57 protein-coding genes, 2 tRNA genes and 1 other RNA gene (1 of these 60 running past the window's edge) are annotated in these 57,671 nt (G+C 47.6%); 10 read left to right on the top strand and 50 right to left on the bottom strand.

Annotated elements, in window-relative coordinates:
* On the bottom strand, positions 1–174 hold the 5' end (the start) of the coding sequence (locus tag AC3WRW_RS22175) for a DMT family transporter (protein WP_492548468.1). Its footprint begins 687 nt before the window's first position; 174 of the gene's 861 nt are visible here — the first part of the coding sequence; its start codon is at positions 172–174; its stop codon lies beyond the left edge, outside the window.
* A gap of 135 nt (positions 175–309) precedes the next feature.
* On the opposite strand from AC3WRW_RS22175, the gene AC3WRW_RS22170 reads away from it, so the two are divergent.
* Positions 310–762 carry a MarR family winged helix-turn-helix transcriptional regulator gene (locus AC3WRW_RS22170; RefSeq protein WP_492548467.1) on the top strand — a complete coding sequence of 151 codons (453 nt, stop codon included), beginning with the start codon at positions 310–312 and terminating at the stop codon, positions 760–762.
* 173 nt (positions 763–935) lie between these two features.
* On the opposite strand, the gene AC3WRW_RS22165 is transcribed toward AC3WRW_RS22170, so the two are convergent.
* The gene (locus AC3WRW_RS22165; protein ID WP_492548466.1) at positions 936–1,493 is read right to left on the bottom strand and encodes a PadR family transcriptional regulator; all 558 of its coding nucleotides are present in this window, start codon (positions 1,491–1,493) and stop codon (positions 936–938) included.
* Between the two features lie 233 nt (positions 1,494–1,726).
* On the opposite strand from AC3WRW_RS22165, the gene AC3WRW_RS22160 reads away from it, so the two are divergent.
* The 4 genes from AC3WRW_RS22160 to AC3WRW_RS22145 all read left to right on the top strand — a co-directional run bounded on the left by AC3WRW_RS22160 (position 1,727) and on the right by AC3WRW_RS22145 (position 3,644).
* The gene (locus AC3WRW_RS22160; protein WP_492548465.1) at positions 1,727–2,944 is read left to right on the top strand and encodes an alpha/beta hydrolase family protein; all 1,218 of its coding nucleotides are present in this window, start codon (positions 1,727–1,729) and stop codon (positions 2,942–2,944) included.
* Positions 2,945–3,040: 96 nt separating this feature from the next.
* Complete coding sequence (locus AC3WRW_RS22155) at positions 3,041–3,298, top strand: hypothetical protein (protein ID WP_492548464.1); 258 nt, start codon at positions 3,041–3,043, stop codon at positions 3,296–3,298.
* A 7-nt stretch (positions 3,299–3,305) separates the two neighbouring features.
* Complete coding sequence (locus AC3WRW_RS22150; protein WP_492548463.1) at positions 3,306–3,440, top strand: hypothetical protein; 135 nt, start codon at positions 3,306–3,308, stop codon at positions 3,438–3,440.
* 15 nt (positions 3,441–3,455) lie between these two features.
* Positions 3,456–3,644 (top strand): hypothetical protein, encoded by a 189-nt coding sequence (locus AC3WRW_RS22145; protein WP_492548462.1) that lies wholly within the window; start codon positions 3,456–3,458, stop codon positions 3,642–3,644.
* 86 nt (positions 3,645–3,730) lie between these two features.
* Here AC3WRW_RS22145 and AC3WRW_RS22140 read toward each other — a convergent pair whose 3' ends face one another.
* From AC3WRW_RS22140 to AC3WRW_RS22085, 12 genes are all read right to left on the bottom strand, one after another.
* On the bottom strand, positions 3,731–5,728 hold the full coding sequence (locus AC3WRW_RS22140; protein WP_492548461.1) for an alpha/beta hydrolase fold domain-containing protein: 1,998 nt from the start codon (positions 5,726–5,728) through the stop codon (positions 3,731–3,733).
* A 283-nt stretch (positions 5,729–6,011) separates the two neighbouring features.
* A complete protein-coding gene (locus AC3WRW_RS22135; RefSeq protein ID WP_492548460.1) occupies positions 6,012–7,190 on the bottom strand; it encodes a NupC/NupG family nucleoside CNT transporter in 1,179 nt (392 codons plus the stop codon).
* Positions 7,191–7,344: 154 nt separating this feature from the next.
* The gene (locus AC3WRW_RS22130) at positions 7,345–8,199 is read right to left on the bottom strand and encodes an SDR family NAD(P)-dependent oxidoreductase (RefSeq protein WP_492548459.1); all 855 of its coding nucleotides are present in this window, start codon (positions 8,197–8,199) and stop codon (positions 7,345–7,347) included.
* Between the two features lie 9 nt (positions 8,200–8,208).
* A complete protein-coding gene (locus AC3WRW_RS22125; RefSeq protein ID WP_492548458.1) occupies positions 8,209–9,198 on the bottom strand; it encodes a sigma-70 family RNA polymerase sigma factor in 990 nt (329 codons plus the stop codon).
* Between the two features lie 135 nt (positions 9,199–9,333).
* On the bottom strand, positions 9,334–10,050 hold the full coding sequence (locus tag AC3WRW_RS22120) for a hypothetical protein (RefSeq protein ID WP_492548457.1): 717 nt from the start codon (positions 10,048–10,050) through the stop codon (positions 9,334–9,336).
* Positions 10,051–10,215: 165 nt separating this feature from the next.
* Positions 10,216–10,623, bottom strand: a complete 408-nt coding sequence (locus AC3WRW_RS22115) for a hypothetical protein (protein WP_492548456.1) — start codon at positions 10,621–10,623, stop codon at positions 10,216–10,218.
* Between the two features lie 215 nt (positions 10,624–10,838).
* Positions 10,839–11,705: a hypothetical protein gene (locus AC3WRW_RS22110; RefSeq protein WP_492548455.1), complete on the bottom strand. Its 867-nt coding sequence runs from the start codon at positions 11,703–11,705 to the stop codon at positions 10,839–10,841.
* 59 nt (positions 11,706–11,764) lie between these two features.
* Complete coding sequence (locus tag AC3WRW_RS22105; RefSeq protein ID WP_492548454.1) at positions 11,765–12,499, bottom strand: helix-turn-helix domain-containing protein; 735 nt, start codon at positions 12,497–12,499, stop codon at positions 11,765–11,767.
* Between the two features lie 486 nt (positions 12,500–12,985).
* Positions 12,986–13,369 carry a retropepsin-like aspartic protease gene (locus AC3WRW_RS22100; protein WP_492548453.1) on the bottom strand — a complete coding sequence of 128 codons (384 nt, stop codon included), beginning with the start codon at positions 13,367–13,369 and terminating at the stop codon, positions 12,986–12,988.
* Entirely contained in the window at positions 13,366–13,623 is a 258-nt protein-coding gene (locus AC3WRW_RS22095; protein ID WP_492548452.1) for a hypothetical protein, read from the bottom strand. The genes AC3WRW_RS22100 and AC3WRW_RS22095 overlap by 4 nt, the downstream gene beginning before the upstream one ends.
* The gene (locus tag AC3WRW_RS22090; RefSeq protein ID WP_492548451.1) at positions 13,601–13,867 is read right to left on the bottom strand and encodes a hypothetical protein; all 267 of its coding nucleotides are present in this window, start codon (positions 13,865–13,867) and stop codon (positions 13,601–13,603) included. Before AC3WRW_RS22090 ends, AC3WRW_RS22095 begins: the two co-directional genes overlap by 23 nt.
* Before the next feature lie 204 nt (positions 13,868–14,071).
* Positions 14,072–14,362, bottom strand: coding sequence for a hypothetical protein (locus AC3WRW_RS22085; RefSeq protein WP_492548450.1), 291 nt, complete (start codon positions 14,360–14,362; stop codon positions 14,072–14,074).
* 1,248 nt (positions 14,363–15,610) lie between these two features.
* On the opposite strand from AC3WRW_RS22085, the gene AC3WRW_RS22080 reads away from it, so the two are divergent.
* Positions 15,611–18,037, top strand: a complete 2,427-nt coding sequence (locus AC3WRW_RS22080; protein ID WP_492548449.1) for an ATP-binding protein — start codon at positions 15,611–15,613, stop codon at positions 18,035–18,037.
* A 287-nt stretch (positions 18,038–18,324) separates the two neighbouring features.
* On the opposite strand, the gene ssrA is transcribed toward AC3WRW_RS22080, so the two are convergent.
* From ssrA to AC3WRW_RS22020, 12 genes are all read right to left on the bottom strand, one after another.
* Positions 18,325–18,689, bottom strand: a transfer-messenger RNA (tmRNA) gene (gene ssrA / locus AC3WRW_RS22075).
* Positions 18,690–18,855: 166 nt separating this feature from the next.
* Positions 18,856–19,338 carry an SsrA-binding protein SmpB gene (gene smpB, locus AC3WRW_RS22070; protein WP_492548448.1) on the bottom strand — a complete coding sequence of 161 codons (483 nt, stop codon included), beginning with the start codon at positions 19,336–19,338 and terminating at the stop codon, positions 18,856–18,858.
* Positions 19,339–19,436: 98 nt separating this feature from the next.
* Positions 19,437–22,370, bottom strand: a complete 2,934-nt coding sequence (gene rnr, locus AC3WRW_RS22065) for a ribonuclease R (protein WP_492548447.1) — start codon at positions 22,368–22,370, stop codon at positions 19,437–19,439.
* A 41-nt stretch (positions 22,371–22,411) separates the two neighbouring features.
* Complete coding sequence (locus tag AC3WRW_RS22060; RefSeq protein WP_492548446.1) at positions 22,412–23,209, bottom strand: alpha/beta hydrolase; 798 nt, start codon at positions 23,207–23,209, stop codon at positions 22,412–22,414.
* A 75-nt stretch (positions 23,210–23,284) separates the two neighbouring features.
* A complete protein-coding gene (gene secG / locus AC3WRW_RS22055) occupies positions 23,285–23,521 on the bottom strand; it encodes a preprotein translocase subunit SecG (RefSeq protein WP_145668116.1) in 237 nt (78 codons plus the stop codon).
* Between the two features lie 108 nt (positions 23,522–23,629).
* Positions 23,630–24,346 (bottom strand): M50 family metallopeptidase, encoded by a 717-nt coding sequence (locus AC3WRW_RS22050; RefSeq protein ID WP_492548445.1) that lies wholly within the window; start codon positions 24,344–24,346, stop codon positions 23,630–23,632.
* An 85-nt stretch (positions 24,347–24,431) separates the two neighbouring features.
* Positions 24,432–25,724, bottom strand: a complete 1,293-nt coding sequence (gene eno, locus AC3WRW_RS22045) for a phosphopyruvate hydratase (RefSeq protein WP_171684757.1) — start codon at positions 25,722–25,724, stop codon at positions 24,432–24,434.
* Between the two features lie 36 nt (positions 25,725–25,760).
* Positions 25,761–27,299, bottom strand: coding sequence for a 2,3-bisphosphoglycerate-independent phosphoglycerate mutase (gpmI, locus tag AC3WRW_RS22040; RefSeq protein WP_492548444.1), 1,539 nt, complete (start codon positions 27,297–27,299; stop codon positions 25,761–25,763).
* A gap of 1 nt (position 27,300) precedes the next feature.
* Entirely contained in the window at positions 27,301–28,053 is a 753-nt protein-coding gene (gene tpiA, locus AC3WRW_RS22035; RefSeq protein ID WP_492548443.1) for a triose-phosphate isomerase, read from the bottom strand.
* Between the two features lie 25 nt (positions 28,054–28,078).
* Complete coding sequence (locus AC3WRW_RS22030; RefSeq protein ID WP_492548442.1) at positions 28,079–29,260, bottom strand: phosphoglycerate kinase; 1,182 nt, start codon at positions 29,258–29,260, stop codon at positions 28,079–28,081.
* A gap of 137 nt (positions 29,261–29,397) precedes the next feature.
* Entirely contained in the window at positions 29,398–30,402 is a 1,005-nt protein-coding gene (gene gap, locus AC3WRW_RS22025) for a type I glyceraldehyde-3-phosphate dehydrogenase (protein ID WP_492548441.1), read from the bottom strand.
* A gap of 78 nt (positions 30,403–30,480) precedes the next feature.
* Complete coding sequence (locus tag AC3WRW_RS22020; protein WP_492548440.1) at positions 30,481–31,503, bottom strand: sugar-binding transcriptional regulator; 1,023 nt, start codon at positions 31,501–31,503, stop codon at positions 30,481–30,483.
* Between the two features lie 234 nt (positions 31,504–31,737).
* Between AC3WRW_RS22020 and AC3WRW_RS22015 the strand changes: the two genes are divergently transcribed.
* Together AC3WRW_RS22015 and clpP are read left to right on the top strand one after the other, a co-directional pair.
* Positions 31,738–31,809: transfer RNA gene (locus tag AC3WRW_RS22015), tRNA-Arg, on the top strand.
* 148 nt (positions 31,810–31,957) lie between these two features.
* Positions 31,958–32,539 (top strand): ATP-dependent Clp endopeptidase proteolytic subunit ClpP, encoded by a 582-nt coding sequence (clpP, locus tag AC3WRW_RS22010; RefSeq protein ID WP_127457107.1) that lies wholly within the window; start codon positions 31,958–31,960, stop codon positions 32,537–32,539.
* 460 nt (positions 32,540–32,999) lie between these two features.
* On the opposite strand, the gene AC3WRW_RS22005 is transcribed toward clpP, so the two are convergent.
* From AC3WRW_RS22005 to AC3WRW_RS21895, 23 genes are all read right to left on the bottom strand, one after another.
* Positions 33,000–34,769, bottom strand: a complete 1,770-nt coding sequence (locus AC3WRW_RS22005; protein WP_492548439.1) for a stalk domain-containing protein — start codon at positions 34,767–34,769, stop codon at positions 33,000–33,002.
* Between the two features lie 208 nt (positions 34,770–34,977).
* Complete coding sequence (locus tag AC3WRW_RS22000) at positions 34,978–35,247, bottom strand: HPr family phosphocarrier protein (protein WP_028555561.1); 270 nt, start codon at positions 35,245–35,247, stop codon at positions 34,978–34,980.
* A 148-nt stretch (positions 35,248–35,395) separates the two neighbouring features.
* A complete protein-coding gene (gene whiA, locus AC3WRW_RS21995) occupies positions 35,396–36,328 on the bottom strand; it encodes a DNA-binding protein WhiA (RefSeq protein ID WP_492548438.1) in 933 nt (310 codons plus the stop codon).
* A gap of 5 nt (positions 36,329–36,333) precedes the next feature.
* On the bottom strand, positions 36,334–37,317 hold the full coding sequence (locus tag AC3WRW_RS21990) for a gluconeogenesis factor YvcK family protein (RefSeq protein WP_492548437.1): 984 nt from the start codon (positions 37,315–37,317) through the stop codon (positions 36,334–36,336).
* 32 nt (positions 37,318–37,349) lie between these two features.
* Positions 37,350–38,237 carry an RNase adapter RapZ gene (gene rapZ, locus AC3WRW_RS21985; RefSeq protein ID WP_492548436.1) on the bottom strand — a complete coding sequence of 296 codons (888 nt, stop codon included), beginning with the start codon at positions 38,235–38,237 and terminating at the stop codon, positions 37,350–37,352.
* A 76-nt stretch (positions 38,238–38,313) separates the two neighbouring features.
* Positions 38,314–39,261 (bottom strand): ROK family glucokinase, encoded by a 948-nt coding sequence (locus tag AC3WRW_RS21980; protein WP_492548435.1) that lies wholly within the window; start codon positions 39,259–39,261, stop codon positions 38,314–38,316.
* Positions 39,262–39,415: 154 nt separating this feature from the next.
* Positions 39,416–40,363: a thioredoxin-disulfide reductase gene (gene trxB / locus AC3WRW_RS21975; protein WP_492548434.1), complete on the bottom strand. Its 948-nt coding sequence runs from the start codon at positions 40,361–40,363 to the stop codon at positions 39,416–39,418.
* Positions 40,364–40,464: 101 nt separating this feature from the next.
* The gene (locus AC3WRW_RS21970; protein ID WP_492548433.1) at positions 40,465–42,201 is read right to left on the bottom strand and encodes a tetratricopeptide repeat protein; all 1,737 of its coding nucleotides are present in this window, start codon (positions 42,199–42,201) and stop codon (positions 40,465–40,467) included.
* Between the two features lie 102 nt (positions 42,202–42,303).
* On the bottom strand, positions 42,304–43,254 hold the full coding sequence (locus AC3WRW_RS21965) for a ribose-phosphate diphosphokinase (protein ID WP_171684768.1): 951 nt from the start codon (positions 43,252–43,254) through the stop codon (positions 42,304–42,306).
* 75 nt (positions 43,255–43,329) lie between these two features.
* Positions 43,330–44,136 (bottom strand): histidinol-phosphatase HisJ, encoded by an 807-nt coding sequence (gene hisJ / locus AC3WRW_RS21960; protein ID WP_492548432.1) that lies wholly within the window; start codon positions 44,134–44,136, stop codon positions 43,330–43,332.
* On the bottom strand, positions 44,130–44,819 hold the full coding sequence (gene hisIE, locus AC3WRW_RS21955; RefSeq protein ID WP_492548431.1) for a bifunctional phosphoribosyl-AMP cyclohydrolase/phosphoribosyl-ATP diphosphatase HisIE: 690 nt from the start codon (positions 44,817–44,819) through the stop codon (positions 44,130–44,132). The genes hisJ and hisIE overlap by 7 nt, the downstream gene beginning before the upstream one ends.
* Entirely contained in the window at positions 44,816–45,574 is a 759-nt protein-coding gene (gene hisF / locus AC3WRW_RS21950; protein WP_171684771.1) for an imidazole glycerol phosphate synthase subunit HisF, read from the bottom strand. Before hisF ends, hisIE begins: the two co-directional genes overlap by 4 nt.
* A 70-nt stretch (positions 45,575–45,644) precedes the next feature.
* The gene (hisH, locus tag AC3WRW_RS21945; RefSeq protein WP_492548430.1) at positions 45,645–46,253 is read right to left on the bottom strand and encodes an imidazole glycerol phosphate synthase subunit HisH; all 609 of its coding nucleotides are present in this window, start codon (positions 46,251–46,253) and stop codon (positions 45,645–45,647) included.
* A 2-nt stretch (positions 46,254–46,255) separates the two neighbouring features.
* On the bottom strand, positions 46,256–46,864 hold the full coding sequence (gene hisB / locus AC3WRW_RS21940) for an imidazoleglycerol-phosphate dehydratase HisB (RefSeq protein ID WP_492548429.1): 609 nt from the start codon (positions 46,862–46,864) through the stop codon (positions 46,256–46,258).
* Positions 46,864–48,150, bottom strand: a complete 1,287-nt coding sequence (hisD, locus tag AC3WRW_RS21935) for a histidinol dehydrogenase (RefSeq protein WP_492548428.1) — start codon at positions 48,148–48,150, stop codon at positions 46,864–46,866. The genes hisB and hisD overlap by 1 nt, the downstream gene beginning before the upstream one ends.
* An 18-nt stretch (positions 48,151–48,168) precedes the next feature.
* Positions 48,169–48,807: an ATP phosphoribosyltransferase gene (hisG, locus tag AC3WRW_RS21930; protein ID WP_171684774.1), complete on the bottom strand. Its 639-nt coding sequence runs from the start codon at positions 48,805–48,807 to the stop codon at positions 48,169–48,171.
* Positions 48,808–48,891: 84 nt separating this feature from the next.
* Positions 48,892–50,103, bottom strand: coding sequence for an ATP phosphoribosyltransferase regulatory subunit (locus tag AC3WRW_RS21925; RefSeq protein WP_492548427.1), 1,212 nt, complete (start codon positions 50,101–50,103; stop codon positions 48,892–48,894).
* A gap of 220 nt (positions 50,104–50,323) precedes the next feature.
* A complete protein-coding gene (locus tag AC3WRW_RS21920; protein ID WP_492548426.1) occupies positions 50,324–50,818 on the bottom strand; it encodes an acyltransferase in 495 nt (164 codons plus the stop codon).
* On the bottom strand, positions 50,815–51,474 hold the full coding sequence (gene ppaX / locus AC3WRW_RS21915) for a pyrophosphatase PpaX (protein WP_492548425.1): 660 nt from the start codon (positions 51,472–51,474) through the stop codon (positions 50,815–50,817). Before ppaX ends, AC3WRW_RS21920 begins: the two co-directional genes overlap by 4 nt.
* The gene (gene lgt, locus AC3WRW_RS21910; RefSeq protein ID WP_492548424.1) at positions 51,452–52,429 is read right to left on the bottom strand and encodes a prolipoprotein diacylglyceryl transferase; all 978 of its coding nucleotides are present in this window, start codon (positions 52,427–52,429) and stop codon (positions 51,452–51,454) included. Before lgt ends, ppaX begins: the two co-directional genes overlap by 23 nt.
* A gap of 42 nt (positions 52,430–52,471) precedes the next feature.
* Positions 52,472–53,413 (bottom strand): HPr(Ser) kinase/phosphatase, encoded by a 942-nt coding sequence (hprK, locus tag AC3WRW_RS21905; RefSeq protein WP_171684779.1) that lies wholly within the window; start codon positions 53,411–53,413, stop codon positions 52,472–52,474.
* 183 nt (positions 53,414–53,596) lie between these two features.
* Entirely contained in the window at positions 53,597–54,718 is a 1,122-nt protein-coding gene (locus AC3WRW_RS21900; RefSeq protein ID WP_171684780.1) for an ABC transporter ATP-binding protein, read from the bottom strand.
* Positions 54,719–54,831: 113 nt separating this feature from the next.
* The gene (locus tag AC3WRW_RS21895) at positions 54,832–55,947 is read right to left on the bottom strand and encodes a PucR family transcriptional regulator (protein WP_492548423.1); all 1,116 of its coding nucleotides are present in this window, start codon (positions 55,945–55,947) and stop codon (positions 54,832–54,834) included.
* A 209-nt stretch (positions 55,948–56,156) separates the two neighbouring features.
* Between AC3WRW_RS21895 and AC3WRW_RS21890 the strand changes: the two genes are divergently transcribed.
* The gene (locus AC3WRW_RS21890; protein WP_492548422.1) at positions 56,157–56,753 is read left to right on the top strand and encodes a gluconate 2-dehydrogenase subunit 3 family protein; all 597 of its coding nucleotides are present in this window, start codon (positions 56,157–56,159) and stop codon (positions 56,751–56,753) included.
* Between the two features lie 176 nt (positions 56,754–56,929).
* The gene (locus AC3WRW_RS21885) at positions 56,930–57,232 is read left to right on the top strand and encodes an MTH1187 family thiamine-binding protein (RefSeq protein WP_492548421.1); all 303 of its coding nucleotides are present in this window, start codon (positions 56,930–56,932) and stop codon (positions 57,230–57,232) included.
* A gap of 285 nt (positions 57,233–57,517) precedes the next feature.
* On the opposite strand, the gene AC3WRW_RS21880 is transcribed toward AC3WRW_RS21885, so the two are convergent.
* Positions 57,518–57,590, bottom strand: a tRNA-Lys gene (locus AC3WRW_RS21880).
* Positions 57,591–57,671 lie beyond the last annotated feature (81 nt).

The following is a 57,671-nucleotide window of genomic DNA, read 5'->3' as shown; positions in this document are numbered from 1 at the left end:
CAAGTTAGGCCACTGTCCATACCAAGTCACAGCTGACGTCAGAAAGACGAAACCAACGACCTGCATGTAAAAAAGGGTAGAGAAAACCCCTGTACTTTTGCTTGCTCTACCCGCAAAGAAATCAGCTGTACCAAACGAAAAAGCCGACAAAAGTCCGAATAGTATGCCATTCAAGGAAGATTCCTCCTTCGCCATATAGTTGTTCAAGCAACTATTTCTTACGCAAATAAAATTATCACGAATTACTTGCGTAGTCAACAAAATATCAAGTATGATTTATATAAGCGAAGGTTCAGGAGGCATTACCTAATGCATCGACTAGAAGAAGAGCAGTTGTCCGTATGGCGTGCGTTTGTAAATGCACATGCATCCGTAATTGAACGGATTGAAAAGGATTTATCCGAGCAGCGGAAAATACCGCTGACGACTTACGATGTCTTGGTAGCGTTGTATCAATCTCCAGATAAAAAGCTTAGGATGACCGATCTTGCTAAAAAAGTGGTTATCACCCGCAGCGGTCTGACACGCGTTGTCGAACGATTGGAACGTGAAGGATTCGTAACAAGAGAACGGACGGAAGAAGATCGGCGGGGAGCTTTTGCCATTTTGACGCGGGAGGGTAAAAAGGCGTTTCTTGCCACATGGCCTACATATGCGGACGGGATTTCGAACTATTTTCTCAGCGTCCTAGACGAAGAAGAACGTGCGATCATCGAGAGAGGACTGTCCAAAGTATATCGCGCCCTGCAGGACGAACGCTGATAATCGATGAGCAGGAAGCGTGTTTATAAGGCATGCTCCCAGCGCTAACGCTACGGTCCGCGCGGGCGAATTCATGAGGGGTTCTTCTCCCGAACATATACAAAAGAAAGAAGCACTCTTGGGTGCTTCTTTCTTTTGTCTGCTTCTCCCACAAATAGGCTGATCGCCATTTGCTATGCACGAGCCTCATTTTCCTTTAGCCTATCGATCATTCTTTCGCACCACTCTTTGCATACGCCCTCAAATTCGATCCCCATCTCGATAACCGCAACGGACGAAAATATTGGATGATCCGTGGTCAAGCGCTCAGTCTGCTCTCGCAATGACGAAATTTTGGCCCTATACGCCTTAATACGCTGCTCATGTTCTTGCTTTCTCTCTTCCATAATCGGTATCAGAACTTCTGGAGCCACCAGCCATGAGTTGTACTGCATGAGAATAAATTCATCCCAGTTCCCCGGTTCACTCGGCCTTATAATCCATTCCTTCAGGTGTTCGATCCCCATGTCCGTTATTTTATACACTTTCTTCGCAGGTCGGTACGATTCCCGTTCATAGGATTGAAGCTGCACCAGACCCTCTGTCTCTAACTTAGAAAGCGCGGGATAGAGCTGATTATTGTTGATTTTGTAAAATAAGTTGATCCTGCCCTTCATCTGCTGTTTCATATCATACCCGCTTAGCGGCTCACGCGCCAACAAACTAAGCAATACCATTTGAATCGAACTCACGTGGTAATCCCCCTCAACTAAACAAACCAGCCTTAATTATCGATTAAGGTTGACTCTTATAAATCCGAATAATTTAGGTCAATATTAACCTATTGCCGGGTCAATCACAACTCCACAATGAAAATATAAGTTATTTTTAACATAAGTTATATTTGACATTTAAACTTAAATGATATAGGTTAATATTAACCCATCAATGGATAACCCACATATGCAGACTAGGAGGAATTACGATGAATCTTGTCTTTAAAGATCAAACTTTTTCATTTGAACTCTTGAGAACCCTTAGCTATGCCCCTTATGGAGGAGCAGATGTTGGTGAATGTCTGTCAACCGCATACCGGATCGAAGAAGGTAACTTTGAAAGCTGGTACACCGAATGGTACAAAACTGCTGAACGCATCCATGCTCTGGCGATCGACAGCAGGGAGCAAGGTAATCGGATCAGTGCAAAAGAGTTCTATTTGCGTGCCTCTAACTACTACCGCACAGCCGAGTTTTTCCTTCACGGCAATCCAAACGATCCACGCATCTTGGAAACATGGGGACAAAGCCGGAATACATTCCACCAAGCTATTCAATTGATGGATACGTTAGTGGAGCAAGTCGAGATTGCTTATGAAGAAACCTATTTGCCGGGGTATTTTTACCGTGTGGATGATACACAGCGGCCTACTTTAATCGTTCACGGGGGCTTTGATTCTACAGGGGAAGAGCTCTATTTCCAGGTAGCCATGGCGGCTCTGCAGCGCGGATACAACTGCCTCACGTTCGAAGGCCCTGGACAAGGCGCAGTTATTCGGGAGCAGCAAATTCCATTTCGTAACGATTGGGAGAAGGTTGTTACTCCGGTGGTTGACTACTTGCTGACCCGACCTGAGGTTGACCCTCACCGAATCGCGCTTATGGGTATTAGTCTTGGGGGCTACTTAGCGCCTCGCGCCGCGGCCTTCGAACACCGACTAGCCGCTTGCATCGCTGATGATGGTCTATTTTCCTTTAAATTCAGCGAAATGGGCCGCGAGCCTGATCAAGAAATGGAAGAGGACTTGAATAATCAGACTTTCAATATGGAAGACTTTGTTCGTGATTTAATGAACCAAAGCACCAATGTTCGTTGGGCTGTCGAGAACGGAATGTTTACGTATAAAGCGGACTCCCTTATCGATCTCGTCGAAAAGACGGAGCCGTTTACGTTGGAAGGTGTGGCCGATAAAATCAAGTGCCCCACACTGGTATGCGAGGCTGAGGATGATCACTTCTTCGCCGGCCAGCCCCAGCAGCTTTATGCGGCGCTCACCTGCCCGAAATCATACATGAAATTCAGCGCTGATGACGGCGCCGGGGAGCACTGTCATTTGGGAGCGCTCCTGCTGTTCAATCATTACCTGTTCAATTGGCTGGATGATACACTGGCTGCTAAGGAAGGAAAGCCCGTTAACCGGGCTTAGAGGCAAGACTATTTAACCTTGTAAATGGAATCTGGCAAACAAAATAAAATAACCCTTTCAGCGAATTGACCTCCTTTCTGGTGCAGGACCATATACATGGATGCTAAATATGATACAACTTCGACCAACTATAAAGATGCGTTAGCTTTCACGGCTAAGCTGTACAAAGAGGGCGTGTACGATCCGGATTCGGCGACCAATGACGAAACAAAACGTAGAGAGCGCTTCTGGCGTGGGATGACGGGGGTTATGTCAGGCTTTGCAGGGCACTATACCTACCATTTACCGGAAATTCAGAAGCAAACGCCAAGCGCAGACCTTACGTATATTTGGGTTAAAGGCGCGGACGGCTAAGGATCCGATGAAAGCCGCTGAGCTGTTGAACTCCTGGCTGACGGATGACATTTGGAACGTGGTGAAGGACGGCTACGAAGGCAACGACTATACCATCAAGGACGGCCAAAAGGTAGCGCCTGCTAAGCTTCCAACCAACTAAATTCGCAAAAATACGATGAGACGCGCGAACGAAAAACCGATATATCAGGATTATCAAAAAGCATGGGATCAAATGATGATGAAAATCATTATGGGTAAAGAGCCTGTCGACAAATTTACGGAGCTGCAAAGCGGCTGGTACAAAAACGGCGGCGATGATTACGCGAAGCAGATGAATGATTACATCGCGAATTTGAAAAAGTAAACCTGCCAGTTGTTTCAACGAACCCAGGGAGCAGTTGCCACGGCAATTTGCTCCCTGGGTATTCTGGTATTCCACTAGCATTTTCGTTAATCCATCAAATACAAGTCACCAAACTCGTTAATATCCTTGGCTGTCGCTATTCCGCTGTTGTATTCCAGCCATCCTTTGCGGCCGCTACCGTCATTGTCATTCACAACCATGGAAAATTTCAATTTCGTTCCTTGCTTGATCAACGCGGTATCCGGGGTCAATTCACTCCAAGGGATAGCAAGCTCGTAGACCGTTTTCTGTCCTTGTCGTTTGACTGCTTCACGGATGTTAACGGAGCCATCGGTACTGAAGCCCTTCGGTGCAATCCAGCGCCAGTTGGTCAAGCTTCCATTGTCATTCAGAGCAACCCCCAGCTCGTGATATTCGAGAGGAACGCTGCCATCCGCATTGGCGAAACCGATCCCTAGCTGTATGCTATCTCCACTCCAGATCATACTACTGTCCGCTGGTTGAGAATGAACATCGTCAGTAACGTCCGCCGCAACATACAAGTAGTTCGCGTCCCAGGATAAATAGCCGACTGCGCTGGCATCTTCTTTTCCTTTCCAATCGCTAATGGCAACGCCGTTCGCCTCGAAGCTTGCCTGATCCTTCCATTCGTCCAGATTACCGTCTATCGTTATTTGCTTCTGTATGTTATGAACTAAAAACGCAGGAGACGAATCCTCCGTGATTTGCAGGAGTGTGCCTGAGGCGTCGAATCCTTTGAGGATTCGTTTGCCTTTTGCCAATTCAGGGATGGTGAGTGTCTTGCTTTCCCCTGGTTCGAGCTGATCCACACGGATTGAGAATTTTCCCTCATTCGATTGCTCCGTTTCGTAAGCGACTTGCAGAGAGCCGCTGAACTTGCTTTTTGATGCGTTGGTCATTTGCAGATGCGTTTTTATTTTATGGTCTGCGGCATCCCAATAGGAAGTGAAGCTTTCTAATAGAGGATCGACGACTTTGACGTTCATTGCAAAGCGTGGCGCAGACTGCTGGCTTTGATCTAGCGAGACGAAAATCGAATGATTCCCTCGATTCAAACCTGCAGGAACATGAACCCTTAGAAACTGGGGATCTTCATTTTTCCCTAACGACCATCCATTAGGCAAATGAACTTTGATCTGCCCATTAGCTCGATTGCGGAATCCTTCAGGCAATTGAACGTCAAAAGCATCGCCGGCAACGGCTTCGATGCCGACTCTTTCCGGGAGCCATTCTGTCTTCGGACGATTCATGACGTTCCAGAGAAAGTGCGATGTATTTGCGACAATTTCGTCGATATACTTTGCGTTCTTGTAATCGTGCCCAACACCTTCCATGGTGAACAGCGTGTGATAAACTCCGCTTTTTTCTAATAAATCGTTGAGCTGCAGACTCTGTTGGTATGGGATTAATTTGTCTATTGTCCCATGAATGATGAGAACGGGTGGCAGCTTTTCATGTACGCTATTCATCAGTAACCCGCCGTAAATATCGATAATTGCAAATATCGGTTTTACGCTGGCAGGATTGCGATCCCAATATTCATTCGCATAATTCATCGCTAGCTGGCCGCCAGCCGAATCCCCGCCTATAGCCAGGTGGGCCGCGTCCAGCCCATAAGCTCCAGCGTTGCTGTTAATCCAGCCAATGACATCGGAGATATCCTCGAAAGCGTCAAAAACCGTATGTGTAAAGTCAGCAAAAGGGTCGCTTTTCAGTCTGTAGTCCATGGAAAGAACGGCGTACCCCCGTTTGGCTAATTCTTTGGAAAAATGCTCCGCATCTGTTCTGGTTCCTTCCTTAAAGCCTCCTCCATGGATGAAAATAAATACGGGTCTCATCTTGTTGTTATCGCCCTCCGGCTCATATAAATCGAATTTCAGGGGCTCTTCGGTTTCAGTTTCATTTTTCTTAGTCGCATAGACGATATCGCGCTTTATGTAAACATCGTACACGGGTGATAGATAGCTGACAGGGATACTCTCAGGGGCCTGCCGGCTAACGAATAGCCAAACTCCTAGTACAATCACTAAAATCGGAAGAACGTAAATGAGCAGCCGCTTCATTATGACAACCTCCTCTTGACCCTTAAATCTGACAGTGTGACACCAATTTACTGTTTAGCTTAGATTTTCCTTCGTATTTTCACAATGATGTATTCCCCGGTAATTGAGTGCAATATTACGCAAATTTCTATTCACCCTCTTTTGACAGCTTGTGTAAATGGCACAATGACAAAGACAAAGACAAAGACACCCTATCGGGTGTCTTTTGTTTTGTATAGAGATGAGCCGTGGGTTGCCAAGGCCAATCCTTGCAAACCCTGCTCCCACGTTCTTTTTTAGCATATTACAGGAACAGTCCCGCTATTGTAGCTGACAATACACTGACAAGCGTTGCCCCGAACAGCAGTTTGAGACCGAAACGGGCCACCACATTGCCCTGCTTCTCATGCAGTCCCTTTACTGCGCCGGAAATGATGCCGATGGACGAGAAGTTCGCGAACGACACTAGAAACACCGAGACGATGCCGACCGTACGTGCGGACAAAGTCGTATGTTTGCCGAGATCAAGCATCGCCACGAATTCGTTGGATACCATTTTGATCGCCATGATGCTTCCCGCTTCCACTGCTTCCTTCCAGGGTATCCCCATTACGAAAGCAAAAGGCGCAAAGATATAACCGAGAAGTTGCTGGAAGGATATACCAAAAATGCCGGTGAAGATGCCGTTGACCATAGCGATCAACGCAACAAAGCCGATCAGCATCGCCGCGACAACGATCGCCACCTTGAACCCATCCATAATGTATTCACCCAGCATTTCAAAAAACGACTGCTTCTCTTCATCCAGTACTTCCAGAATATCCTCTTCTCTCGAAACCGAATACGGGTTAAGGATCGAAGTGATAATGAAGCCCCCGAATAAGTTTAACACGAGTGCCGTAACGACATACTTCGGATTAATCATTTGCATGTATGCGCCGACAATTGACATTGAAACTGTTGACATAGCGGAAGCGCATAACGTATAAAGGCGATGCTTCGGCAGCATGCCGATCTGCTTTTTAACGGAGATGAATACTTCCGATTGCCCTAGAATTGCGGACGCGACCGCGTTATAAGATTCCAGCTTGCCCATCCCGTTGATTTTACTGAGCACTAGACCGATATATTGAATAATAAAAGGCAATATCTTTGTGTACTGCAAAATCCCTATGAGGGTGGATATAAAAACGATCGGGAGCAAAACCGACAAAAAGAATGTCATTTGACCTTCATTGACAAGACCTCCGAACACAAAATCAACGCCTTCTCCCGCATACGATAGCAGCTTCTCAAATAACGAAGCAAAGCCGCCAATGAGGATCTCGCCGACGGCGGTATGCAGCAAGGCAAATGCAAGCAGCGCCTGCAGGACGATCATGACGAAAAGCGGTTTGTAGCGGATGCTCCGGCGGTCACTGCTTACCGCATACGACAGACAGAACACGACTAACACTCCCAGTATAGCGATTAAGTATCTCATGATGTGTAATTCCTCCGATGTGAATGTACTTTCATTATTCCTTTCTTGAGCACTCTTATCCCATTTTCTTGAAAAGAGATCATAAATAAAAACCATCGAATGACTTCGATGGTTTCTGACTTATCGCAGTGCTCAGACCTAAAGCATTGCCACTTCAATCCACGTAGGCGCCGCAAGTCACATTCACAGCCGCGGCGGTAATGCATCGGGCGCGATCTGATGCCATGAGAACCGCCATTTCCGCGACTTCGGCCAAACTCGGCATCCGTTTAAGCATGGTACCCTTAGCATTTTCCTCCAAGATCTGCTCAAAGGTTACTCCTGCACTTTCCGCAAGGAGTTTCATCGCTCCCATCACACCTGGAGTATCCGGCGAACCTGCCGAGCGCAAGCAGACCACACGGATCCCTTTCGGACCTAGCTCAACGGACAACTGACGACACAAAGCTTCGATCGCCGCTCCTGTTACGCCAAATCCGCCAGCCTCGGTGAACGGTATTCGGGAAACATGCGCAGTTAGAGCCAAAATAACGCCTGAGCCCTTGATAGCCATATGCCGACCGGCAGCGGTTGCTGTGATAAAATGGGTTCTCATCGCCGTTTCGATTGGATAGCTGAATCTCTCTTGAGTCATCTCCAAAAGCGGCGTTCCCATCCCAATTTTATATCCGATTAAATTGAACGAAATATCGATTTGACCGAATTGGCTAATGATTTGATCCAGATGATTTTCGACTTCTTGGCTGTTCAACGCGTCCACTTGCGCAGCATATGCTTCGCCTCCGGCTGCCGTAATCTCCTCCTTAATGGCAATTACTTTTTCAAGCGTGTGTCCTGCCAAAAAAACCTTCGCACCTTCCTTGGCAAAAGCACGGGCTACCGCTCCGCCAACCGCGCCTCCCGCACCGTAAATAACAGCTGTTTTGTTTTCTAGCAACAAATGAACCACCCCATCTATTAGAATAAAATCGCTATATTCATATAGACCGTCCAGTTTACTAAAAATCATCGCTGTTTTTTAAAAATTTTCTTTAGAAAATGATGCCATTAATCGCTCGGGAAGCCCAAACCGATCCAGCAACGCACCGTTCAGGAAACCTGTTACGGAGGCGATTTGCGACCCGCGCAAAGAAAGGACATCCAAACAAAAAGCAATATACGCATTCTCTTGGGTGTCCCACATATAACAACCGACTGCGAGTTGCCCGTTAGCCCGGGTAGGGATATACCGCCATCGAAAGGTAAACGGTCTTAGCGTTAGGAAGCGAGAGATCGCTTCATGACCGTGATACCAATTCGGAATCGGCGGCATCGACCATGTGGCGTCTTTGGTAAGCAGCGCGAGAATAGCCTTAATGTCCGCACGTTCCAACGCATCGATATAGTCATTAACGATCGTTTGAAGCTTATCGTCGCCGAGCGATCGCATGATGGATTGTTGACTAAGCTCGGGATGGTGCTGTTCAAGTGTTGCTCTTGCACGTTGAAGCAAACTGTTGACAGATGCGACGCTCTTCTCCAACGTCTCTGCGATTTCTTGCGCGGAGAAGCCAAGCACCTCCCGAAGAATAAGCACTGCCCGTTGCTGCGGCGGCAACAACTGGTAGGCAGCGATGAAGGCGAGCTCGACGCTCTCTCGCTGCTCGTAACGGGCATCGGGCAAGGCATAGATGTCTTGCGCGAAGAGCAATTGGTCCGGGAATGGCTCAATCCACACCGTTTCGGGCAGCGGAGCCATTAAAGGATCTTCCGGGATTGCGGGCGGGCCGTACTCAACGGCAATGAATCTCCTGGTCCGTTTTGCTAACTTATCCAAGCAAGTATTTGTAGCAATCTTGTACAACCACGTCCGAACGGAGCTGCGCCCGGCAAAATCGGACAACCCTCTCCAAGCACGGAGCATGCTTTCCTGTAAGGCATCTTCCGCATCTTCTCCCGACCCGAGCATTCGGTAACAATGAGCCAATATTTCCTTTCGATACGGTTCTACGAGGGTTTCATATTCCAATTTGTCTTCCTCCAATATCGGGATATGTTTTGAGGCTATCTTAGATTTTCGATTTATTTTAAGTAATTTTGGCTTAAAATAATATTTACTTAAATTATTAGGCAACATAATTTTTGCAGGTTTTATAGATAACATTTAAATCAAATCCCTAGGCTCGGCCAGATCAACCGCTTTAGATAAATACAGCCGGAATTGGTCGAGATCCCGATCAAGAAATTCCCGAATGACCGTAATCACCTGCCAACCCTCATACTTTAGGTTACGTACTTGTTTCTCGTATTCGGAATATTGCGAGTAGCTGCATCTTCTCTCTACGATTTCGTCTCCAACAAATTGAATGGCAATTTTCTTCGGGAATTCAGAAGGATAAAGATAGAGGCAGTAGCGCGTTTGAGCTCGTTTTATGGGATAGCCTGCTTTCAGATCACCAAAATCGAAGTTCACGATTGGTCCCCACAGCTCCTGAAGGAAGATGCATACTTCCTCGCCGTATTTCTCCTCAGTTTTTTTGCTAAGACTCTTTGCCATCCAACGGGTAACATTCGGGTGGACAAAACGTTCTTCTTTTGACGGACGATCCACCCTAATGCTTTCCGGATACTCGAATTTATAGCGAAGCGCCTCCCTGCCGCATGAAACCAACTCCCCCGATTGATTGAGCACGATCGAATCATTTGTGATGCAATTTCGGTAATAAAATCGCTGATCTTTGTTGTACATGAACGTCATGTATGCCATAATGTTGCGGGCATCTTCTGGGTGCTCCCGGTTCAAATAATCGCTCAGTGGAGCAAAAGCCCGAGTGAGCCATCTCTCCGTTACTTTCTTGGGAATGTCAACTTGCGAATACATGATACCCTCTCCTAACTGCCGATAAAAAAAAGCACACATGCGAGCAGATAACAGACTTCTGCAGGCACGGTGCTTCCGTTTCATCGGATATTTGAATAATGCAATTATATCATTTTTACCTAAATATTGCCAAGTCTTTTATTAACCCAGCAAACTTCCAACCGCTTACAGCTGATTAGTTCCCTGAGTCGGGTTTAAGTCGGGCATTCCCGGTTTGGCCGGCTTTAGATAGTGAGTGGAGTAGTGTCGCTCAACTTGGTAGTCACCTGATTTCGAGAAACGTAGCGGACGTTTCGAACCTTTTCCCCAGGACATATAGGCGGTATATGACTCCTTAAGGTCCAACTCCCTTGCTGTTTTCCGGAATTCTTTCATAATGAAGCTGAACTGACCCAAGTTACCGTGAAGAACCCGCTCGAGGTATGGAACTCTTCCAAATCGCCATTCCTCTACAAGCTTCGGAGAGATCTTCTCCATCTTTAAGAATAAATCCAAGGGGCTCGCGTACCCTTTTTCCCAGATCAGTTGATGCACCGTATGGCGAACCTTTTTCTGCAGCTCTTGTCTATTCAAACGAGTTGCCCCTTTCATTGTGCAAAAGGATGATTATTTTTGTAAAACACTTTCGAAAATTTATAACTTTTCCAATGGTCTGGGCTACGTTTTGCCCCTAGAATGGGAAAAACCTACTCAGTGTGGGGCTTTTTAAGATGGAGGTGAGCCGTGGCATGGTAAATCCATAATGCGCCGCGGCTTATTACTGCGGATGTTTGGGGAGATGGCTTAACCTAAATCTCATCTTCCAACTCCAGTTCAATTTCATTCTGAATTTGAACGTAATGGTTAACACTGCTCCAACATTCCAAGAATAAATCCTGAATTTCGCCAACATCTAGTTCAAAATCACACCCTTCTGTCTGAAAACTAAGGCTCCCTGTGCCCAAATCATACTCTGTATCAAAAATTAGATCCCCCGATTTATGCAAACCGGAAATATGAAGCGATACAGCTAAGCTAATTTTTGCAGTAGTGGAACCCTCACCAGCGAAAAGGAATGCTGATACGCCTACCTTGTTATCATTCTCTCGTTCAAAATATACTTCGTCTTCCCATTCATATTCCCATAAAAATTCAATAATCTCATCCAATAGACTTTCGATCTCTCGCTTTACCCGACTAATCCTTGCACAAAAAGCTTCAGTATCAACTTCTTCCAGTCCTTCAATACCGTAAAAAGGATACTGCCTTCCATCATTTTCAAAAGCACGATAGGGCGCGAAAATAAGATCATCTTCCGGATGAATAATTATTTTAATAGGAATCAGTACAAGTTCGAGATCTTCAGATACATCTTTAGTCTCAATTAATTTTGACATGGTTTCAATTAGCTCAACTGATTTGCGAGATAAAGTTTGTCCGAGTTTAATCCCATGCTTATACCTCTTCCTTGTTACAACTTTCTGCTCTACATCAAAGAGATCGGCAATCACACCATCAGTTATTACTTCGTCTATAAACATCTCTTGCAAATCACTTGGAGGAAGAGATTCAATGTCCAGTGTCTCACCGTTCGCCTTCTTCATTACATAGGACCTGAAAACAGGTGTTTCACGCTTCATAAAGTATTTAAACTGGTCAAACACTGATTTATCCATAACATTCCTCCTAAAACTATTCGAAGTCTGTTCTACTCCCTTATAAGCTTTCGATCACATTAATATTCTTCCACTCGAACAACACTACTACTAATAAGTGCTAACTCTAACTTTTCACGTTCCGTCGTTGTTAAGGTAATTTTCATTCGACCATTTTGACCCGGATAGCCTAATATACAATCAAATTGTTGTTTTGCTTGTTCATTTTGAAAGATATATATACAATTATATCCAATAAGAAACAAAAAAGAATCCGATAATGTCGTTGGAAGCCGGTCCCAGTAATAAGATGCAGGACTAAATCCCCTTGCTGGTTTTGTTGCAATTGATGGAATAAGCCAATCTCTACCCACTTTTTTGGCTGTTCGTAATTTTCCACGGCGAATCCACTGGCGAACCGTTATTTCCGTAACATTATTAATTGAAGCAAACTGTTCGACATTAACATAATCACATTTTACACTTAAAAGAGTAAATCCCTCTGTGAAAGTCGTAGATTCTATGCCGTTCTCATCTATATCAAACTCTTCACAAAAATAAAGTTTAAGGTCTATTCCATCATTTGTCCTCTCATAATCATAAAACCACCAATCATCAGTTAATTGTGGCAAACTACAATTATTAAGTGTAGTTTGGAATTTTTCACATAAGTCAATCATTGTGCTTCTGTAGGGCTCTGGATAATGTTCTTCAGGATCAAGTACATTTAGCTCCATATAATTCTTAAAAGCTAATTGAACATGTGCTTTATTAAAACAATGTGTCTCCTTGAACAAGGCTAAATGATCCGTCACAGTATTACCCTCCTAAATTGTATTACTTCGATACAAAAATCGTATCGAAGTAATACAATTTAGTCAAGATGACATTTCTCTCAGATTTCCTGAGTCAAGAGTAGCCATTTAGAGATTGCATATAGCTATTAAACAAAATACTTAGCACCAATAGTGGCTGGAAATCCATTTTTTAAAATTGTTCATTATTCGGTGATCGCCAACATTCGTCTAAATCAGCACAAAACATAACTGACGGAGACAACATAACCAACAACAATTTTTAAAAAAGCGACAGTACCATCATGAACGCCATCAAGACGCAACTGACCGTACTGTCGCTTTCTAGGAAATCACAAGGCTTGGAATCGGAGAGAATCGAACCCCTTTCCAGCACATTAAGTTGTGGTTTTACTTGGACAAGGGTTAGTAAAACTGAGACTTGGCTTGGTAAATCCACAATTCGACGCCGTGAGATGTTGAAATTATTTGGGGAGGTGGCTTAGCCTAATCTTTAGCCAGCACGGTCAATTCCCTCGAATCGATTACCAGTCCAGAAGAACGGATGAAATCAAACCCTAGTATACCGTCTATCTCCATACCGTAATTCATGTCTCCGATTTCTACCTCAAACGCTGACAGCAAAACCTCTCCCGCCTTCACAAAATCAAAATGCTTGGAATAAACAACCTCCACTCCACCCACGCCTCTGATCTTGTTTAGAAAATCCCCAGGCTCAATTTTAACTCCAACTGCGTCCACTGCATCCGCACTGAAAATGGTTCCCGCCGATCCCGTATCGAGCAATACATTTTTCAAGTGTAGTTCTTCACCGCGATAACAAATTGTTACTTCAATAAAGGGTAATCCATACTTTAAATCTATGTTCATCTGGGTCCCCGTACCCCCGCCCATTTCTCTCGAAGCTCGAGTTTCTCGCGGGATGTGTGAAAAAAGCCATATTCCCGATAAGGCTGCTCCCGATGCAATTCATAATACCGTTTCATGGCAACAGCGGAATCATTAAAGCGATCAATGACAGCCACTTCATCAACGAGCCAGTACCCGTCCTCCGAGCGGGATTTTATTGCCTCACAAACAACCCATTCATTTGGAAACTGTTCACGAACTTCTTCCCATCTCATCCTCGCCACCTCCAAATCCAGTTTTCTTCATTATAACATAGAAGCCTAACCGGAAAATGATATGGTTAGGCTTAGTGATGAACCCCTGTCCAGCATTTATTGCCTGGTCAAAAGTTATTCTTTGAGGCTTTTCCTTGAGTGAGTTCCATATCAAATGACCTTGCATTACTTTTTCTTCATTTGTAAATGTTTCAATGAATTTACTTAAAATTGTCAGTCTTTCGTATTCCCCTAATTTCTTCATATGTGTATTAATTCCTTCCTATGCAACAGTTTGCATAAAGTCGTGCTTTCATTTGTTCAAATTGGATTCATCACACTTATCAAATATTAATTCAATATTATCCTGAAGATTGCACGAACCTAAACAGGTTTTGTGTTTATTGATAACTGATACAAGAAGATTGTTTGTATAGTTCTTTGTCTTATGAACTTACAACTAAGCAACTTAGTTAAGTGGCACTGATATTAGAAATGTAGCTAATCCTCCAATAAGAAACCCTAAACCCCAAAATTTTTTACTAAGTTTACACTGAAAAACGATCCATAGTGTAATCCCTACAATGCCAAATAAAATTGAAGTAACTAATGCCTGTATTGCACCTTCATATCCAACGTTAAAGTCAAACTTAAAAAACATAGCTACATATGGAAGAAAAATAACAAGAAAACCCAATGCAAAACTTGATATCGCTTTAATCTTATGACCAGCAGATGGTGTAAAGGGATTTTCTAACATACTTTTTCACCTTATTTCATATAAAATCATTCTTTTCTTAACAACGTATAGCTACCTTCTGCTACCTCCTTATTATACCACCAGCTTACAAATTAAGGATATTATCGGAATTTATTTTTGAATGACAAGAAATATTGCTGCTTAACGTAAAAAAGCCCCTTACATAGAGGCTTCTCATCATTTCAATTAGTTATCGTATCGGTAGTTATAAGAGCAATGTTTCTTTTGATGACATATTTACAACAACTGCTTGCACTGCATACTACACGCTAGAGTTAATGAGAAATCTTAAGTCGCAGCCTTTTCTCTGTAGACATATCGTCTACAAATTACAAATCCATTTGCAATTTTAAAACTTCCTGTCTACAATCCGTCTACAATTCCACCCTTAGACAGCAAAAAACCCGCTCGGTGAGCGGGTTCCTAGTATGGAGGTGAGGGGAGTATTGAAATGTCTATCTTACCTGCTGCCGAAGCCCACTCATCGATGACTACCCTAGCGGTACATTTCAATGCCGTGCTCCCTGCGCTAACGCTCCAGTCAGCGCGGGCGAACCCGCGAGGGGTTCTCCTCCTGCTTCACCTCCATACAAAAGAAAAAAGCACCCTCTCGGGTGCTTCTTTCTTTTGTATGGAGGTGAGCCGTGGCTTGGTAAATCCACAATCCGCCACCGCGTGATGCTTAGGTTGTTTGGGGTGGTGGCGTAATGGATGTTTATTTATGACCTCGATACCGCTAGTCGGTGTTATCGTAAGTGGTTTCTAACCTCATCTAGACCAATCCTAATTCGATTGCTGAGTAAGATTGCACTAACACCGAATCTATTCTTGAAATCATTCAATATGTCTTTTTGTTCGACCATGTCCAAATCATCAGAATAGATTCTCACCAATATGATATCTTTTTTCACTTTAAACATATTAATCCTGTTCCATACCTTTTCATCATCATCACGAATCTTGCTGCTAATAATTATGATATTACGATCAAACGATTTGAACGGAAACCTCAATTAAAATGATATTGTCGGATGTTACCGTATTGTATCCTAGAGCATCGACAAAAATTTTTTATAGGTATGCAGATTGCTACTCCAATCAATTCGATTGGTTTGACTTATAGAGTCTCCATTTCGCATATCAGCTTGATATGCCGAAAGCGGAGAGATGCCAATATTTACATATTAATTCGTTCTGCACTATAATAATAGAATGATAACATTTACATAATTAAGGGGCGAGGGACAAATGTTAGGAAAAATAAAGACTATAATCGAAAAAACCAACTCTAATAATGAACCCTATAAATTTGGATTCGTCAACGGTGAAGATAATAAATCTTATTACTTTGATCAATATTCTTTCCCAATTGAAAGTGACGGAATAAATGATTTTAGCAATGGAGATTCTATTACTTTTAAGCCTGTTCAAACAAATAAGAATCATGACCGCGCAGAAAACATATTTCCCGTTGAAGAGAGTTTTACTATAAACGAGAATGGCTCTCCACATACTGGGGCTGGAGAGATCCATTTCTTCAAAAAAGGTTTTGTAAAACATATAGCTCGGAATAAGTCTTCAGTATATAAGCAGCATTTAAAGAAAGATGCGAGAGAGGATGAAATACTAGATAAATTCAGTAATTTATTATATGTGTCAAAAATTGACCATTTTGATATGGATAAAGGCGATCGTTATCCCTTTGCTCTGCTTGGAACTACAGAAATCTTGAAGAGATATGTGAGAGGTCAACGTGAGTTTTTGTTAGTTTTTTCACATTTTGATAGTCGTGATTGGCAGGATAGAACATTGAAAGCCGAGCGCGAAATTAGGAAGGTAAAGGAAGTAGTCGACCGCAATCCTCTTCCCAACTTTTACATATTGGTCAGCAATGCTGATGGATTAAAAAATAGAATTGACGATTCTATAAAGGGTAAACCAATGGCAGCAATAATTCCTTTCTCTTTCGATGAAGTTTTAGGATGCAAAACGAGTGAGGCATTGAAAGACTTAATTTTAAATCGCTTTACCGAATATCATTTCGAGAATAACATGTTGGGTGAAAGCACGGCTATCGAAGAAGACAATCTTCTATTTGGAGATCGTGGGAAGATTGCCGATGCAATTGTTGAGAGATGCCGCCAAGGTGGCAATTCCGGGATTTTTGGGCTAAGACGTAGTGGCAAAACATCGGTTCTTAACGCTTCATTACGAAGATTGGATAAAGAAAATATTAAATATATAAAAATTGAATCACGCTCTGAATTGCAGAATTCCAATTCATGGATGGCGGCCTTATATTATATATCTCGCAGAATTAAAGAAAAAATCACCAATGTGGAGCAACATATCGAGGAATCTTATACCGATTATTTGTCTAGATTAAAACTAAACCGAACTTTTGAGGATTTTTCAGAAAATGCATCTTTGAGTTTTGTTGAAGATGTGAAATTGTATTGCAGAGGTAACCCCTCCTTTGTAATTGCCATAGATGAAATCGAGCTAATTACTTATAACACAGCAAGTACACAGGCATGGAAAAGCGTGGAAGCCTACTGTGGTTTTTGGGGTGCCTTAAGAGATTGTGGGTGTTCGCTTATTATTTGTGGAGTAAATTCTGCAATTAACGAAATCAGTACGATAACGTTTAATGGTGTATCTGGCGATAATCCTATGTATGAAAGAATAACGAGTTGTTCTGAGTCATATAAAACATATCTTCCGGCCTTTACAGATGAGCATACAAAACACATGATAAATACTCTTGGAGGGTACAGTGACATTGGTTTTTCCAATGTATATCCTGCAATCAATAAATCTTTCGGAGGACAACCCTATGCCATCCGACAGTTTTGTGCGTTTGTATTTGAAAATGTAAAATCAATGCGCACACATGTTGATACCTATGAGGTATCGCAAGCAACCGTGGATAATTTATTAGTGAAATTTAACACATCAAATACTGGAAGAAGTCTTTATGAGACCGTTTTGCAACACGTTCGTACTTACTATAAAAACGAATATGTAATGTTGGAAAAAATGGCACTTTCCCCACAGATCTATAATTCGATTAGCGCTAGTGAGATTCAAACAATTGATCATCTTGAAAAATATGGTTTAATTGAATATGATCATGGAACATACTTTGTTACATTCAAAATACACTCTATTCGTGAGTATCTATGTGAAGTCTGCACCAAAGATCCATTGATAATGGACAACGATGAACGAAGAAGATATGTGCAAGACTTCGTTGCAGGATTTGAGAAAAAACTTAAGACTCATATCTACACTTATTTCAACATAACTGGAAAGGAACAAGAAGGACGAAATACTTTGAAAAGATTTGTGACCGCTAATGCAAACTATGGCACTCCGATAGACATAAACACTTGTAAATTTGAAGAGATATTTGAGCACAAAAAGTTCATAATGTACTTTTCAAGCTTAAAAAAAATTATAAATAATAATTGGAACTATCTCGGACATAAATTTGAAAACATCAATATCAACAAAAACAGATTTCAGGTTTATATGGATGATTTGAATGCTGGAAGAACAGATGCAGATCATTATGATGCAGAAGATATAGGTGCACACCCAACTTTGTGGGATATTAATGATGACACAATTCAACGTTTCCGAATAGCTATGGAAGCCTTCAGAATATTTTAGTAATAACAATTCTTCGATTGTGAACCTATTGATATACTATCTCTAACAAAGCTACTTACATAGTAGTGACGACGATGAATTCGAATTTGCGACGTTTACTATCATGGCTTCTGTGTACCACTTTTACTTTGTCGTCTGCAAGAACATTAACATCGCAACTACGCATGTTCTTCCCCCTCTTATGTAGATAATTGTTCATTGACATTTAGCAGTAAACTTAAGCATGTAATACATCCATCTTCCCAGAAATAGCAAAAATCCACAACCTCAAAGGTTGTGGATTTGCTGTATGGAGGTGAGGGGAGTCGAACCCCTGTCCGAAAATATCGCAACACAGGCATCTACGGGTGTAGTCACAGTTTTGATGTCACCCGAGCAGCGCCCCGTAACCGGCTATGCGTTGGGTCAGCCTGATTGTCTTCCTACGTCCGACCCCAGGCGGAGACCAAACGTCGTATCCCACTATAGTTGAGCCCCTATCCCAGTCACATGGGCGATGCTGAGGAGGAGCACGCTAACAGGTTATTAAGCTGCTAAAGCGTAGTTGTTTTGTGTTTTGCCATTTAATAGGCTTTAGCGTTTTATAGTGGACGCGGCCCCACTACCCGCAACCCGAGCCCAAACTATCCCCGTCGAATCCAAGAACACCCCCGGATTGCCTTCATATCCGTCATAGACGGCGAAGGTTAAGACGCTGCAAGTTGGAACTAGGTTACATTCAAATCTTTGCTGCTAAATTAGTATACCACAAGTTGAAAAAAAATGAACGACTAGGTTCATGGAAGTCGAGGTGCTCACTTCCAGTCTGGCTCCGCCAGCTATCTAGCGATCTTTTGTTTCTCACGCAGTGCACGTTGGATATCTCGCTGTGCATCCTTTTTCGCTGCGGATTCCCGCTTGTCATACTGTTTCTTACCTTTACCTATGCCAATCAGAAGCTTCGCGTAACCATTGCGAATATACACCTTCAAAGGAACAACGGTATATCCTTCTTGCTTCGCTTGGCCTAGTATTTTGGCGATTTGCACTTTCTTCAAAAGGAGTTTCCGCGTCCGTGTTGGATCTTCCGGATTACTGCGGTTGCCTTGCTCGAAAGGGCTGATATGCATATTGTGGACAAAAGCTTCGCCATTGCGAATGGTCGAGAAGCTGTCGCCAATGTTAGCCTTACCTGCTCGCAAAGATTTGATCTCCGTGCCGGTCAGGACAAGACCGCATTCATACGTATCTTCAATAAAATAGTCGTGTGATGCCTTTTTGTTCTGGGCAAGCACCTTGCCATCTGCCTTTTTCGTTGCCACGTGAGATCCTCCTCCCGCACACTAATGACGCAGGTAAATCTTGTTACAATGTGCATCCTATTGTAGCAAGATCAAGCCCGAAATGCAAGAAGCGGCGTTTACCGCCGCCGCTTCTTGCTTCCATCGCCGTCACTCCGGCGACGGCCACCCTTAGCGAGCGCGTTCACGCCGCTCGCCCAATCACTGCCGCCGCTGCGCTCCGCGGCAGCCGAACCACCACCCGCTTGGGCTTCGCCCCCAAGCGCAATACCGCCGCGGCCGCGCTTGCCCTCGCCGCGCCCAGCGCCGCTATCTGTCCGCCCCGCGCCGACAGATTCAAGCCTCGAGCTCAAGCTGCCGCCTTCGCTCAGCTTAGGACCGCGCGCCTTCCCGCGACCACCGCCGGCTTTGCCGCGGTTCTCGCTCCACGGCGTGCCGCCGGCCTTCCCGCGCCGCGATTTGCCTTGCCCGGCTGCGCCTTCAGCGCCCTCGCTGTTAGGTCTTGCTGCCGCTGCGCCTTCGGAGCCTGCTTTGGCAGCAGCCTCTTCAATCCTGCGAGCAGCTCCGCCCTTGCGACGCCCTTGTCCTGCCGCAGCTTCCTGACCTGTTGCTGCCGGTCCGGTATTCACCGCAAAGCCATCAACAGCGTCACCGCGTCTTCTTTTGCCTCGCCCTTGCCCAGCGTTCGCATCGACGGCTCCGCCAGCCGTAGCGCCATCACGCTTTTTCCCTTGTGCATTGGCATAGCCGCCCTTGCCTTTAACGGCGAAACCGCCTTTATCTTTCCCTTTTTTGCCTGATTTCCCCTGACCTTGACTCGCAGCAGCGCCCGGTTTACCACGGAAGCCTTTAAACCCAGCAGCCCCTTTAAACGGCTTGCCGCCACCACCGCGTCTGAACCCGCCCTCTTTGCGAGGCTTCATATCCAGCAATTCAAAGTCAATCGTATGCTCTTCCATATTCACGCGAGCCACACGGACTTTAATTTCATCACCGATCCGATAGATCTTGGACGTACGCTCCCCAACGAGAGCAAACTGCCGCTCATGGAAGTTATAATAATCATCGGTCAAATCGCTTAACCGAATCAAACCTTCAACGGTATTGTCCAGCTCTACGAACATCCCGAAACCTGTCACGCTGGAGATCATACCTTCGAATTCCTCGCCGACTTTATCCAGCATGTACTGAGCTTTCTTCAATGCTTCTGTTTCACGTTCCGCATCTACAGCGACACGCTCGCGTTCCGAGGACTGCTGAGCAATATCGCTCATACGGGAAGCAAGATATTCATGACGAGTATCCGATAAAGTCCCGCTTTCCAGAACCTCGCGAATAACCCGGTGAATAATGAGATCGGGATAACGCCGAATCGGAGAGGTAAAGTGCGAATAAAATTCCGCCGCCAAACCGAAATGCCCCAAGCTTTGCGCATCATAACGGGCCTGCTTCATCGAGCGGAGCATTATTTTGCTAAGGACCGTCTCCTCTGGCGTCCCCTTGATGTCTTCCAGTAACGTCTGCAGCGCACGCGGATGCACGGAATTGCCTTTTCCCTTGACCGAGTATCCGAAGTTTGTTACGAATTCCATGAAATTCATCAGCTTTTCGGCATCGGGATCTTCATGGACACGGTATAAGAAAGGCACCTTCATCCACGAGAAATGCTCAGCTACCGTTTCGTTCGCAGCGAGCATGAACTCTTCGATCATCATTTCCGCGACCGACCGCTCTCTCTTCACGATGTCGGTCGGCTTGCCATCCGGATCCACGATAATTTTAGACTCCTCAAAGTCAAAATCTATCGCCCCGCGCTTCATCCGTCTGGAGCGCAATCTCGCGGCCAGCTCTTCCATCCGTTTAAAATCGTCCATCAAATACGCATAACGCTCCACAAGCTCCGGCTCTGCCTCGCCTGTAAGCAGCTTACGCACATTGGTATAAGTCATACGCTCGCTGGTCTTGATCACACTCGTGAAAACCTCATGATTCACGACTTTCAGATTTTCGTCGAACTCCATTTCACAAGACATCGTTAAGCGGTCTACTCGCGGGTTAAGCGAACAGATCCCATTGGACAACCGGTGCGGCAGCATCGGGATGACACGATCGGTTAAATACACGGAGCAGCCGCGGTTATATGCCTCAATATCAAGCGCCGTGCCTTCTCTCACATAATAACTGACATCGGCAATATGAACGCCTAGTTTATAATTACCGTTTTCCAAAACTTCCACATTAACCGCATCATCCAAATCTTTGGCGTCTTCCCCGTCAATCGTAACAATTCGTTTCGAGCGAAGATCGCGGCGGCCTTGGCTTACAATCTCGTCTTCGGTAATCGCATCGGGTGCGGCTTCCGCTTCTTCCAGCACTTCCTCTTGGAAAGCCTCAGGCAGCTGAAATTTGCGTACAATCGCCAAAATATCAACGCCCGGATCGTCCTTATGACCAAGAATCTCAATAACTTCCCCTTCAGCCGCAGATCGTCCCTCCGGATAGTTAACAATCTTGACTACGACTTTCTGACCTGTGACAGCGCCATTGAAAGCATGCTGAGGGATGAAAATATCCCGTGTCACACGCTTATCGTCAGCAATAACGAACCCGTACGTCTCCTGTCCCTGAAAAACACCCACGATCTGCGTATTGGCACGCGTAATTATACGCACAACTTCGCCTTCCAAGCGGCCTCCGCCTTGGCTTCTGGATGTCACCTTCACGAATACAATGTCGCCGTTCATTGCGGTATTCAAATCATGCGCATTAATGTAGACATCGGGATGCTCCCGGTCTTCGGGAATTAAGAAAGCGAAGCCCTTCGCGTGCGCCTGCAGTCTTCCCCTCACCAAATTCATACGTTCCGGCACGCCGTAACGGTCATTCCCGCCCCGGACAATGTGACCGCTTTCCTCTAACTGATTCAATAATTTAATAAAGTCCTTAAACTCATTCGCACCTTCAATACGGAAATGCTTCTCAAGCTCTTTATAGGACATAGGCTTATAAGCCTCTTCTTGCAGCAAACTGATAATATCTTGTTCTTTAATCATCTTCTCTTCACCTTCTTGTTGTTGTTGAGCCCCGCTCAAATTCACCGTGCCTGTTCCTTTACTCCATAGTATGCCACTTGGAGCGAAAGGATAAACGCGGCAATATCGGCATACACAAGCTCTCTCTCTTGATCCAGCAGCAAACCGTGCGAGGATTTCGCATAATAGCGAAGCTCTTTGACTTTGGAGCGAATGCGTTCATGCAGAAACGCTGCGCTTCCCTGATGGACGACGCCATCCTTGCCCCCTTGCCCGATCCATATCGGCGCTTCTACTTGAGGCAGCAAGCTTTTCACATGTTTTAACAGCTTTCTTAAACTAACGACGCAGCGAATCGGCGTTTTGGTATATGCACATGACTCATCTAATAGCGTGGAGAATGTTTTGGGCTTCTTATCTATGTATTTGATAAAATACTGCATAATGACCGCCAGAGCCGACTTTCTTGATGTCAGAAAAATCGGCGTAGCCAGCGAAATAACACCGGCAACTTGACGTTCCACCGCCAGCTTCAGCGCTAATAGCCCGCCCATCGAATGCCCCATGACCACTACGTTTTTGCATGCTGCAGCAAGCTCATCGTAACTCTCCAGCACATGCCCATACCAATCCGTCCATCCGGTTCGTATCATGTCTTCGGGTGTGGTTCCATGTCCGGGAAGTCTCACCGCCTGAATGGTGTAGCCTTCCTCCTGCAGTTCATACCCAATGCGTCTAAACTCAGAGGGCGATCCCGTGAACCCATGAATCATTAATATGCCGATCTCCTGCTTCGTACCTTTGCCTGTCCAGAAAAAAGGCTCAGTCGATTTGTAAACTCTGCTCTCGATGGGAAACATCTCCTACCTGTAGGCACGCTTAAAATGAAAAAACAGCAGGAGTAGATTTCCCCTGCTGTTATCGTTTTATGTGTGTTAGGCCTTCACTACGTATGCTACGACAATGGAAAGAATGAAAAATGCAGCAGCAAGCCCCATTGTGAAACGGGACAAGAAAAGCTCCAAACCGCGTGCTTTTTGTTTACCAAATAAGTGCTCCGCACCACCTGAGATGGCACCGGACAAACCTGCGCTCTTACCTTTTTGTAAAAGAACAATCGCAATTAATCCGACTGAAGCTATGATTAACAAAATTTTCATAAAAATTAACATGTGATTAGCACCCCAATTGCCTGTACTTTGCTTATACAACTAGCATGAGTAGTTTAACACAGTTTGTCCTAGAATACAATAAAATAGCTATTCCGACGTGAAAACCCTTTAATCGCGATAGGATGGTGCCGATGATTGGCGCCTCGAGCTTATTGCCCGCTTGCTTCGTCCCAGGAAAGCCTGCACTGCTTGCTTCGCGCACCACAATGCAAAGAGGGTAAACAGAATCGCCCATACCATAGCCGGAACCCCCGTATGCAGCGCCAAATTCGTTGCATCCCCCGCTTGGCGGGCATTTCTCGCTGCGGCCTGAATTAAATAGATCGGACCGAATACCGACTCTTCCAAGCATAGGAAAGCGAGCAGCAAGTAATAGAAGTTGCGCAGCCAATTTAGTGGAATAGCCATCATGATCACCGTCAATGCAATAAAGCCGACTAAAAACATAATGCCGAAACCATTGCGAACGAACAAGAGCAGTGAAATGGCGGATATCACGATCATGACCAGGAAGCCGATATGCTGCCTTCCTTTTGCGAAAGCCGAGAACAGGAACCACGCGAACAGGGAAGCTGTCATGTACCCCGCCAAAGCGACCGGAATGATCGACCACGATCTGGCCCCGGAAATCGCGGACAGCGTGACCCCGCTATGATTGGCATACAGCTCGATCCGCTGCACTTGACCGGACAGCGCCAACGTGACCACCGCATGCCCAAACTCATGAACCATCGTGTCCAGGTTGCGAAAAAAAGAAGAGGGGATCCAGTGCGTAAGCAATGCGGAACCTATTAGAAATAAAATAGTCTTCACCCAATTGCTCATAGCACGCGACCCCCTCGGTTGCATAGGCGAGCGGTGACAGAGTCACCGGCCAGCCTTGGTTATTTAATTATTGCCACTATACAACTTATTTAAAGTTTCTCAAGTTGTAGAACGCTTTTTTACCAGCATATTGAGCTACGCTGAACAATTCGTCTTCGATACGAAGAAGTTGGTTGTATTTCGCAACGCGGTCTGTACGGGAAGGAGCACCCGTTTTAATTTGACCAGCGTTTGTAGCAACCGCGATGTCAGCGATTGTGCTGTCTTCGCTCTCACCGGAACGGTGGGAGATAACCGCTGTGTAACCAGCGCGTTTTGCCATTTCGATCGCATCAAAAGTCTCAGTAAGCGTACCGATTTGGTTTACTTTTACCAAGATGGAGTTACCGATGTTTTGCTCGATACCTGTGGAAAGACGCTCAGTGTTCGTAACGAACAAGTCATCACCAACGAGTTGAACTTTGCTGCCCAATTTCTCAGTAAGCAATTTCCAACCTTCCCAGTCATCTTCGGAGCAGCCGTCTTCAACTGTGATGATTGGGTATTTATCAACCCATGCTGCAAGGAAGTCAACCCACTCAGCGGATGTGAATGTTTTGCCTTCGCCTTCAAGCACGTATTTACCGTCTTTGAAGAACTCTGTGGAAGCAACGTCCATACCCAAGAATACGTCAACGCCTGGTGTGTAACCAGCTTTTTCAATTGCTGTAAGGATAGTTGTGATTGCTTCTTCGTTGGATGTGAAGTTAGGAGCGAATCCGCCTTCGTCGCCAACAGCTGTGTTCAGGCCTTTATCTTTCAATACGGATTTCAAGCTATGGAAAATCTCTGCGCCGATGCGAAGAGCTTCTTTGAATGTAGGAGCGCCAACCGGCAGAACCATGAATTCTTGAACATCAACGTTGTTGTCGGCATGCGCCCCACCGTTGATGATGTTCATCATTGGAACTGGAAGTGTTTTGGCATTGAATCCGCCAAGGTAAGTGTACAAAGGAACATCCAAAGCGTCAGCAGCTGCGCGAGCAACAGCCATGGATACAGCTAGAATCGCGTTAGCGCCTAGTTTCGCTTTGTTCGGAGTGCCGTCCAGCTCGATCATTTTCGTGTCGATGCCAACTTGGTCAAGAGCATCCAAACCAATGATTTCAGGAGCGATGATTTCGTTCACGTTATCAACGGCTTTCAGAACGCCTTTACCCAGGTAACGGCCTTTGTCGCCGTCGCGAAGCTCAACAGCCTCGTATGCGCCTGTGGATGCGCCTGAAGGAACGATCGCGCGGCCGAAAGCGCCGGACTCCAGATAAACTTCAACTTCAACCGTTGGGTTACCGCGGGAATCCAGTACTTCGCGTGCATAAACATCAGAAATAATAGTCATTGTAGAAAACACTCCTTTTATAAAATAAGTTGGTTGCTATCTCTTAAGGATGGTTGTCCCGGTCATTTGCTCCGGTTGTTTAACCTCTAAGAAGTCAAGCATTGTCGGGGCAATATCTGCCAAAATTCCGCCATCTCTTAGTGTAACAGATTTGTCCGTAACAATAAAAGGGACCGGATTCGTCGTATGCGCCGTATTGCGTGAACCGTCCGCATTCGTGACGACATCGGCATTCCCGTGATCGGCTGTGATGCACACAACGCCGCCTTTGGCCAGAACCGCTTCGACCACTTTGCCTAAGCACTCGTCTGTCGCTTCGATCGCCTTCACCGTTGGCTCCAGCAAGCCGGAGTGGCCAACCATATCAGGGTTTGCAAAGTTAAGGATGATCGCGTCGTGACGCTCTGCTTCAATCTCTTTAACAACCGCATCCGCCAGCTCATAAGCGCTCATTTCCGGCTTCAGGTCGTAGGTAGCGACCTTCGGCGAAGGAATAAGCAAGCGCGTTTCACCTGGCAGTTCCGCGTCGCGTCCGCCGCTGAAGAAGAACGTTACGTGCGGATATTTCTCGGTTTCCGCTGCGCGAAGCTGTTTCAAACCGTTCTGAGCCAGCACTTCGCCGAGCGTGTTGTCGAGATCCTTCGGTTTGTACGCTACGAAACCGTCTACGGACTCGCTGAACAGCGTCAGACATACGTAGTACAAGCTCTTAGCGACTTTAGGACCGCGGTCAAAGCCCCGGAAGTCTTCATTCGTGAAGACTTGCGACAGCTGGATCGCACGGTCAGGACGGAAGTTGAAGAAGATGACGGAGTCGCCGGATTCAACCAGCCCTACAGGCTTGCCGTCCTCGCCAACGATAACGGTCGGCATAACGAACTCGTCGAAAACGGATTTCTCGTAGGATTCGACAATGGCTTTCATCGGATCGGTGTACGCAGGACCTTCGCCGTAAACCATGGCGCGGTAGGATTTCTCCGTACGCTCCCAGCGCTTGTCGCGATCCATCGCATAATAGCGTCCTTGAACGGTCGCAATTTTACCTACGCCGACTTCCGCGATTTTGTTCTGAAGGCTTTCCATATAGCTCTTCGCAGAATCCGGAGCTACGTCGCGGCCGTCGAGGAAGGCATGGATATACACTTCATGGAAATCTTCTTTCTTAGCGAGTTCCAGTAAAGCAAATAAATGCTGAATGTGGCTGTGTACGCCCCCATCGGAAAGCAGCCCGTAAAGGTGCAGCTTCTTTCCGTTTTCTTTGGCGTGGCGGACAGCGCCCAGGATCGTCTCGTTGTCGTAGAATTCACCGTCACGAATCGATTTGGAAATCCGCGTCAGATCCTGATACACGATACGGCCTGCGCCGATATTCAGGTGTCCTACTTCAGAATTCCCCATCTGGCCTTCAGGCAAACCTACAGCTTCACCGCAAGCGGTTAAGGTTGTATGTGGATAACTTGACCAGTAACGGTCATAGTTTGGCTTTTTGGCATGAGCAACGGCATTGCCCTGCTCTTCCGAACGAAGTCCGAAGCCATCGAGAATGATGAGTGCTACCGGTTTCGGTCTGGACATATTACTTCGCCCCCTGGACGAGTTGGATGTAGGATGCGGACTCCAAGCTTGCTCCACCGACAAGTGCGCCATCAATATCAGGCTGTGCCATATATTCAGCGATGTTGTTCGGCTTCACGCTGCCGCCGTATTGGATGCGAACCACTTCTGACACTGCGGAGCCGTAAAGACCGCTCACAAGCTCACGGATGTAGCCGATAACGTCTTGCGCATCAGCCGCTGTGGAGGATTTGCCAGTGCCGATAGCCCAGATCGGCTCATAAGCGATAACCACTTGTGCCGCTTGCTCTGCGCTAAGGCCGGCAAAAGCCGCTTCCGTTTGCACTTTGCAAACGTCTTTGGTTTGACCCGCTTCGCGCTCTTCCAGCTTCTCGCCTACGCAAAGGATCGGTTTCAAGCCGTGTTTGAAAGCCGCAGCGACTTTCTTATTCACGATTTCGTCCGTCTCAGCGAAGTAAGCTCTGCGCTCGGAGTGGCCGATAATGACATACTCCACGCCAAGATCTTTCAGCATAACGCCGGAGATTTCGCCTGTGAACGCGCCATTGTCTTCGAAATGCAGGTTTTGTGCGCCTACGTGCACATCTGTGCCTTTTACAGCTTCAACCAATGCCGGCAGGTTTGTGAAAGGAGAACAAATTACGCTTTCTACGCCTTCGATTGTGCTGCCTTTTACCTCGTTCACGAAGCTAACAGCTTCGGAAACCGTTTTGAACATTTTCCAGTTACCCGCGATAATCGGTTTTCTGCTCATTGGAATGCTCTCCTTTGAAAATAAATTATTTATCGTTCAAGGCTACAACGCCCGGCAATGCTTTACCTTCCATGAACTCCAAGGAAGCTCCGCCGCCTGTGGACATGTGGTTCATTTGATCAGCAAGATGGAATTTCTCTGTTGCTGCAGCAGAATCACCGCCGCCAATTACTGTGTAGCCTTCTGATTTTGCACAAGCCTCAGCAACCGCACGTGTACCATGCGAGAACGGCTCGATTTCAAATACGCCCATCGGTCCGTTCCAAACAACCAGTTTGGATTTCGCGATAACGTCTGCGTAAAGCGCACGTGTTTTCGGTCCGATGTCAATGCCTTCCCAATCTGCCGGGATGCTATCGATATCAACAATCTGCGTGTTCGCATCTGCGCTGAATTTATCCGTAACCACGATATCTACAGGAAGCAGGAAGTTAACGCCTTTTTCTTTGGCTTTCGCAATAAAGCTAAGCGCTAAATCAAGCTTCGAATTGTCCAGAAGCGATTTACCGATTTCATAGCCTTGTGCTTTCAAGAATGTATAGGACAGACCGCCGCCAATCAAGACGTTGTCTGCAATGTTCAGGAGGTTTTCAATGACAGCGATTTTGTCTTTCACTTTGGATCCGCCGACGATCGCTGTGAAAGGACGCTCAGGGTTGTTCAGCGCTTTGCCCAGAACATCAAGCTCTTTCTCCATCAAAAGGCCGGAAACAGCCGGGATGTAAGCCGCGATGCCTGCTGTGGAAGCGTGCGCACGGTGAGCGGCGCCGAATGCATCGTTCACGAACAGATCAGCCAGATCAGCGAAAGCTTTTGCCAATTCAGGATCGTTCTTCTCTTCGCCTTCGTTGAAACGAACGTTTTCAAGCAAGAGAACCTCGCCATTTTCAAGCGCATCCACTTGCGCTTTCACGATTTCACCAACGGATTGATCCGCTTTGATCACGTTTTGGCCAAGCAGCTCAGCCAATTTCGCAGCAACTGGCGTTAAACGCAGTTCTTCAACCACTTGTCCGTTTGGACGTCCAAAATGGGCAGCAAGAATAACTTTAGCTCCTTGCTCAACCAAGAATTTAATCGTAGGGAGCGTTTCTCTGATTCGTGTATCGTCCGTAATTTGACCATTTTCTACAGGCACGTTGAAATCAACGCGGACGAATACTCTTTTACCAGCTACTTCAACATCGCGAACACTTTTCTTACTCATAAGTCAAAGCCTCCTGAACGTGTATGGTTTACTTCCGTACTTTCTGCTTCCTATGAACCTTATATGGGGGACAATCGCACATAAAGAGGAGAATCGCTTCTCCTCTTCATGTGGTTGTTAGTGTGTGATTTATGAAATTACAGACCTTTTTTCGCGATGAAAGCAGCCAAGTCAACTACACGGTTGGAGTAGCCCCACTCGTTGTCGTACCAGGAAACCACTTTCAGCATGTTGTCGCCAACTACCATTGTGGACAAAGCATCGATTGTGGAGGATGCTGGGTCGCCATTGAAGTCGCTGGATACAAGAGGAGCTTCTGTGTAGTTCAGAATGCCTTTAAGCGGGCCTTCGGAAGCTTGTTTCAGAGCAGCGTTAACTTCGTCAACTGTTACGTTAACTTTAAGTTCAACAACCAAATCCGTTACGGATACGTTAGGTGTAGGAACACGCATAGCCATACCGTTCAATTTGCCTTTAAGTTCAGGAAGAACAAGACCGATTGCTTTTGCTGCGCCAGTGCTGGAAGGAATGATGTTCTCAGCTGCTGCACGAGCACGACGAAGGTCTTTGTGAGGAACGTCAAGCACGGATTGGTCATTTGTGTAGGAGTGAACAGTTGTCATCATACCTTTTACGATTCCGAAGCTATCGTTGATAACTTTCGCGAAAGGAGCCAAGCAGTTTGTCGTACAAGATGCGTTGGAGATGATTGTGTGAGCTGCCGGATCGTATTTATCTTCGTTAACGCCAAGTACAACTGTGATATCTTCGTCAGTAGCCGGAGCGGAAATGATAACTTTTTTAGCTCCGCCTTTCAAGTGAAGGGATGCTTTGTCTTTCGCTGTGAAAATACCAGTGGATTCAACAACGATTTCAGCGCCTACAGATGCCCATGGCAGGTTCCCAGGGTCACGCTCAGCAAAAACCTTGATGGAACGACCGTTAACGATCAGTTCGCCTTCGCCAGCTTCAACTGTAGCGTCTAGTTTACCGTGAGTTGTGTCATATTTCAGCAAGTGAGCCAATGTTTTAACGTCAGTCAAATCGTTTACTGCAACGATTTGTACTTCTGAGCTGTTCAAAGCTGCGCGAAACACGTTACGACCAATACGTCCGAAACCGTTAATACCTACTTTTACCATAGCGAATTCCTCCTAAGATTAACAAAGATTTATTTATTTCAAAACGCAGCCGATTAAAGCATACGTTATGATGTCTTCTTACACATGTTTCATAATTTCGATAGCTGCCGCTTCATCCGTCACAAGCACATCTTCCTGACCATGCCTGAGCACGGAAGCGATCGCTTCACCCTTGCTTTTACCGCCTGCTACGCCAATCACGACTTCCGTATGCTGCAGATCCTCGAGCCGCAGTCCGACTGTCGGCATCTTGTGCACGACATTTCCTTGGCGGTCAAAATAATACCCGAAAGCCTCTGCGAGAGCTCCGTCAGCTTGCAAGCTGCGCGTCGTTTCCCCATCCACTTTACGTCTGCGAGCCATGACCATAGCATCTCCGATACCGTGAACAACGATGCGACAACTGCGCACGGCGTCAACAACTTCCTGTATCTGCGGATCTTGGATGAGCGTTTGGTAAGCTTCCTCGCCCAAATGGTCCGGCACATGCAGCAGTCTGTATTTCCCGCCTGTCTTCTTGGCCATAATGGATGCGATGGTGTTCGCCTGCATATCCACGCTTTCGCCAAGTCCGCCTCGGGCCGGTACGAACCAATTGCCTTTCATGGAAGACGATATCGTGAGGTTATTCGCAATCTGCGCCATCGTTGAGCCGCCGGTCACCGCAATAATGTCGCCTTTGGCTACATATTTGCGCAAAGCCGCCGCTCCTGCGCGTCCGAGCTCCTTCTTCGCAAAGACCGAAGTGTCCGTATCGCCTGGAACCACAATGACTTGCGAAAGACCGTAAGCTTTCGCGATGCTTTCTTCCAAGTCCGTCAATCCGAAAGCGATCTTAATGATCGGAAGCATATCTTCGAGCAGTTGACGGCCGGACTCGCTGATCTTCATCCCTGAGGCATCCGATTCCAGCAGCCCGTGCTCCTTAAGGAAGTCGACCTCACCGCGAAGCACCCGCTCCGTCATATCGAGCGAAGAGGCCAGCGTTCGGCGTCCGACAACACCGGAGACCAAAATATGATGCAGGATCGAGTACCGCTTCTTCATGATGTCCATAAGATCCGGCAAGAGCTTTTTCTGAATGTCAAGAATTTCTCTCATAATATCGACGTTCGACGCTCCTGATCCAGTGTTGGACGTTTAATGTCCCGGGTATACATTTTACGTCCCACCCAGGTGAAAAAAAATGGCCTTACACGCTTATTATAACCAATACCGGCTTAACATTCAACAATTGTTCATACAATTTTCTGAAAAATGTACAGTATGGGTTTAAGTCTTGCTTTTTATGCGTAGGTGACATATAATAACCCTTGCTTCGCTTTTTTAAGACATGCGCCCGTGGTCCAATGGATATGACGTAGGCCTCCGAAGCCTGAGATAAAGGTTCGATTCCTTTCGGGCGCGTAAATAGCATGAAGGCAAGAGAAATCAGTCATCCGACTGATTTTTTTTGTTGTTAGTTTGACCTTTCTTGACCTTCGGAGGTTTTTTCGTTATCATACTTGTAGATACTGTAAATAAACCATCTACCCACCCCAAGGAGGTCATTCTCATGAGTTTTATCCCAATGGTCGTCGAACAGGACGCGCGCGGTGAAAGAGGATATGACATCTACTCTCGCTTGCTGAAGGACCGCATTATTTTCTTAGGCACGGGTGTCAACGATGTTGTCGCGAACTCCATCATTGCTCAGCTACTTTTCTTGGCCGCACAAGATCCTGATAAAGATATCTCGCTATACATTAACAGCCCCGGCGGTTCCATTACAGCCGGTATGGCGATCTACGACACGATGCAGTTCATCAAGCCGGACGTTTCCACGATTTGCGTGGGCATGGCCGCTTCCATGGGCGCATTCCTCTTGACGGCAGGCGCCAAAGGCAAGCGCTACGCGCTTCCGAACAGCGAAGTCATGATCCACCAACCGCTTGGCGGTGCGGAAGGTCAAGCCTCCGATATCGAAATTCGCGCGAAGCGCATTTTGAAAATGAGAGATAACTTGAACAAAATCCTTGCTGAGCGCACTGGACAAACGTTCGAGCGCATCGAAAAGGATACCGACCGCGACAATTTCATGAGCGCTGCCGAAGCTGCCGAATACGGACTCATCGATAAAGTGATCGAGCGCGTCTAATCATCGAAAAAAAACCAGCCTGCATGGACTGCTCTACGAGCGGCCTAGCGGCTGGTTTTTTTGCATTCAGAGGGCTATCCCCGCTGCCAAGTGCCAAGTCTTGCCGACGTAATCGGCCCCGTTTGTCCAGCTGTCGGACTCAGCAGTCGTTATTCTTTGAATTGCGGGAGTTGAAATTCAAACGGACACCAAAGCCGCTATTCACCGATTCCAAGTAGGAATCGACTGGGTAAACGGCAAATAACAGCTGTAAAGTCCGATTAATCTGAAATAGCTCCGAATTTGCCGATATAAGGGCGATGGTGTCCATTAGAATCGGCGGTTGCTTCGGTGAATGTTTCTGTGAATGCTGCCGCTCAGACATCAGACCTCTGCCAATGAATAAGAGCCTCGAAGACTCCTGTCAGCCCGAAAATCTTCCGATTTCGCACATAAGGGTCTCCAAAGCTCTTATCATCTGTTACTTTTTCTCATCCAACGGATAGAAAATCAAGTCAATCGGGAACGCCGAGCCCGCCGGAGGCGTGAACTCGATGTCCAGCGCGTCCTCCGTGCCTGTCGTACGAGCCAGCACTTCCATGCCGTCGAAGGCTGTAATTACGCCGGAATACGGAACCGGAATGATTTCGCCGTTAATTTTGAACGGCCCTTTGAACACGCCGCCTTTGGCCATAATCATAACCGCCATTTTGCGCGGCTTATCCGCATGGATTTTATACACGACGCCGTAATTCCCGCCGTTCTCCACGTTCTGCTTCCGTACCACATCATAGCCTTTGACGAACGGATCGGTTTTGTTGTCGCCAATGGTCAGCACGGAAGTCTTGCTAAAGCTTGAGGCATCGATATCCCACTTGATCTCCGATACCGGGAACGTCCCGCGCACATGACCGTTGAAAGCCAGAAGCGGAAGCTCTTTCACCGTTGTAGAGGTCAGCTTTTGATCCGTTACTGCGAAAGACATTTGCAGCTCGCCGTTCGTTTCTACGTCATAGAACAAGTTGACGCCCTGCCCCGGATAGAAGTCCGGAAGCTTCGCATACACATAGGACTCATGCGGAGGAACTGTCATTTCTTCCGAGTACACATTGTTCAGAAGAAAATCTACGGAAGCTTCGCTGCCAATCAAATTGGCGTAAACGGAAGGATAAACCTCGCCTTTATTCGTTGTTTTGATCGTTACCGGTTTATCTGTGTTGTTCGTGGCGAAAATCGCCATCGTCATTTTTTGCTTGGTCCCGTTGATATGGTCGGCATACAAACGAGCTTTACCATTGATGTTATCCTGATACAGAATGCCTTTCTCTGTAAACTCTTCCGGACTATCGCTCACCAGCAGCGTGCGTCCAGGCACTTCTGTCACTTTCCTCGGAAGCAGCGGCAGCTCATTGAAATTGTTCCAAATCGTTGACCAATTCGACTTAATGAAACTGCCAACCGGTGTCGTATAAATCGGGTATTCGACTTGCGTTAAATACGATTCATTCACGACGGTCACATAGCTTTTGAACAATTTGCTTTCATGCCCGTGGCGATCCTTCACCGTCAAAGTAACCGGATATGTCCCCGGCTTAAAGAAGACTTCCTCCTTGCCTACCCAATTGTAGGACGCAATGCCTTCCGCATCAGGGTCATAACTTAGGTCGATATACTTCACAGGCTCTCCAAGACGGTATGTAGGCTTCGCCGTTGTAAACTTGGCTACAGGTCGGGAATTGCCCTCTTGATCGATGTAGATGCCCTCTGGCGCCTTAAAGTGGACGATTTCCACGCGGCGCAATTCACTGTTGTAGGTGTACTTCGCCCCCATGTAATCCGCAAGCCACGTCAGCTTCACCAGCAGCTTTCCGTTCACAATCGCAGCAACCGAGTTGAACGGCGTATCCTCGCCATTGGTCGTTACAACCTTATGATCGGCATCCAGCACGATATTATAGCCTGGAGGTGTCATTTGAATAGTGCGGGAATCGTCATTCCACTCCACCTTGAAACCCAACGTGTCCCCCAGGAATTTGGCCGGAACGAAAGTGCTCCCGTTAATAATCGTAGATGGCGCGTCCAAATGAACTTGATCCTTATTCACGAAAGCTTCTGACTTATCGATATAAAGTAAAATTAAGGACGAGCTTGTCGATACCGCATGCGCTGCCGGTGCCGTTATTGCGCTGGCCAGAAACACTAGCACAGCAAGCATGACAGTGATTTCTTTCTTTAAAGCATTCCATTTCATTCTCTCCCTGGCTCCTTTAACCTTAGTTTGCACAATTGAGGGAATGGCAAATAGCCCTTTCCTTCAATAACCACGTTCATTAGACGTAGCTAAGAGAAAAAGGTTGCTAATTCCCCTAAAAGTTAACAAGTTTGACACTTATTCGCTCTCGCTGCTCAAGCAGCGGTCACTTGCAAAAAAGCCTCCTCGAAAGGAAGCTTTTGAAGGATTATTGGTTTTCCAATTCTTCCTTGCTGACTAAAGTGACTAAAGCGTTTACAGCCTGCTCGGCATCCGAACCTTCTGCACTTATGAAGACTTCGGTCCCTGTGCTGATCGCAAGACTCATAATTCCCATGATGCTCTTAGCATTCACTTTCTTTTCATCTTTCTCAACAAAGATCTCTGATGAAAACTTATTCGCCTCTTGAACAAACAATGCCGCAGGTCTGGCATGAAGTCCTGTTCTCAACTTCACAACGACTGGACGTCTGGACATGGAACTAATTCCCCCTAGTGTGGAGCTTATATGAATTACTACTGATAACAGTGCTATTCCTTATGTTATAACATTATAGCATTTTTCCCTGAAGTACACTAGAAAAAATGAGAAAAACTTATTTACATAGTGTTCCATCCCTATAAAGCTAGGAATTTCGCTGTTTTTCGGCCAATTCGTCAATTTTTCGCAGACGATGGTTGACGCCGGATTTGCTGACGTTGCCCTTGAGCATATCGCCAACTTCCTTCAGATTCAGATCAGGATGCTGAAGTCTGATTTCGGCAACCTCTCTCAGCTTCTCAGGCAAATTATCGAGTCCGACTTCTCTCTGCAGAAGACGGATGTTCTCGATCTGCCTGACCGCGGCACCGATCGTCTTGTTTAAATTCGCTGTTTCGCAATTGACAATCCGATTCACCGAGTTCCGCATATCCTTCATAATCCGGACATCCTCAAAGCGCAGAAGCGCTTGATGAGCCCCAATGATGCTGAGAAACTCAATGATCTTCTCGCCTTCTTTAATGTACAGAACAAACCCTTTTTTGCGTTCGATAAAGCGGGCATTCAAGTCGAATTTGTTGGCCAGATGCGCCAATGCCTTGCAATGCTCCTCATAAATCGAGGCAATTTCCAGATGATAGGAAGAACCCTCGGGATTGTTCACCGATCCGCCAGCCATGAAGGCGCCGCGGAGATAAGCGCGTTTGCAGCAGTTGCCCTTAATGATCTCTTTGTTGATTCCTGTCGTAAATATAAACCCTTCAGAAACAATTTTCAGATCGCTGAGCAGCTCCTGCACTTGACCGGGTACTCTAACGATATATACGTTGTTCTTCTTGAGACGCATTTTCTTGCGCACAAGCAACTCTGTGTGCAGTTTGTACGTCTTCTTGATGAGCGAGTATATACGTCTGGCGATAGCGGCGTTCTCGGTGGAAATATCGAGAACAACGCGTTGGTTCGTTAACTGTACCGATCCGTTCATGCGAATCAAAGCAGACAGTTCCGCTTTTTCACAACACGCTTCCGCTTCCGTTATTAAGGTCAATTCTTTTTTGGTTGTTGCCGCAAAGGACATGAGACTCACTTCTTCCTTAACATCCAGCTTTCGACGAGCTGATAAATATGGTCACTCAATTTCTCGGCATCATGACGAAGGTACGTGCGGAACAGCACGAGCCGGTCAGCAATAACCTGATACCCTCTTTTCGTGACTTCATCCAGATCCAGGTGAACTGCCTTCGCCCCTTTTTCGGCATATCTCGCCTGAACTTGCGGCGGTATTTCACCATTGTTCACGATGACATAGTCAAACAGATGCTCTTTGAGGTGATCATAAATCGCGTCGAGATGATCACTGACCGAATAGTCGTCCGTTTCCCCCGGCTGCGTCATGACGTTGCAAATGAAGAGCTTGACAGCCTTCGATTTGACAATCTCTTCGGCAATACCGGGAACAAGCAGATTGGGCAGCAAGCTGGTATACAAACTGCCGGGACCGCAAAGAATGGCATCCGCATCGCGGATCGCTTGAACGGCATCCGCAAGAGGCGTCACGTTAGCGGGTTCCAGGAACACTCGCTTGATGCGTCCCTCGGCTTTGGGAATCTTGGATTCCCCTATGACTAAGGTACCATCTTCCATAATCGCTTTCAACACGATAGCCTGGTTTGACGCCGGTATCACCCGGCCGCGGACCGCAAACACCCGATTCATCTCTTGCACTGCCGTAACGAAATCACCGGTAATATCAGTGAGGGCCGCTAATATTAGATTTCCCAGACTATGTCCGGCTAAACCTGTTCCCACCTGAAATCGATACTGCAGCATTAATGACAGCAGCGGCTCCACATCAGCCAGCGAGGTAAGCACGTTGCGAATATCGCCCGGAGGCGGCATCTGCATTTCATTGCGAAGAATGCCGGAGCTGCCTCCATCGTCAGCTACCGTCACGATAGCTGTAATATCCACCGGCTTTTCTTTCAAACCTCTAAGCATAACCGAAAGGCCTGTGCCGCCGCCGATCACGACGATTCTGGGAGTGCGCTGTGATTTTTCATATTTCATCCTTCATTCACCCTCTTAATCGTTAGACACACTTATACGCGGTCCCGCTCGGCATCCCGATGGCTCAGACGCACAGCTTCCGTTTCGCTGTTTCCAAGCACTTTACCGAGATACTCGGTAATCGCTACGGAACGATGCTTGCCTCCTGTGCAGCCGATCCCTACGACAACCTGACTTTTACCTTCCTTCTTGTACTGTGGCATTAAGAAATTCAGCATATCGAGCAGCTTGGTCAGAAACTCCTGCGTCTCGGTCCATTTCATCACATAGTCGTACACATCGGGGTCTTGACCTGTCTGCGGGCGAAGCTGCTCCACATAATGGGGATTCGGCAAGAAGCGAACATCGAAGATTAAATCAGCATCAATAGGTACACCATACTTAAATCCGAAGGAGATTACATTTATAGATATGCGGTTGGTTTCCAAATTGGTAAACCGGGAAATAATTCTTTCTTTGAGCTGCACCGGCTTTAGCGTGCTGGTGTCGATAACCTGTGTAGCAAGGCCTTTCAGCTCTTCAAGCAGCTTGCGCTCAAGCCCGATGCCTTCAAGCGGAGCTCCCTCCGGAGCAAGCGGATGACGGCGGCGGCTTTCTTTGTAACGTTGAACAAGTGTCGCATCGGTAGCATCTAAGAAAAGAATTTCATAGCTAAGTGTGTAATTCTCATGGATATAACGAAGCGACTCCTGAAGTGCAGTGAAAAATTCACGCCCCCGCAAATCAATCACCAGTGCGACTTTGCCGATTTTCCCCATCGACTGTACGATCAACTCAGCGAATTTAGGAATGAGCACAGGCGGTAAATTATCGACGCAGAAAAATCCGAGATCCTCAAGGCTCTGCACCGCAATTGTCTTTCCGGCACCCGACATTCCCGTAATAATGACCAGTTTCGCTAAAGGGTTGTTCTCTTCCATGAATGACACCTTCCTTTGGAGTGCTTTCGCAGGCCGAGGGTCCTACCGTCAGCCATGCGAACCTGTACTTGTCTGACTAACGTAAGTTCAATCCGGCAGCGCCTACGACACCAGCGTCATTACCGAGTGTTGCGGCAACAATTTCAACGCCCTCGCCGGCTGTCTCAGGTGTATATTTCTTGAAAGTCTCGCGAATAGGCTGGAACAAAATTTCCCCTGCCTTGGATACGCCGCCGCCGATGATGAAACGTTTCGGGTTAACGATAACGGCCATCGCCGCCATGGAGCGTCCAAGATAGTAGGCAGCGCGGTTTACGATGCGAAGGGACACTTCATCGCCGCTTTTCGCTGCATCGAATACATGCTTGGCTTCAATTTTCTCATGAAGCGCTAAGGATGTACGCTCACCGCGTTCCACCGCTTCTTTGGCCATACGAACGATACCCGTTGCGGAGGATACCGTCTCAAGGCAGCCCATTTGTCCGCATCCGCACTGAATCGCTTCGATATCAGGCACGACGGACATATGTCCAAGCTCGCCAGCCATCCCTGCAGAGCCTTGATAAATTTTACCGTTAATAATAATACCGCCGCCAACACCGGTTCCAAGCGTATAGCAGACTACATTCGGAATGCCTGCTCCCGCTCCTGCCCATGCTTCGCCTAACGCAGCCACATTGGCATCGTTGTCGATCTTCACGGTTTTGCCCAGCATCGTTTCTAGCATTTTCTTCGCAGGGACATTATGCCATTGCAAATTTGGAGAGAATTTAACGAATCCTTCCGGAATATCCATGAATCCGGCTAAACCTGCGCCAATCCCTGCCACCTGCTCCCACTCGAACGGGGATTCTTCGACAATTTGGCGTACTTGCTGCGCAATCCGTTCTATGACTGCTTCAGCGCCGTTCTCCGCGCCTGTTGGACCTTCTAACGTTTGCAGCAGCTTTCCCTGCTCGTCGCAGATACCGACTTTGATATTCGTACCGCCTAAATCTACACCGATATAAATCTGATTTGACATTGCAAGGTCACCTCATGAATAATCATTAAAATTTTCGGGCATACGCTCCTGTTTAAACTATAAGACAACCCTGTAAACAGGTCAAGATTCAACTATTTCCCCGAAGAAACGAGAAAACGTGGAAAGCATAGCCTTCCACGTTTGCTGTATCCTTTTAAAGCGATTGGCTCCAATCGTGTACGATATGGCCTTCAAGGAATTTCTCAGCTTCCAAGGCTGCTGCGCATCCGCTTCCCGCTGCCGTGATCGCTTGGCGATACTTCGTATCCTGAACGTCGCCGCAAGCGAAAACGCCGGGAATATTCGTCTCTGTCGTGCCCGGCTTCACAATAATGTAGCCTTGCTCATCCGTATCAATTTGTCCGCCTAAGAACTTCGTATTCGGCGTATGGCCGATGGCTACGAAAATGCCGTCCGTCTCGATAATTTCTTCTTCGCCGGTGGCATTGTTTTTCACTTTCAGGCCGCTAACGCCCTTCTCGCCGGAAACGACCTCAAGCGGCGTATTGTTCAAGGACCATTTCACTTTTTCGTTGCCGCGCGCGCGGTCCTGCATAATTTTGGAGGCGCGAAGCTCATCGCGACGGTGAACCAGACGTACCTCGGAAGCGAAGCGAGTCAAGAAGTTCGCCTCTTCCATGGCGGAATCTCCGCCGCCGACAACGATAATCTTTTTGCCGCGGAAAAAGAAACCGTCACACGTTGCGCAAGTGCTTACGCCGCGTCCGATATTTTCTTTCTCATTGCCGATGCCAAGCAGCTTGGCGGAAGCACCTGTGGAGATAATCAGCGTTTCTGTCTCAATCTCACCCAGACCTTCGACTTGCAGCTTGAATGGACGATTAGTCAATTCAACGGAGTTGACCCAACCCGTCTTGAATTCAGCGCCAAAGCGTTCTGCTTGCTTGCGCATATTTTCCATTAACTCAGGGCCCATGATCCCTTCAGGGAAACCTGGGAAATTCTCTACTTCGGTGGTAGTGGTCAATTGACCGCCTGGCTCCGGCCCTTCGATGACGAGCGGGCTTAGGTTAGCACGAGCTAGGTAAATAGCTGCTGTTAGACCGGATGGTCCTGTTCCTACGACGACTGATTTGTACATTCGGTTTCCCTCCTAGGTGCTCTCCACTCGGAAAGCTATCTCTTAGTAACATGCATATATGTATGAAAGCCGGGTCTTGCGACACGGCAAAACCCTAGCTGTCAAATGCTCGTAAATTTGTTGAAAATGGCTTCCATCTTCTCGCGCAAGCCGCAAGTATCATCAATGAGTTTCACGTTGCGGCTGACGGTAGAAACCGTCACGCCATAGCGCGCAGAAACCTCCTGATAAGAGATCGCGCGGCGATGCATTTTTGCGATCAAGTATTCCAACGCCGCTGCCCAACCTTCCGATTTCTGAATTTTGGGTACGGTCGGATACATCTTCGTCAGAAACTCAACCCATAGTATTTCTAAATCATACTGTTGCACCATATCGTAGCGCTTATGCATATGAGAAAGCGCCGTTTCCATCACACTCTGCCATTTCGCGTCCCAAACGGGCAGATGAGGCGAGTATGGAGAAGCCTCGACCATAATCTCTTCGTTTTCGAGAAAGGCCGGAATGGCTTCGCGGATTCCCATGCTGCGAAGCACGAAAATGGCCACTTTCTTCAAATAGTCGTCTTCATGGCGATCCAGAATGAAGTCCTGCAGAGCCTCTCTCACTTCACCGTCGGCAATCAGACCGAAAGCCTGAATGACCTGCAGCTTCGTCTCGATATCGCCGTGGCGCAGCGCCCAGAAGAAAGAGGACCGTACGAGCGGGTCTTTCTTCAATTGGTCGGGAATGCCCTGCGCGGATTTCTCCAACGCCCGGAACTGCTCTTCAAAGGGCAAATGGTAGTGGTAGCTCCATGTTAACGGGCCCTCGGCTTTCTCCCGCGTGCGCAGCTGCTCCAAGTAAAACTTGGAGATTTCCGCGCCGGGATCCAGCTTCTGCGTCTGCTTCCAGTACCGGTAAGCTTCATCGAAACGGCCGATATGACAAGCGGCTACCGCTGCATAATGATACAAGCAAGGATCTGTCGTACCATCCCCCGCCTTCAGCAGTCGCTTGAACAGATGGTATGCCTTCTCGTGCTGAGAAAGAATCCCCATCGTTGTGGCAAGCTTGAATACATGATCCTGCTGAAACGGATACGTTTTGCACAAGAGCTCGGTCAGTTCGGCCAGCTCTTTCTTATTACCGAAATGCTGATGGAAAATAGCCATATTGCACAGCGCATGCAAATTCCCGGCATCGATTTCGAGCACCGCGCGAATCGTTTCCATCGCCTTCTCGAATTGACCCATATAGTAATAAGCAAGAGCCAAATTATTCCGTGCCGCAGTGAAATCAGGCTGATTCTTCACCAAATTCTCCAACTGCCTCACGGCCTCGGCAAATTTCCCTTCTTCCAGAAGGGCGCGGGCTTTATCATGCTCGAAGAGCCCTTCTCGACTCTTAATGCTAGTGAGAGGGGCGGGCCGTTCAAGCTCGTAGCTTAGCATTTCCATCATTTCTTCGGATTCGTCCATAAACTGTCCTGTAGGATCAGTCTCCAAATACCGAACCAATGCTTGTTCTGCCTGCTCGAAATTTTCCATATTGGCGTAGTTGTTTGCCATATAAAAGTGACATTCCGTCATCTCGGGATCGATCGTATCAAGGATATGCTGCAAAATTTGGTTCGACTCGTCATAATTGCCCATTTCGGAGAGAACTCCCGCGAGGTTGCAGTGATTCACAGGGTTATCCTGCTCATACTCTGCAGCCCGCCGGAAATATTTCAATGCCTTATCATAATGAAACCGATCCAAAGATTGAACCGCTCTCTCGAAAAAGAATGCGGCATCCATGTTTATTGAGATTACTTTAGGTTTTGGCGCTTCGGACACACGCTTAATCTTTTCCATAGCAAGACACCTCCGGCAATTTGATTACACTCAAATTATACCATAGATCGCCTGGAAGCCAAAAACATAATCCGAAGGTAAGATCTGGTCTGTCTATTCGGCTTAAACGCCGCCGTATTTAAACAGGGAGGACAAGGAGCCGCCGTCATTAATAATGCGGATCGCATCCGACAATAATGGAGCGACTGAAAGTACGTTGAACTTATCGGAATGGCCTTCCGGAATCGCAATGGAGTCCGTGATGATAACCTCTTTGATGTTCGGGTGATCCAAGCGCTGCAGAGCAGGTCCGGAGAAGACAGGATGCGTCGCACAAATATAAACGTCAAGCGCTCCTCTTTCCTTCAAGCCTTCTACAACGTTCACAATCGTCGTTCCGGTATCGATCAGATCCTCAATAATGATCGGCGTGCGTCCTGCAACGTCGCCGATAACGTGAGTAATGACAGCCTCATTGTGCTCAGGGCGCTTCTTGATCATCATCGCGAACGGAGCATCCAGAATGTTAGCCATTTTCTCGGCAGTCGTCGCACGGCCTGCATCCGGAGAAACGATGATCGGGTTAAACAGATTTTTCTTTTTGATGCTATCACTGATGACGTCAAGTGCCGTCAGGTGATCCACCGGGATATTGAAGAAGCCTTGAATCGCCGGTGCATGCAGGTCAATCGTCACAACACGGTTGGCCCCTGCCGCACTGAACAAGTCGGCTACTAATTTAGCAGAAATTGGCTCGCGGGGAGCAGCTTTGCGTTCTTGACGAGAGTAACCATAGTAAGGGATGACAAGGTTGATCGTTCTTGCAGAAGCTCTTTTTGCCGCATCCATCATGACCAAGAGTTCCATCATATGTTCATTAATCGGATGGGAAAAGGTTTGTACCAGGAATACGTCACAGTTACGAATAGTTTCTTCGTAAAGGCAGTAAATTTCTCCGCTTTTAAAACGGGATAATTTGATTTGTCCAAGCGGCTGGCCGAGCTCTTTACAAATACGTTCCGCAAGCTTCGGATTCGAAGATCCGGAAAAAATTTTAACATTGTCGCTATGCATGGTTAATGGTTACCTCCGAAGGTTCATTAAATAAATTGTTCACGCCCTACTCATTATACATGAAAGCTGTCGAATTTAAAAAGTGACAAGATGTCGATTTCGTGCATGAAATGTGGCTATTTCGTTAAATCCAATCATTTTGAGCAGCGATCTTGCTTCATCCAAAAATTGGGCCAGCCTTTCGGGCTGATGGGCATCCGAACCAAGCGTTACGGGAATTCCCACCTTATGGCAGTACTCCAGCATGCGGCGGCTCGGGAACATCTCTTTGCACGGATGGCGAAGCCCCGAAGCGTTCAGCTCAATCGCAAGCCCGCACGCTTTCACCGTATCAAGCGCCTCTTTCTCTAGCTCCCATGTGTCGCGCTCCGGTACATAACCAAACCGCTTAATCATATCGATATGGCCGATATAGTCATAGAATCCGGTACGGGCCGCTTTCTTCACTGCCTCGTAGTATTGGGTATAAACCTCATAAATATCCTTGCCTTCCCAGCCTGCAATCTGCCGGAAATCCGAGATGTCCCACTCGCCCAGAAAATGAACGGAGCCAATCACATAATCCCACGGATACGCCTTGATGATCGCTTCGATCTCCGCCTCATGCCCTTCAATATAATCGCCCTCAAGACCGACGCGAATATCAATTTGATCCTTATACTTTTCTTTCAAAAACAAACATTCTTCGACATAGCGCGGCAATTCCTCCATCGGCATCGCCATCTCAGGCCAATACGTTTGCGGATCCACATGCAAAAGCGGCATATGATCAGACAGCCCTAATTGCGTGAGCCCGATCTCGATGCCGCGTTTGACGTACTCCTCCAGTTCCCCGGAGGCATGACCGCAGCGCACATGATGTGTATGATAATCAATCAACATCGTGAATTCACTCCAGGTCGTTTTATTTTTTTTTTGACATGCCGGTTCGCAAGCTCTTTCATAATATCATCCAATGGCAATTTATTATTGCGTAAAAGGACCATTAAGTGAAAAATAAGATCGCTCGCTTCATAGCGAAGCTCGTCGTTATCTTTATTTTTGGCAGCAATAATGACTTCAGCGGTTTCTTCGCCTACTTTTTTGAGAATCTTATCGACGCCTTTTTCAAAAAGGTAAGTCGTATACGCGCCTTCCGGACGTTCCGCGTCGCGCGATGCGATGACCGCTTCCAGCTCGCCCAGAATGGCAAAACGGTCTCCGGAGACCGCCGTCTCCGCTTCTTCTTGCGCTGCGCCTTCAACCGGAATGGTTTCCGTGAAGCATGTATAAGTGCCGTTGTGGCAAGCAGGACCCTCTTGCTCTACAAGAACAAGCAGCGTATCCGCGTCACAGTCGTAGCGAAGCGATTTGACCTTTTGCGTGTGACCGGAAGTTGCCCCTTTATTCCAAAGCTCCCCGCGGGAACGGCTCCAGAACCAAGTGGCACCTGTTTGAATCGTACGCTCCAAAGACTCGCTGTTCATATAAGCCAGCATAAGCACTTCTTTGCTGACGGCGTCCTGCACAATGGCAGGTACAAGTCCGTGCGCGTCATATTTGATTTGTTCCAGTGAAAATGTCATCGGATTTCAACCCCTTTACCTTTCAGTTCAGCCTTGACCCCTTGAATCGATAGTTCTTTATAGTGAAAAATCGTAGCCGCCAGCCCTGCGTCGGCTTTGCCTTCGGTAAATACATCGTAGAAATGCTCCGTTTTGCCCGCTCCGCCGGATGCTATCACAGGAATCGTGAGCAGCTCGGAAACAGCGCGCGTCAGCTTCAGGTCGAACCCGTCTTTCGTGCCGTCCGCGTCCATACTGGTCAGCAGGATTTCGCCTGCGCCAAGCTCTTCCATGCGCTTCGCCCACTCCAGCGTTCTAATGCCCGTGGCGTTACGCCCGCCGTGCGTGAACACTTCCCACTCGCCCCATTCCGCGTTGAACTTCGCGTCAATGGCTACGACGATACACTGGGAGCCGAACTTCCGCGCCCCGTCGGACACAAGTTGAGGATTGCGAACCGCAGCCGTGTTGATGCCGATCTTATCCGCTCCGGCGCGCAGCAGCCGCTTCATATCGTCCACGCTGGAGATGCCTCCTCCTACCGTGAAGGGAATCGTGATCTCTCCTGCCGTTTGACGGACAACCTCCACCATCGTTGCGCGTCCTTCGACGGAGGCCGAAATATCGAGAAACACAAGTTCATCCGCGCCTTCTTTATCATAAATCGCCGCTAACTCCACCGGGTCGCCAGCATCGCGCAAATTCACGAAATTAACGCCCTTGACCACCCGGCCGTCCTTGACGTCGAGGCAAGGGATAATTCTTTTGGCTAACATGTTGGCACCTCCTTCTTAACTTAAGAGCCTAGCCATGGATTGTTTTATTGCAAAACTGCTATTTCCCCGCCTACTCCTGGCACATCGCCAAGAAGTTTTTCAACAGCTGCATGCCGATATCGCCGCTCTTCTCGGGGTGAAACTGCATGCCGTATACGTTGTCTCTGCCGACAATTGCCGTCACCGGCTGGTAATAATCCGTCACCGCCAGCAGGTCGCTCTCGCGTTCAGGCTTGGCGTGGTAAGAGTGTACGAAGTACACGTGCCCTTCTTCAATCCCTTGGAAAATCGGACTCGCGCTTTGCTTGTAGCTCAGCTTGTTCCACCCCATATGCGGCACCTTATAGTCGCCGCGAAAGCGCACAACCGAACCGGGCAGAAGGCCTAGCCCTTCATGATTTCCATGCTCCTCGCTGGAAGCGAACAGCAGCTGCATGCCGAGGCAAATGCCGAGCAGCGGCTTGCCGGTCGCCGCGTACCGCGTCACCACATCGCCCAGCCCCGACTCGCGCAGCTGCTCCATCGCATCGCCGAAAGCGCCCACGCCTGGCAGGATCGCTCCTTCTGCGGCAAGAATCTGCTCGGCATCGCCGGTCACCACAGCTTCATAGCCAAGGCGCTCTACCGCCTTGCTGACGCTGTGCAAGTTCCCCATGCCATAATCAATAATTGCGATCATTCCTACAGCACTCCCTTCGTCGAAGGAACCCCCTGCACGCGAGGATCAATCGATGTTGCTTCATCTATCGCACGGCCTAACGCTTTAAACACCGCTTCAATCATGTGATGCGTGTTTTGCCCGTAATGCACGATGACATGAAGCGTGATGCGGGCTTCCAGCGCCAGCTTCCATAAGAATTCGTGAACAAGCTGCGTCTCAAAGCTTCCCACGTTAGCGGTAGGATACTGTGCACGGTATTCAAAATGCGGCCGGTTGCTGATATCAATGACGACCTGCGCAAGCGCCTCATCCATCGGTACGAATACGCTCGCATAGCGTTTGATGCCTCTTTTGTCGCCGAGCGCCTCGCGCAGCGTCTGACCTAAGCAAATCCCGATATCTTCAACCGTATGATGGTCGTCAATTTCGATATCGCCTTTCGCATCCACTTTCAAATCGAAGTGCCCATGCTTCGTGAACAAATCGAGCATATGATTCAAGAAAGGAACATCCGTCTGGATCTCGGAAATCCCGGTTCCGTCCACTTGGAACGAAAGTTTAATGTCAGTCTCATTCGTTTTGCGGGCTACACTCGCCGAGCGAACCCTCCCATTATCCTGTTCAGCCATTACTTCAACTTCCCTTCCTTCTTCAGTCGTACTTCCACCGCTCTCGCGTGACCTTCCAGCCCTTCATTCCGGGCCAAAGTCATAATCATATCTCCGTTCGCGAGGAGCGCTTCCTTGCTATAGTGAATAACGCTTGATTTTTTCAGAAAATCGTCCACATTCAGCGGCGATGAGAAACGGGCCGTTCCGTTCGTCGGCAGCACATGGTTAGGGCCGGCAAAATAATCGCCGACAGGCTCCGTGCTGTACGCGCCCAAGAAAATAGCACCTGCATTCTCAATGCGCGGCAGCAGGTTGAATGGCTCTTGCACCAACAGCTCGCAATGCTCCGGCGCCAAGCGGTTGACTACGTCAACGCCTTCGTCCAGGCTATCTACGAGGAGGATCGCCCCTTTGGTCGCGGTGGACACCGCCGCGATCGCTTTCTTCGGCAGCACATCCAGCTGCCGCCACAGCTCGAGCCGCACCGACTCGGCGAGCTCTTGCGACGGTGTCACCAGAATCGCCGGTGACATCTCATCGTGCTCGGCTTGCGCCAGCAAATCAGCCGCTACGTACTCGGGATCGGCGTGTTCGTCCGCCAGCACCACGATGTCTGTCGGCCCGGCGATCATGTCGATATCGACGACGCCGAACACGAAGCGCTTCGCCAGCGCAACGTAGATGTTGCCCGGGCCGACGATTTTGTCGACCGGTTGGATCGACTCCGTCCCGTAGGCCAGTGCCGCTACCGCTTGCGCTCCGCCAACGCGGTAAATCTCTTTCACACCCGCTTCGGCTGCCGCCACGAGGATATGCGGGTTGATGCCCTCTTCCCCTGCGGTGGCCGGAGGCGTCACCATCGCAATCTCCGGCACCCCCGCCACAATCGCGGGGATGGCGTTCATAAGCACGGAGGACGGGTACGCCGCCTTCCCTCCGGGCACGTACAATCCGACCCGCTTCAGCGGTCGGATGATTTGGCCCAGCAGGCTGCCGTCCGGCTGCAGGTCCATCCACGACGTGCGTTTCTGCTTCTCATGAAACGCACGAATATTAGCGGCGGCTTGGCGCAGCGCCGCCAGAAACCCGGCGTCGACTTGCGCGTACGCCGCCTGAATCTCTTCGTCGCTGACGCGAAGCTCAGCGACTTCGACGCGGTCGAACTGCTGCGCCATGCGCCGCAGCGCGGCGTCGCCGTCCTGCCGCACTTCTTCGATGATGCGGCGGACGGTCTCATTTTGCTCGGGCGATCCGTATTCGACCTCTCGCTTCAATTCAAATTCCGAGGCGGGTAGTATCCGCATATCCATCTTCCTCTCTATCTAAACCTTCGTGAACGCAGGAAGCACTGCCTGCAGCATATCGCACAACCGCTGAATGGACTCGTTCTTCATCCGGTAGCTAACCCGATTCGCAATTAAGCGGCTCGTAATTTGAAAAATCTCCTCTTGCTCCACAAGTCCGTTCTCCTTGAGCGTTTGACCCGTTTCTACCATGTCGACGATGCGGTCAGCAAGACCGATTAGCGGCGCTAATTCGATGGAGCCGTTCAGCTTAATGACCTCCACCTGCTGCCCTTGCTCGCGGAAATACTGTGACGCCACATTCGGATACTTCGTCGCTACCCGGGGATTGATCACTTGCTTCCAGTCCGGCAGTCCGATCACCGACATGCGGCAGCGTGCGATGCCCAGGTCAAGCAGCTCGTAAACGTTACGATTTTCCTCCATCAGCACATCCTTGCCGACAACCCCGATATCCGCAACGCCGTATTCGACGTACGTCGGAACATCCACGGGTTTGGCCAAAATGAACTCCATTCTCGCTTCAGGCACCGGAATAATTAAACGGCGTCCTTCTTCCAAGTCTTCCGGAATCGGCAGCCCCGCTTTATGAAAAAGCTTCGCTGCCTGTTTATAAATACGGCCTTTCGGCATCGCTACTTTAAGAATTTCATCCACCGTTCCAACCTACCTTCCAATCAACGGGAGAGGACTTCAGCAGTGCATTGCAGTGCCCCGCCTCTCCGCATTGTGTATGCTTTATTAAGCCAACAACGTAATAACATCCTGATACTTCGTGCCGCAAACTTCGTAGTCGCCATCCGTCGTTTTCGCCGCCAGCGCTTTCGACCAGTTCTCCGGCTCGCTCACCAACTGCGTAATAATCACAGCCGCATCCTCGCCGGCCCGCTTTGATTTCGCCAATTGAAGCGCTTCTTCACGGTGCTCGGCATCGTAAGCAATCAGAATGCGCCTTGGCGCTGCGACAACATCTTCCCCGGTTACTTCAAGAATGCGGTTCGTCTTCAATGCAAAACCCGTCGCCGGCGCAGGACGCCCGAACTGACTCAGCAAATTGTCATATCTGCCGCCACTGCAAACAGGGAAGCCCAGATCCGCCGCATATCCTTCAAACGTCATGCCTGTATAGTAAGAGAAATCTCCAATCATCGTTAAATCAATCACGACATGCTCGCTTACTCCGTAGGCTTTCAACACATCCCACACTTCGCATAAATGCCGGATCGCATCCTGCGCGATCGGGTGCTTAGACACCAATTTGGCCTGCTCGCAGATTTCGTCTCCGCCTCTAAGTCTTAACACACCGATAAGCTCCCGCTCTACTTCCGGCGTAAGCGCCAACGACTTAATCGCATCACGGTATCCGACATAATCGCGGCCGAGCAAATGCTCCTTCAGGTTCTGCTGCGCATCGCTGCGTCCTTCCAGCGTTTCCTGGAACAGACCGTTCAGGAAGCCGACATGGCCGAGCGCAATTTTGAATGTGCCCACGCCAGCAGCTTGCAGGGAAGCAATCGCTAAGGCTACAACCTCTGCATCCGCTTCCGATGTAGCGTCACCGATAAGCTCTACACCGGTTTGGAAAAATTCCGAGTCCCGCCCCGCTTCCTCTTCAATGGCACGGAAAACGTTCGAGTGATAGGATAAACGAAGTGGGAACGCATGTTCCTTCAACAATGAGGAAGCTACACGCGCAATCGGCGCCGTCAATTCGGAGCGCAGAACTAATGTCTTCCCCTTGCGGTCAAGCAATTTAAAGAGCTTCTTATCTTCTGTGGAGCTTGCCACCCCAACGGTATCGTAATATTCAAGTGTGGGTGTAAGAATCTGGTTGTATCCCCAGCGTTCCATACAAGCCAGTACACGGTATTCTATATTGCGCAGTTTCGTAACCGCCTCAGGTAAATAATCCTTGACCCCTAACGGCTTTTCAAATACTTTTGGCTTTGACACCGTCTCACCTCAACATCTAGGAATTCAGTTCTGATTTCTCTTTTTGCTTGCTTTAGTACGTTAACGTGCTACCATACTACCAAAATAAAGAATGTACGGATATTTTATCATGGAACCTTAGTACCGTCAATTGCCTCTTTCCCTTTTTCCCAAAATTTACAAATGTATATAAAAGCAAAAAAGAGAGCTGCACAGCTCTTCAGCGCACAACTCTCCTTCCTCATTTCTCATTTTGCAATTGACGTATCGTTTGCAGCGGGTTCCCGGCAACGAAGCTATGCGGGGCCACATCCTTGTGTACCACGGATCCTGCGCCAATGATGGCATAGTCTCCAATCGTTACACCCGGAAGAATGGTGGTGTTCGCCCCGACCATCACATGGGACCCGATATGAACATCCCCAAGTCTGTATTCTTTGGTCAAATATTCATGGGCCAGTATCGTCGTGTTATACCCGATAATCGTATTATTCCCAATATGAATCCTCTCTGGAAAAAACACATCCACCATCACCATCAAGGCAAAAGCGGTGTGCTCCCCCACCTTCATCCCGAGGATATGCCGGTAGATCCAGTTTTTCATCCGCAGCGAAGGCGAGTACCGCGTAATCTGAATGAAAACGAAATTGCGGATCGCCTTCCATTTGCTGACGGTATGATAAATTTGCCATAGGGCATTAGGTCCCTCAACCGGGTACCTATCCGTTTTTCTCAACGGGCATCCACATCCGACGTGAGACCCACGATAGGCAGCAGGTCCAACATATCGTCAATCAGATGATCCGGATTGTACCCCTCCAAATAAGAACGTCCTTTCCATGACCATGTCACGCCGACTGAGGTAACACCCGCATTTTTCGCGGCTTCAATGTCGTAATGGCTGTCTCCTACCATCACGGCTTGATCGGGCGTACCTCCCAGTACTTGAAGCGCAGCGAGTATCCCTTCCGGATGCGGTTTCGCTTCTTTGACGTCTTCAACGGTGACGATTGTGCTCACATACTTGTCAAGTCCGCACAGCTTCAGACCCATTAGCGTCGTTTGTCTGATTTTGCTGGTCACGATGCCGATTTTAATGCCGTTTTCGTATAATTTCTCCATAACGACTCGAACATTAGGGAACTCTTTAACCAGCTCATCATGCTTCGATAAATTAAACGTTCTATATTTCTTGATCAGCTCTTCAACTTCTTTTTTGCCTGTAAAAAACTCCATTTGCTCGACGAGCGGACGCCCCATATTCGGGATAATCAGCTCCCGGCTCAAAGGCTCTGGCGTTTCGCCTTCCAAGCTATGCAAAAAAGATTGCACGATCAACTCATTCGTATCGACAATCGTGCCATCCAGGTCAAACAGTACGGTTTGAATCATAATCTGCTCCTTTATCCTGTTGCTCTTGATCTTTCACTACTTTGTTTTTCTCTAGCTTTTTGGAAGAAACAATGGGATCCGCATAGCGAACGTCGGCATACCCTTTTTTCCGTCTGACGATAATGACGATGATCATGGCAATCACAAGCAGGAACGCTAATAGCTGCGAAAATCTAATGTTTCCGCCATAGGTCATCACACCCGGCTCAAAAACAATGGTCATTGGAGACCAAAGCGTATTCATTAGAGAAGCCAGCCATGACGGGCCTGTGAAATCCAGACTATCCGTACGGATTCCCTCGATGAAGAAACGACCGATGGAGTACCAAATGAAGTAGCTGAAGAACAGCTCCCCGGTCCGGAGGAAAGGTCTGCGGCGAAGCCACAGGAGTATGCATAAGCCTACAAGGTTCCATAACGATTCATAAAGAAACGCCGGATGATAGAACGTGCCCTGAATATTCATTTGATTCACGATGAAATTCGGCAAATGCAGTGTATCTCTCAGGAACGATTCCGAAACAGGACCTCCGTGCGCTTCCTGATTCATGAAGTTGCCCCAGCGGCCGATAGCTTGACCTACAATCAAACCCGGCGCGCAAATATCGGCAATCCGCAAGAAATTGTAGCCTTTGGCTCTGACGTAGAAGAACACGCCGATAATGGCCCCGATTAACGCTCCGTAGATGGCGATCCCGCCATGCCAAATCATGAAGATCTCAGCTAAATTGTTCTTATAATCCGACCATTGGAAGGCAACATAGTATAATCTTGCCCCGATAATCGCCGAAGGCACGCCGATCAGCAATAAATCCATGAAAAAATCAGGAATAAGCTTGAATCGTTTCCCTTCTTGAATAGCCAATAACAACCCGACTAATGCTGCTGTACCTAAAATAATGCCATACCAGCGGACATGGATCGGTCCAAGGGAAAATGCAACACTTTCTAACATAGTTTCACTCCTTCAAATGTAAGCTATTGCGACACCAGGGACTCAATCAAAGTCTTCGTAGTCTTCGTTCAGCGATTCCGTCAATTTATTCGTAAACTGAAGCGCCGCGTTATAGCCCATCCGCTTCAAGCGATAGTTCATCGCAGCCACTTCAACAATAACCGCTAAATTTCGGCCTGGCCGTACAGGGATTGTTACAAGCGGCAGATCCGTGTCGATGATTCGCGTCAGCTCCTCATCTAAACCTAGACGATCATACTGCTTGTCTTGCTGCCAATTTTCCAATTTCACCACAACGGAAATCTTCTTCACATTGCGCACGGCGCCGGCGCCGAATAAGGTCATCACATTGATGATACCTACACCGCGAATTTCCAGCAAATGACGAATCAGCTCCGGTGCATTCCCGGTCAGCACTTTATCGCCGTTTTGACGAATTTCCACCGCGTCATCGGCAATGAGGCGATGTCCTCTTTTTACAAGCTCAAGAGCCGTTTCACTTTTCCCGATGCCGCTGCTTCCTGTAATCAGCATGCCGATGCCGTATACGTCGACGAGTACACCATGAATCGTTGTGCTTGGCGCTAATTTATTTTCCAGAAACCCGGTTAGACGGCTTGCAAAAATGGTCGTCGACATCTGACTGCGCAGCACCGGAAGATCTCGCTTCGTTGCTTCCTCCAACAGTTCGACCGGAACATCCAGCCCTCTTGTCACAATGATGCAAGGTGTTTCTTCGGGGGCGCACAGCTGCTCTACGCGATTCCGGCGAACGCCTGTCGTTAACATTTCCATGAAGGTGACTTCCGTCTTCCCTAGCATTTGGATACGTTCTCTCGGGTGATAATTGAAATATCCCGCCATTTCGAGACCCGGACGGTACAAATCTCCGGTTGTTATCGCACGTTTAAGTCCAGATTCACCTGCAAGAACCTCCATATGGAGTTGTTCCACTAATTCGGAAACCTTCACCTTTTTGGCCATCGTCCTATCTCCTCTGCGTTTTGCCTGAGCAAAACCTGCTTCATCTGCTCATCTTCATTTCTTTCCAATAGTTTCATCGTAATGGAATACGATACCGAAATCAACTAAAGTGTTTGCGAACTTCCTCTTTCCCCTGTGAACAGAAAAAAGCCAGCCGTTATCGGCTGGCTTTTCTGATCCAACTTATTTAGCTAAGATGGACAATGTGGATTCTTTATCGAAGAAATGAACTTTGTTCATATCCAAAGCCAATTTCACGTTTGTGCCTTCTTTGATTCCGGAACGGCCGTCTACACGAGCGATAACGGTGTTGGAGCCGATACCGTTCAGGTACAAGTACATTTCGTGACCCAAGTTCTCAGTCAACTCAACGTTTACGTTGAATACTGTGTTCGGGGATGCTTCCAAGAATACTGGCTCTTCGTGGATATCTTCCGGACGAACTCCCAGAATCACTTCTTTGCCAACGTAGCCTTTATCTTTCAATACTTGTGCTTTGCCAGCTGGTACTTCAACGTTAACGGAACCTGCTTTGAAGAAAATTCCGCTTCCTTCTTGTGTCAATGAACCTGTCATGAAGTTCATGGATGGGGATCCGATGAAGCCCGCAACGAAGATGTTCACTGGGAAGTTGTAGATTTCTTCAGGTGTAGCAGCTTGTTGAATAATACCTTTATCCATAACAACGATGCGATCGCCCATTGTCATTGCTTCGATTTGGTCATGCGTTACGTAGATCGTTGTAACACCAAGACGTTTAGTCAATTTTGTGATTTCCGCACGCATTTGTACGCGAAGTTTCGCATCCAAGTTGGAAAGCGGCTCATCCATTAAGAATACTTGCGGCTCACGAACAATCGCACGGCCCAAGGCAACACGTTGACGTTGACCACCGGAAAGAGCTTTAGGCTTGCGGTCCAGCAAGTGAACGATATCCAAGATTTTCGCTGCTTCGCGAACGCGAGCATCGATATCTGCTTTTTTGAATTTACGAAGTTTCAAACCGAACGCCATGTTTTGATAAACAGTCATGTGCGGATAAAGGGCATAGGATTGGAAAACCATCGCGATATCGCGATCTTTAGGAGCAACATCATTTACAAGGCGGTCTCCGATGTAAAGTTCACCTTCAGTGATTTCCTCTAATCCTGCGATCATACGAAGAGTTGTGGATTTTCCGCAACCGGATGCTCCAACCAATACGACGAACTCTTTATCTTCAATTTCAAGATGGAAATCCTTAACCGTGGATTCTTCTGCACCAGAATATTTTTTTACGATATGATTTAAACGTACGCCTGCCATGTGTTCATTCCCCCTACGGTTTATCGATGTACATTACTTGTTCATCAACTTTTGACTATACTCATCTTACCCCACGAATGCCGGACTGACTATGCACAATACCTACAAAAAAATCACTTTCTTTTCGTTACTTTGTACAATAATAGAGCAAGTCTGACTAAAACCGCATGATTGAACGTTCGGACATCCAATCCGGTCTCATTTTTGAACTTGTCCAGCCGGTACAACAGCGTGTTCCTGTGAATGTATAGCTTCTTAGCCGTTTCACTCACATTGCAGTCCAAGGAGAAAAAGTGTTCAAGCGTCGTCACCGTCTCCGCATCGAGCGCATGGTCGGTGCCGCGCAGCACCTGCTCCAGGAATTCAGCCTTCTCCTCTTCCCCGATGAGATGCAGCAGCTTTTCCAAACGAAGCTCCCATCGAAGATGAATGAAGCTTCCGACATGAAAAGAACGGCCCAGCATGATCGTTTCCCGCAGTTTGAGAATGGTCGCAAACAGTGATTTCGCGGGTTTCACCGGATAATCGATCGCGAGATGACACTCTCCGACCCATTCATTGGCAAGCATTTCATACAGGCCTGAGCCAAGGGCATCCAGAATTTGTTCGACACTTTCTTCTTCGTCGCCCTCGCGCTCTTCGCTGCCGCTCGTTAGCAAGCCTTCCGGCGCCAGAATGAGCCATTCTTTGTCCAGCAAAGGAATCAGAATGATCTCCGATTCAAAGAAAGATTCCAACAACTTCTTCAGATCAGCGTAGGAAACGCTTTGATTTTGGGAGTAATCCCCGTATAAGAGCAGCGGAATCTTCGTTGAATAGAGAGAGGATTGCGAAGCAAGCGCATCCGGAAGCTCCGCATAAGTGGATCCGCGTTCCATCTGCAGCAGCAGCCAATCCCTTAACTGATGCGCTTTTCTTTCGTCTTCAGACAGAAACGCGCCTCTTTGCTTCTTCTCCTGCGCTTGCTTGGATTCGACGGTCATCTCTACGAGTTTGCGCTCAGAAGCCGTCAGCATTGCTCCAGCTATCTGCAGAACCCGAATATCTTTGTGTTCCTTAGCTAAATAAAACAATACATCTTGGCCACGCTCAATACTTCGGCAAAAGCTTGCCGGATGTTCAGCTTGTTCTTCGGACAAGTGCGTCCAATCTGCTTCAGATATCAAACCGATGTGCATAGGTGTCTGTAAAACCGCTTCCAAACGCTCTTTTATGCGCTCCCAATCCATCTGCCTCGCTCCCTGCTCCTAGCTTCTTCTATCTCTATCTCTCTATTGTACCATATGTCACTAGCCTAATGGGAAAGAACCCTCCTGCATCTAAGCTGCATAAAGGTGGGGTGGAAAATTTACGAAAGATTAGCCCGCTCATAAACTTCGTTTTTTTGGAAATAATTGTACAAGGGTGGACATACGCCATTTATGGAGGTTGATTGACAATGACAACTCATAGCCATTATCCGACTTATAACGTTATGGATGAGCAAAAGGAATGGGACGCCCACACACGGGACATCGTAAACGCCCGCTTATTGCGCGAAAATGGATATCAGTATCTTACGCTTGTTGAAGCTGAAACCCTGCGAGCTTGGTGCGGGCTGCTAATGGATGATCACCGGGGAGACGTTATTCAATACGTCCTGTGTCATATCGATAAAGTCCTTGCTGAGAACAAAGGCGAGGCGCAGCGCAACGTCACCGTTCCCCCTATTCGCACCCTCCTGCGTCAAGGGCTCAAAGGCATTGATGAGACCGGCTGGATCGCCAGCAGTAAACCTTTCATCCATCTGGATGAGCAATCGCAGCGTCAAATCATGCTCCAAATCAGCAGCGGCAGCTATCCTCCTACTGCGAATTGGGACGGCATCCCACAAAAAGCCTTGTTTCAAAAACTCCTTACGCTCAGTGTTGAAGCCTATTATTCTCATCCTTTGGTATGGTCCGAAATCGGTTATGGCGGTCCGGCCTATCCCCGTGGCTATGTTCGTGCAACCCCGGGGATACTTGATCCTTGGGAGGCCGTGAAAACGCCGTGAAGAGGTGCGATAGAAGCTATTGGGGCAGGCGCAGCTGGCGGAGTGCTCGCTAGAAACTCTCCTTTAGGATTGCGTTACTGATGCTAACTCAATTAAAATGGATGAGAGCGAATCTGCTTCCATGCTGCGCCACGTGCGCTCAGGGACTTTAGGAGAAAAGGAGAACCGTCACATCCATGGCTATCGCGGAATTTACTATCATCCCCATTGGGACGGCAACGACCAGCCTTAGCGGCTATGTTGCAGATTTACATAAGGAACTGGAAAAACACACAGATATCACCTTTGAAATGACCCCCATGGGCACCATTCTAGAAGGCTCCCTAGACCGGATTTTTGAAGTTATTCGTGCCGTGCATGAAGTTCCTTTCACCAATGGTGCACAGCGCGTCTCTACCTCTATCAAAATTGACGATCGCCGCGACAAAGCCGCATCGATGACTCAGAAAATGCAGTCGGTCGCTGAGAAGTTAAAATAAAAAAGCATCCCAAACTTGGGATGCTTTTTTTGTGTATTTGGCCGCGCGAGATGAATGCAGGGAAAAAACTACCGCTAATTGCTCTTTTTTTAGTGCAATCAATTTATTAGCAGGACATTCTCCTCTTATTGAGGCTAACTGACCTGATATAGCGTTTAGAAAACAATTTAGCGGGAGTTTTTCCTGCTAATCAGTACAGATGAGCTAAGTTAATAGGAATAACTGGAGAAATTTCCTTTAAAACAAAAAAAGACCCTCGTGGTCTTCTGTGTTTGCTTATAAAAGTGAGCCATGTAGGACTCGAACCTACGACACCCTGATTAAAAGTCAGGTGCTCTACCAACTGAGCTAATGGCTCTTAGGGAAATGGAGGCTGATGGATTCGAACCACCGAACTCGGAGAGAGCAGATTTACAGTCTGCCGTGTTTAGCCACTTCA

The sequence above is a fragment of the Paenibacillus sp. FW126-R14 genome, from assembly GCF_058789495.1.
Note: the sequence above shows the minus strand (reverse complement) of the source record. Positions and strands in the feature narration are given on the sequence as shown.

Bases quoted from the DNA above. Each gene is read 5' to 3' on its own strand.
- trxB (WP_492548434.1), bottom strand. From the start codon at position 40,363: ATGTACAAATCAGTCGTCGTAGGAACAGGACCATCCGGTCTAACAGCA.
- hprK (WP_171684779.1), bottom strand. From the start codon at position 53,413: ATGGCCAAAAAGGTGAAGGTTTCCGAATTAGTGGAACAACTCCATATG.
- AC3WRW_RS22000 (WP_028555561.1), bottom strand. From the start codon at position 35,247: ATGTCCAGACGTCCAGTCGTTGTGAAGTTGAGAACAGGACTTCATGCC.
- AC3WRW_RS22135 (WP_492548460.1), bottom strand. From the start codon at position 7,190: ATGAGATACTTAATCGCTATACTGGGAGTGTTAGTCGTGTTCTGTCTG.
- AC3WRW_RS22155 (WP_492548464.1), top strand. From the start codon at position 3,041: ATGGATGCTAAATATGATACAACTTCGACCAACTATAAAGATGCGTTA.
- AC3WRW_RS22060 (WP_492548446.1), bottom strand. From the start codon at position 23,209: ATGTTTCCCATCGAGAGCAGAGTTTACAAATCGACTGAGCCTTTTTTC.
- hisH (WP_492548430.1), bottom strand. From the start codon at position 46,253: ATGATCGCAATTATTGATTATGGCATGGGGAACTTGCACAGCGTCAGC.
- AC3WRW_RS22110 (WP_492548455.1), bottom strand. From the start codon at position 11,705: ATGGATAAATCAGTGTTTGACCAGTTTAAATACTTTATGAAGCGTGAA.
- AC3WRW_RS21965 (WP_171684768.1), bottom strand. From the start codon at position 43,254: ATGCATAGCGACAATGTTAAAATTTTTTCCGGATCTTCGAATCCGAAG.
- AC3WRW_RS22120 (WP_492548457.1), bottom strand. From the start codon at position 10,050: ATGTATTCGCAAGTTGACATTCCCAAGAAAGTAACGGAGAGATGGCTC.
- AC3WRW_RS22080 (WP_492548449.1), top strand. From the start codon at position 15,611: ATGTTAGGAAAAATAAAGACTATAATCGAAAAAACCAACTCTAATAAT.
- AC3WRW_RS22140 (WP_492548461.1), bottom strand. From the start codon at position 5,728: ATGAAGCGGCTGCTCATTTACGTTCTTCCGATTTTAGTGATTGTACTA.
- AC3WRW_RS21890 (WP_492548422.1), top strand. From the start codon at position 56,157: ATGACAACTCATAGCCATTATCCGACTTATAACGTTATGGATGAGCAA.
- AC3WRW_RS22100 (WP_492548453.1), bottom strand. From the start codon at position 13,369: ATGAACATAGATTTAAAGTATGGATTACCCTTTATTGAAGTAACAATT.
- lgt (WP_492548424.1), bottom strand. From the start codon at position 52,429: ATGTTAGAAAGTGTTGCATTTTCCCTTGGACCGATCCATGTCCGCTGG.
- AC3WRW_RS22050 (WP_492548445.1), bottom strand. From the start codon at position 24,346: ATGAGCAATTGGGTGAAGACTATTTTATTTCTAATAGGTTCCGCATTG.
- rapZ (WP_492548436.1), bottom strand. From the start codon at position 38,237: ATGGAAGAGAACAACCCTTTAGCGAAACTGGTCATTATTACGGGAATG.
- AC3WRW_RS21895 (WP_492548423.1), bottom strand. From the start codon at position 55,947: ATGGATTGGGAGCGCATAAAAGAGCGTTTGGAAGCGGTTTTACAGACA.
- AC3WRW_RS21885 (WP_492548421.1), top strand. From the start codon at position 56,930: ATGGCTATCGCGGAATTTACTATCATCCCCATTGGGACGGCAACGACC.
- ppaX (WP_492548425.1), bottom strand. From the start codon at position 51,474: ATGATTCAAACCGTACTGTTTGACCTGGATGGCACGATTGTCGATACG.
- clpP (WP_127457107.1), top strand. From the start codon at position 31,958: ATGAGTTTTATCCCAATGGTCGTCGAACAGGACGCGCGCGGTGAAAGA.
- hisF (WP_171684771.1), bottom strand. From the start codon at position 45,574: ATGTTAGCCAAAAGAATTATCCCTTGCCTCGACGTCAAGGACGGCCGG.
- rnr (WP_492548447.1), bottom strand. From the start codon at position 22,370: ATGATTAAAGAACAAGATATTATCAGTTTGCTGCAAGAAGAGGCTTAT.
- whiA (WP_492548438.1), bottom strand. From the start codon at position 36,328: ATGTCCTTTGCGGCAACAACCAAAAAAGAATTGACCTTAATAACGGAA.
- AC3WRW_RS22170 (WP_492548467.1), top strand. From the start codon at position 310: ATGCATCGACTAGAAGAAGAGCAGTTGTCCGTATGGCGTGCGTTTGTA.
- AC3WRW_RS22095 (WP_492548452.1), bottom strand. From the start codon at position 13,623: ATGAGATGGGAAGAAGTTCGTGAACAGTTTCCAAATGAATGGGTTGTT.
- hisB (WP_492548429.1), bottom strand. From the start codon at position 46,864: ATGGCTGAACAGGATAATGGGAGGGTTCGCTCGGCGAGTGTAGCCCGC.
- AC3WRW_RS21900 (WP_171684780.1), bottom strand. From the start codon at position 54,718: ATGGCAGGCGTACGTTTAAATCATATCGTAAAAAAATATTCTGGTGCA.
- AC3WRW_RS22005 (WP_492548439.1), bottom strand. From the start codon at position 34,769: ATGAAATGGAATGCTTTAAAGAAAGAAATCACTGTCATGCTTGCTGTG.
- AC3WRW_RS21970 (WP_492548433.1), bottom strand. From the start codon at position 42,201: ATGGAAAAGATTAAGCGTGTGTCCGAAGCGCCAAAACCTAAAGTAATC.
- AC3WRW_RS21980 (WP_492548435.1), bottom strand. From the start codon at position 39,261: ATGTCAAATCAGATTTATATCGGTGTAGATTTAGGCGGTACGAATATC.
- AC3WRW_RS22030 (WP_492548442.1), bottom strand. From the start codon at position 29,260: ATGAGTAAGAAAAGTGTTCGCGATGTTGAAGTAGCTGGTAAAAGAGTA.
- tpiA (WP_492548443.1), bottom strand. From the start codon at position 28,053: ATGAGCAGAAAACCGATTATCGCGGGTAACTGGAAAATGTTCAAAACG.
- AC3WRW_RS22150 (WP_492548463.1), top strand. From the start codon at position 3,306: ATGAAAGCCGCTGAGCTGTTGAACTCCTGGCTGACGGATGACATTTGG.
- gap (WP_492548441.1), bottom strand. From the start codon at position 30,402: ATGGTAAAAGTAGGTATTAACGGTTTCGGACGTATTGGTCGTAACGTG.
- hisJ (WP_492548432.1), bottom strand. From the start codon at position 44,136: ATGTTGATTGATTATCATACACATCATGTGCGCTGCGGTCATGCCTCC.
- AC3WRW_RS22145 (WP_492548462.1), top strand. From the start codon at position 3,456: ATGAGACGCGCGAACGAAAAACCGATATATCAGGATTATCAAAAAGCA.
- eno (WP_171684757.1), bottom strand. From the start codon at position 25,724: ATGACTATTATTTCTGATGTTTATGCACGCGAAGTACTGGATTCCCGC.
- AC3WRW_RS21990 (WP_492548437.1), bottom strand. From the start codon at position 37,317: ATGAAATATGAAAAATCACAGCGCACTCCCAGAATCGTCGTGATCGGC.
- AC3WRW_RS22130 (WP_492548459.1), bottom strand. From the start codon at position 8,199: ATGATTTTTAGTAAACTGGACGGTCTATATGAATATAGCGATTTTATT.
- hisIE (WP_492548431.1), bottom strand. From the start codon at position 44,819: ATGACATTTTCACTGGAACAAATCAAATATGACGCGCACGGACTTGTA.
- secG (WP_145668116.1), bottom strand. From the start codon at position 23,521: ATGTTAATTTTTATGAAAATTTTGTTAATCATAGCTTCAGTCGGATTA.
- AC3WRW_RS22160 (WP_492548465.1), top strand. From the start codon at position 1,727: ATGAATCTTGTCTTTAAAGATCAAACTTTTTCATTTGAACTCTTGAGA.
- gpmI (WP_492548444.1), bottom strand. From the start codon at position 27,299: ATGTCCAGACCGAAACCGGTAGCACTCATCATTCTCGATGGCTTCGGA.
- AC3WRW_RS22085 (WP_492548450.1), bottom strand. From the start codon at position 14,362: ATGTTAGAAAATCCCTTTACACCATCTGCTGGTCATAAGATTAAAGCG.
- AC3WRW_RS22090 (WP_492548451.1), bottom strand. From the start codon at position 13,867: ATGAAGAAATTAGGGGAATACGAAAGACTGACAATTTTAAGTAAATTC.
- hisD (WP_492548428.1), bottom strand. From the start codon at position 48,150: ATGCGGATACTACCCGCCTCGGAATTTGAATTGAAGCGAGAGGTCGAA.
- AC3WRW_RS22020 (WP_492548440.1), bottom strand. From the start codon at position 31,503: ATGAGAGAAATTCTTGACATTCAGAAAAAGCTCTTGCCGGATCTTATG.